Source organism: Rhodoligotrophos appendicifer, from assembly GCF_007474605.1.
In the GTDB taxonomy this organism is placed as follows: domain Bacteria; phylum Pseudomonadota; class Alphaproteobacteria; order Rhizobiales; family Im1; genus Rhodoligotrophos; species Rhodoligotrophos appendicifer.
On the sequence record NZ_VHKL01000001.1, the window covers coordinates 799053 to 855460 of the forward strand.

51 protein-coding genes and 1 tRNA gene (1 of these 52 only partly in view) are annotated in these 56408 nt (G+C 60.1%); 24 read left to right on the forward strand and 28 right to left on the reverse strand.

Annotated features, from left to right (window positions below; translation table 11 throughout):
* Positions 1–95: 95 nt before the first annotated feature.
* Positions 96–401 carry a hypothetical protein gene (locus tag FKM97_RS03810; protein ID WP_143957774.1) on the forward strand — a complete coding sequence of 102 codons (306 nt, stop codon included), beginning with the start codon at positions 96–98 and terminating at the stop codon, positions 399–401.
* A 150-nt stretch (positions 402–551) separates the two neighbouring features.
* Here the strand turns inward: FKM97_RS03810 and FKM97_RS03815 are convergent, their stop codons facing one another.
* The 9 genes from FKM97_RS03815 to FKM97_RS03855 form a co-directional block, all read right to left on the reverse strand.
* On the reverse strand, positions 552–926 hold the full coding sequence (locus tag FKM97_RS03815) for a hypothetical protein (protein WP_143957775.1): 375 nt from the start codon (positions 924–926) through the stop codon (positions 552–554).
* Positions 927–1877: 951 nt separating this feature from the next.
* Positions 1878–2102, reverse strand: coding sequence for a hypothetical protein (locus FKM97_RS03820; protein ID WP_143957776.1), 225 nt, complete (start codon positions 2100–2102; stop codon positions 1878–1880).
* Positions 2103–2367: 265 nt separating this feature from the next.
* The gene (locus FKM97_RS26200; protein WP_170240726.1) at positions 2368–2508 is read right to left on the reverse strand and encodes a hypothetical protein; all 141 of its coding nucleotides are present in this window, start codon (positions 2506–2508) and stop codon (positions 2368–2370) included.
* A 1262-nt stretch (positions 2509–3770) separates the two neighbouring features.
* The gene (locus FKM97_RS03825) at positions 3771–4412 is read right to left on the reverse strand and encodes a flavodoxin family protein (RefSeq protein ID WP_143957777.1); all 642 of its coding nucleotides are present in this window, start codon (positions 4410–4412) and stop codon (positions 3771–3773) included.
* 777 nt (positions 4413–5189) lie between these two features.
* The gene (locus FKM97_RS03830; RefSeq protein ID WP_143957778.1) at positions 5190–5633 is read right to left on the reverse strand and encodes a VOC family protein; all 444 of its coding nucleotides are present in this window, start codon (positions 5631–5633) and stop codon (positions 5190–5192) included.
* Positions 5634–5801: 168 nt separating this feature from the next.
* Positions 5802–6017 (reverse strand): hypothetical protein, encoded by a 216-nt coding sequence (locus tag FKM97_RS03835; protein ID WP_143957779.1) that lies wholly within the window; start codon positions 6015–6017, stop codon positions 5802–5804.
* A gap of 551 nt (positions 6018–6568) precedes the next feature.
* Positions 6569–9148: a DUF3987 domain-containing protein gene (locus tag FKM97_RS03840; protein ID WP_143957780.1), complete on the reverse strand. Its 2580-nt coding sequence runs from the start codon at positions 9146–9148 to the stop codon at positions 6569–6571.
* Positions 9145–9609: a hypothetical protein gene (locus tag FKM97_RS03845; protein ID WP_143957781.1), complete on the reverse strand. Its 465-nt coding sequence runs from the start codon at positions 9607–9609 to the stop codon at positions 9145–9147. Before FKM97_RS03845 ends, FKM97_RS03840 begins: the two co-directional genes overlap by 4 nt.
* A gap of 1129 nt (positions 9610–10738) precedes the next feature.
* Positions 10739–12034: a site-specific integrase gene (locus FKM97_RS03855; protein WP_143957783.1), complete on the reverse strand. Its 1296-nt coding sequence runs from the start codon at positions 12032–12034 to the stop codon at positions 10739–10741.
* Positions 12035–12121: 87 nt separating this feature from the next.
* On the opposite strand from FKM97_RS03855, the gene FKM97_RS26205 reads away from it, so the two are divergent.
* Positions 12122–12224: transfer RNA gene (locus FKM97_RS26205), tRNA-Arg, on the forward strand.
* 94 nt (positions 12225–12318) lie between these two features.
* On the opposite strand, the gene FKM97_RS03860 is transcribed toward FKM97_RS26205, so the two are convergent.
* Positions 12319–13209 (reverse strand): lysophospholipid acyltransferase family protein, encoded by an 891-nt coding sequence (locus tag FKM97_RS03860; protein WP_143957784.1) that lies wholly within the window; start codon positions 13207–13209, stop codon positions 12319–12321.
* Positions 13210–13509: 300 nt separating this feature from the next.
* Here FKM97_RS03860 and FKM97_RS03865 point away from each other — a divergent pair, with 300 nt between their 5' ends.
* A complete protein-coding gene (locus tag FKM97_RS03865) occupies positions 13510–14730 on the forward strand; it encodes a glycerophosphodiester phosphodiesterase family protein (RefSeq protein ID WP_205014722.1) in 1221 nt (406 codons plus the stop codon).
* A 41-nt stretch (positions 14731–14771) separates the two neighbouring features.
* On the opposite strand, the gene FKM97_RS03870 is transcribed toward FKM97_RS03865, so the two are convergent.
* The 9 genes from FKM97_RS03870 to FKM97_RS03910 all read right to left on the reverse strand — a co-directional run bounded on the left by FKM97_RS03870 (position 14772) and on the right by FKM97_RS03910 (position 24843).
* The gene (locus tag FKM97_RS03870; protein WP_143957786.1) at positions 14772–15602 is read right to left on the reverse strand and encodes a phosphodiesterase; all 831 of its coding nucleotides are present in this window, start codon (positions 15600–15602) and stop codon (positions 14772–14774) included.
* Between the two features lie 24 nt (positions 15603–15626).
* Positions 15627–16457 (reverse strand): carbohydrate ABC transporter permease, encoded by an 831-nt coding sequence (locus FKM97_RS03875; RefSeq protein ID WP_143957894.1) that lies wholly within the window; start codon positions 16455–16457, stop codon positions 15627–15629.
* On the reverse strand, positions 16457–17389 hold the full coding sequence (locus FKM97_RS03880) for a carbohydrate ABC transporter permease (protein ID WP_205014682.1): 933 nt from the start codon (positions 17387–17389) through the stop codon (positions 16457–16459). Before FKM97_RS03880 ends, FKM97_RS03875 begins: the two co-directional genes overlap by 1 nt.
* A gap of 4 nt (positions 17390–17393) precedes the next feature.
* A complete protein-coding gene (locus tag FKM97_RS03885; RefSeq protein ID WP_143957787.1) occupies positions 17394–18572 on the reverse strand; it encodes an ABC transporter ATP-binding protein in 1179 nt (392 codons plus the stop codon).
* A 32-nt stretch (positions 18573–18604) separates the two neighbouring features.
* Complete coding sequence (locus FKM97_RS03890) at positions 18605–19897, reverse strand: ABC transporter substrate-binding protein (protein WP_143957788.1); 1293 nt, start codon at positions 19895–19897, stop codon at positions 18605–18607.
* Between the two features lie 152 nt (positions 19898–20049).
* Entirely contained in the window at positions 20050–20775 is a 726-nt protein-coding gene (phnF, locus tag FKM97_RS03895; protein ID WP_170240728.1) for a phosphonate metabolism transcriptional regulator PhnF, read from the reverse strand.
* A 222-nt stretch (positions 20776–20997) separates the two neighbouring features.
* Positions 20998–22335, reverse strand: coding sequence for a H(+)/Cl(-) exchange transporter ClcA (clcA, locus tag FKM97_RS03900; RefSeq protein WP_246104915.1), 1338 nt, complete (start codon positions 22333–22335; stop codon positions 20998–21000).
* Positions 22336–22413: 78 nt separating this feature from the next.
* Complete coding sequence (cydB, locus tag FKM97_RS03905) at positions 22414–23433, reverse strand: cytochrome d ubiquinol oxidase subunit II (protein WP_143957790.1); 1020 nt, start codon at positions 23431–23433, stop codon at positions 22414–22416.
* A gap of 6 nt (positions 23434–23439) precedes the next feature.
* The gene (locus tag FKM97_RS03910) at positions 23440–24843 is read right to left on the reverse strand and encodes a cytochrome ubiquinol oxidase subunit I (protein WP_143957791.1); all 1404 of its coding nucleotides are present in this window, start codon (positions 24841–24843) and stop codon (positions 23440–23442) included.
* A 430-nt stretch (positions 24844–25273) separates the two neighbouring features.
* Between FKM97_RS03910 and FKM97_RS03915 the strand changes: the two genes are divergently transcribed.
* On the forward strand, positions 25274–26209 hold the full coding sequence (locus tag FKM97_RS03915; RefSeq protein ID WP_143957792.1) for a DMT family transporter: 936 nt from the start codon (positions 25274–25276) through the stop codon (positions 26207–26209).
* 48 nt (positions 26210–26257) lie between these two features.
* On the opposite strand, the gene FKM97_RS03920 is transcribed toward FKM97_RS03915, so the two are convergent.
* A complete protein-coding gene (locus FKM97_RS03920; protein WP_143957793.1) occupies positions 26258–26509 on the reverse strand; it encodes a hypothetical protein in 252 nt (83 codons plus the stop codon).
* A gap of 307 nt (positions 26510–26816) precedes the next feature.
* Here FKM97_RS03920 and FKM97_RS03925 point away from each other — a divergent pair, with 307 nt between their 5' ends.
* The 5 genes from FKM97_RS03925 (at position 26817) to FKM97_RS03945 (ending at position 30882) form a co-directional block, all read left to right on the forward strand.
* Entirely contained in the window at positions 26817–27761 is a 945-nt protein-coding gene (locus FKM97_RS03925) for a BON domain-containing protein (protein ID WP_246104916.1), read from the forward strand.
* A 90-nt stretch (positions 27762–27851) separates the two neighbouring features.
* Complete coding sequence (locus FKM97_RS03930) at positions 27852–28103, forward strand: hypothetical protein (RefSeq protein WP_143957794.1); 252 nt, start codon at positions 27852–27854, stop codon at positions 28101–28103.
* Between the two features lie 114 nt (positions 28104–28217).
* Positions 28218–28718: a YciE/YciF ferroxidase family protein gene (locus tag FKM97_RS03935; RefSeq protein WP_143957795.1), complete on the forward strand. Its 501-nt coding sequence runs from the start codon at positions 28218–28220 to the stop codon at positions 28716–28718.
* An 82-nt stretch (positions 28719–28800) separates the two neighbouring features.
* Positions 28801–29958, forward strand: coding sequence for a YihY/virulence factor BrkB family protein (locus FKM97_RS03940; protein ID WP_246104917.1), 1158 nt, complete (start codon positions 28801–28803; stop codon positions 29956–29958).
* Between the two features lie 102 nt (positions 29959–30060).
* Positions 30061–30882, forward strand: a complete 822-nt coding sequence (locus FKM97_RS03945; protein WP_143957796.1) for a class I SAM-dependent methyltransferase — start codon at positions 30061–30063, stop codon at positions 30880–30882.
* 12 nt (positions 30883–30894) lie between these two features.
* On the opposite strand, the gene FKM97_RS03950 is transcribed toward FKM97_RS03945, so the two are convergent.
* On the reverse strand, positions 30895–32109 hold the full coding sequence (locus tag FKM97_RS03950; RefSeq protein WP_143957797.1) for a polyhydroxyalkanoate depolymerase: 1215 nt from the start codon (positions 32107–32109) through the stop codon (positions 30895–30897).
* Between the two features lie 105 nt (positions 32110–32214).
* Here FKM97_RS03950 and FKM97_RS03955 point away from each other — a divergent pair, with 105 nt between their 5' ends.
* From FKM97_RS03955 to FKM97_RS03990, 8 genes are all read left to right on the forward strand, one after another.
* Positions 32215–32868 (forward strand): glutathione S-transferase, encoded by a 654-nt coding sequence (locus FKM97_RS03955; RefSeq protein ID WP_143957798.1) that lies wholly within the window; start codon positions 32215–32217, stop codon positions 32866–32868.
* 110 nt (positions 32869–32978) lie between these two features.
* Entirely contained in the window at positions 32979–34337 is a 1359-nt protein-coding gene (locus tag FKM97_RS03960) for an esterase-like activity of phytase family protein (RefSeq protein ID WP_143957799.1), read from the forward strand.
* Between the two features lie 37 nt (positions 34338–34374).
* Positions 34375–36423: a PhoX family protein gene (locus tag FKM97_RS03965; protein WP_143957800.1), complete on the forward strand. Its 2049-nt coding sequence runs from the start codon at positions 34375–34377 to the stop codon at positions 36421–36423.
* 30 nt (positions 36424–36453) lie between these two features.
* Complete coding sequence (locus FKM97_RS03970; RefSeq protein ID WP_143957801.1) at positions 36454–37386, forward strand: sulfotransferase domain-containing protein; 933 nt, start codon at positions 36454–36456, stop codon at positions 37384–37386.
* A 93-nt stretch (positions 37387–37479) separates the two neighbouring features.
* Complete coding sequence (gene glgX, locus FKM97_RS03975; RefSeq protein WP_143957802.1) at positions 37480–39714, forward strand: glycogen debranching protein GlgX; 2235 nt, start codon at positions 37480–37482, stop codon at positions 39712–39714.
* Between the two features lie 187 nt (positions 39715–39901).
* Entirely contained in the window at positions 39902–40576 is a 675-nt protein-coding gene (locus FKM97_RS03980) for a TetR family transcriptional regulator (RefSeq protein ID WP_143957803.1), read from the forward strand.
* Positions 40577–40661: 85 nt separating this feature from the next.
* Positions 40662–41651, forward strand: coding sequence for a D-erythronate dehydrogenase (gene denD / locus FKM97_RS03985; protein ID WP_143957804.1), 990 nt, complete (start codon positions 40662–40664; stop codon positions 41649–41651).
* Positions 41652–41661: 10 nt separating this feature from the next.
* Positions 41662–42444 carry a hydroxypyruvate isomerase family protein gene (locus tag FKM97_RS03990; protein WP_143957805.1) on the forward strand — a complete coding sequence of 261 codons (783 nt, stop codon included), beginning with the start codon at positions 41662–41664 and terminating at the stop codon, positions 42442–42444.
* 2 nt (positions 42445–42446) lie between these two features.
* On the opposite strand, the gene FKM97_RS03995 is transcribed toward FKM97_RS03990, so the two are convergent.
* Positions 42447–43085 (reverse strand): alpha/beta hydrolase, encoded by a 639-nt coding sequence (locus FKM97_RS03995; RefSeq protein WP_143957806.1) that lies wholly within the window; start codon positions 43083–43085, stop codon positions 42447–42449.
* A gap of 17 nt (positions 43086–43102) precedes the next feature.
* On the reverse strand, positions 43103–44035 hold the full coding sequence (locus FKM97_RS04000; protein ID WP_143957807.1) for a ring-cleaving dioxygenase: 933 nt from the start codon (positions 44033–44035) through the stop codon (positions 43103–43105).
* A gap of 109 nt (positions 44036–44144) precedes the next feature.
* Here FKM97_RS04000 and FKM97_RS04005 point away from each other — a divergent pair, with 109 nt between their 5' ends.
* From FKM97_RS04005 to FKM97_RS04015, 3 genes are all read left to right on the forward strand, one after another.
* Positions 44145–45071 (forward strand): LysR family transcriptional regulator, encoded by a 927-nt coding sequence (locus tag FKM97_RS04005; RefSeq protein WP_143957808.1) that lies wholly within the window; start codon positions 44145–44147, stop codon positions 45069–45071.
* A gap of 238 nt (positions 45072–45309) precedes the next feature.
* Positions 45310–46098 (forward strand): cytochrome c oxidase assembly protein, encoded by a 789-nt coding sequence (locus FKM97_RS04010; RefSeq protein WP_143957809.1) that lies wholly within the window; start codon positions 45310–45312, stop codon positions 46096–46098.
* Positions 46095–46592 (forward strand): CopD family protein, encoded by a 498-nt coding sequence (locus FKM97_RS04015; RefSeq protein ID WP_143957810.1) that lies wholly within the window; start codon positions 46095–46097, stop codon positions 46590–46592. Before FKM97_RS04010 ends, FKM97_RS04015 begins: the two co-directional genes overlap by 4 nt.
* Here the strand turns inward: FKM97_RS04015 and FKM97_RS04020 are convergent.
* Positions 46570–47067 (reverse strand): DUF2231 domain-containing protein, encoded by a 498-nt coding sequence (locus FKM97_RS04020; protein ID WP_143957811.1) that lies wholly within the window; start codon positions 47065–47067, stop codon positions 46570–46572. The genes FKM97_RS04015 and FKM97_RS04020 overlap by 23 nt on opposite strands.
* Before the next feature lie 81 nt (positions 47068–47148).
* Between FKM97_RS04020 and coxB the strand changes: the two genes are divergently transcribed.
* The 3 genes from coxB to FKM97_RS04035 are packed head-to-tail and all read left to right on the forward strand — an operon-like array spanning position 47149 to position 50647.
* A complete protein-coding gene (gene coxB / locus FKM97_RS04025; protein ID WP_246104918.1) occupies positions 47149–47826 on the forward strand; it encodes a cytochrome c oxidase subunit II in 678 nt (225 codons plus the stop codon).
* Positions 47823–50327: a cytochrome c oxidase subunit I gene (gene ctaD / locus FKM97_RS04030; RefSeq protein ID WP_143957813.1), complete on the forward strand. Its 2505-nt coding sequence runs from the start codon at positions 47823–47825 to the stop codon at positions 50325–50327. The genes coxB and ctaD overlap by 4 nt, the downstream gene beginning before the upstream one ends.
* Positions 50324–50647, forward strand: a complete 324-nt coding sequence (locus FKM97_RS04035) for a hypothetical protein (RefSeq protein WP_143957814.1) — start codon at positions 50324–50326, stop codon at positions 50645–50647. Before ctaD ends, FKM97_RS04035 begins: the two co-directional genes overlap by 4 nt.
* 44 nt (positions 50648–50691) lie before the next feature.
* On the opposite strand, the gene FKM97_RS04040 is transcribed toward FKM97_RS04035, so the two are convergent.
* Entirely contained in the window at positions 50692–51348 is a 657-nt protein-coding gene (locus FKM97_RS04040; protein WP_170240729.1) for a GntR family transcriptional regulator, read from the reverse strand.
* Positions 51349–51480: 132 nt separating this feature from the next.
* Between FKM97_RS04040 and FKM97_RS04045 the strand changes: the two genes are divergently transcribed.
* Positions 51481–52728, forward strand: a complete 1248-nt coding sequence (locus FKM97_RS04045) for a pyridoxal phosphate-dependent decarboxylase family protein (protein ID WP_143957816.1) — start codon at positions 51481–51483, stop codon at positions 52726–52728.
* Here FKM97_RS04045 and FKM97_RS04050 read toward each other — a convergent pair.
* The 3 genes in view from FKM97_RS04050 to FKM97_RS04060 are tightly spaced (at most 10 nt apart) and all read right to left on the reverse strand, a layout consistent with a single transcriptional unit that may run on beyond the window.
* A complete protein-coding gene (locus tag FKM97_RS04050; RefSeq protein ID WP_143957817.1) occupies positions 52725–54986 on the reverse strand; it encodes an FAD-dependent oxidoreductase in 2262 nt (753 codons plus the stop codon). The genes FKM97_RS04045 and FKM97_RS04050 overlap by 4 nt on opposite strands.
* 10 nt (positions 54987–54996) lie before the next feature.
* A complete protein-coding gene (locus FKM97_RS04055; RefSeq protein ID WP_143957818.1) occupies positions 54997–55815 on the reverse strand; it encodes an ABC transporter permease in 819 nt (272 codons plus the stop codon).
* Between the two features lie 4 nt (positions 55816–55819).
* Positions 55820–56408, reverse strand: partial view of an ABC transporter permease gene (locus FKM97_RS04060; RefSeq protein WP_143957819.1) — the 3' portion only. Its footprint extends 296 nt past the window's final position; the window shows 589 of its 885 coding nt (coding positions 297–885); its start codon lies beyond the right edge, outside the window; it ends in the stop codon at positions 55820–55822.

The window sequence follows — 56408 nt, forward strand, 5'->3', positions numbered from 1 at the left end:
CTCGCTGTGTGGGGCCAATCTCGGAACGGTGGTTGGGCGGTCTCGTTGCGCTTACTCATCCGGGACCTCTATCATAACCCCCTGAGGAACATGAAATGCCCGGTCGCAGGGATCATCCGAATATCGAGATGCTTAGAGACAGAATTGATGGCGGGGGAACCAACGACAAGGTCAAGGGGTCAGATCCCGCGGCTGCGCCCTTAGGAACAGATGAGGAGGCGGGAGGCAATCCTCCCTCAGAGGCCGAATTTGCGGTCGCGCTTCGTTACGAGCCCCCACAGATCGAAACTGATCCAAGCCGCACCAATGGGCGTATCAATGGTGTAGTAGGATATGGTCTCCTCACCACGGTCATCGCCATTGTTTTGCTCTCGGCTCTTGCCTGGGGCCTGTCCAGATGAGAGCGAGTATTTTCCGGTCTCAGCCGGCCTTGAGTGTCTTACCATTCTCAGGGGGCGGGCTTCGGTGCAGCGGCAAGGAGCAGGCTTGCCCGGCACCACGAGGATCTCGGGCTCTGCTGCATGTTCTTCGCAAACTCTTGTTCATAGGCATCACCAGGCCAGCACGCGGCCGAGCGTTGAGAGGATGAAGGCTAGAATCACGGCGTGCGTCCCTCTCGATCGTCCCTCAGCCGCGTCAGCAACGAGCGGCCGGCGAAGACCATCACCCCCGCCCCATGCCGACCATGATGCGGGGCAAGCCAGGGCCCGACGATATTGGATATCTCCCGCAACACGGACACCACCTGCTCCACCACGCCACGTCTCCTGCGCCTGGTCGAGCAGCGGCTTGGCGCGCGAGACGATGCCGGTGCCCACCGCGACAGCCCCAGTGGTAAGGCCTCGATTGCTGTTCTTCACGATCTTTGAGGCGATCGGCGCTCCCGTCGCCCGTTCCGGAACAATGGGCCTGGGCTTCGCTGTCACGAACAGCGCCTGAATGTTGGCGTCATCCGATCGGCAGTGATCGGCAGCGGCTCGACCGCCCCCGCTTCACCGCAACCGGCCAACGATAACCCAGTAGATCCTTCGTGGAATAGGGCAGGCACAGGAAGCACCAGCAGAGGCAGGCAAACGAAGGCTACCGCCGCCACCCCTAGGCCGGCAGGCCAATGCGTTTGGTCATATTCGGACTCACTCGCTGTTGAGAATGTGAACTAGGGTTGTCGACTCAGGCCAAAGGAGCAACGATGCTGCTGTTGATGGTGTTTGTGGCGTGCGGGCTGTTTGCTGCGGCCATGGGGTTTCTCTGGGTTCTGGATCGCAGACGACGTCATCGGGAGCGCTCGCCTAACTTCCGAAGACGAAGGAACCGTACGCGCGAACCGCTTATAAAGGTCAATCAGCCTGGAGAACGGCCGGAGGATCCTGACATCTAAATTTTCAAGGAGTTTCGGCCTGAAGCCACAGGAACAGCAGGGGCAAGAAGACACCGACGGTTATGATGGCCTCAGCGTTGATCCAGTGCGCGTCGTAATACGGCCGTTGATCGCGCCGAGGCGGTGAGATGGATGCCGGCTATCGTTCACGCCTACTCAACAGGCCGAAAAGGGCGTTCTCATACATCCCCGGCGGCCGATCGAGGATGCGATAGATCAAGGACCAGCTGCACTCAGCGACCCCACAGGAATGGCAATGCCGACGATGAGGTAATCCGTGCTCATGAGATGGCATTGACGCACAGCCTTCAGAGCAGCTGGCGCATAGGTTGCCGCACGGCGGTGGCGACTAAGAACTGGAGTGCATGCGCAATCGTCAGGAGCAGTGCGGTTGGCATCGTCACTGCCGCAATCCAATAGAGGACAAGCAGTACCAGGCCGGCCCAGACCATTCGGCTCCGAGCAAACTGTCGAAGCGCAGCTGGCATTCTTACCGCCCCTATATCCGCTCAAAAACGCCCGCTGCGAGACGCTCGGCTTCCACAATCCTAGCTAACAGCCAGCCAGTGCTCCGCACCTGCAGCTCGGCTGAAGCCATCGCCTCATCGGTGATCTTGCGATGATGCTCAAATGCCCGATCCAGCTCGCGTTCATGCGAGTAGGTGCCCCAGAGACTGCCCATGTCCTGTTGCCACCATGTCGGAGGCCAAAGGTCTGACCTCATGTTGGATCCTCAGTGGGGAGCGAATTTGCCTTGCCTCGCTTGGGCTAGCCACCGCTGACCGCGAGGGTGTCCATGCCGATAGTGCCGTCCAGGACGTCGATCGACTTGGTATTGACGCATACGGGCCTTTAACCCCGTAGAGCACTTCCATCGCTTTGGCCTGGGCGCGGGTGTTTTCCTCGACAGTCCTAACCACTGAGGCCAGCCATCGGGCCCACGTTTATTGGCTTCAGCGAAGGCCTCTGTGGTTCGGCTGCTGCTGGCATCAATGGCAGACGCGGCCTTTTGGTTCGAGCGGTGCAGTTGGACGATATAAGCCGCCTGGCGCCACCACCATCAGAACCATGATGGCAACGACGACCCAGGCGCCGGCCTCGAGTGCCATAACCTTAAGCAGTGCATCCATTTTATCTAGAAGCTCATCTGTTGTGCGGAAGCCAGAAACAGGCGTAGCGTGGCGACGATGCTGGGAGTTTTAGCCTCAACCAGCATTGGCCGGCGGGGCTGGCAATCATGCCTTATCTCTCCGCTCCGCCGGCATTCATACCGCCGGCAACCTAAGACTCAAGTTGCAACTTATAATAGAAAGCGCAGTATCCGCCGGTCCTGACGCCCGCACGTCCAGGACAAGCGCCGGCGGAAACTGGTCTTCCCCCCGATCTCGCAGTTTCCGCCGGTCGCCGCTGGCTACTCAGCTGCGCCCTTGTGGATCAACCCTGAGGTGTAGTAGCCTGTGAAACGATGTTGAGAAGTCGTGAAACCCTTCTTAATATCGGCCGGCGGAGTTTCAGATAGCCCCCAAGCAACATGCGGCTCCGCCGGCACCATTCAGGTGATCGTTGCTGCCATCAGGAAAAGATCATCCAGTGCGGCACTATCCAGCCCGAGCGCTGGTGCCATTGCCAGAAGCAACGGATGATCGTGCTCACGGTCGATGTGAACTCCCACTCGATCTTGACGGGCCACCCCTGCGAAGCCACAAGGGCGTTGACTTGGTCGAGCAGTCGAGCAGTCGAGCGGCATCGAGCGCGAGCTTTGCCTGCTTGTTCGTCAATACCATCGCCGGGAGCGGCAGCACCACCTCGGCATCAAGCGCTGCCGCAAGCGCGGGAAGATCTTCGTTGATTGTATCTTGGGCAGCGACCCACACCTGATAGGCATCAGTGACTTCGAATGTCTCAGGATCGTGCTTCTGGAGGCTCGCCGGCGCGGATAATGGCACGGGCTCAGTAAAGAACCACCCACGCAGCCGATGTGCTCCTGAGCAGCATGCCATGCAGTCCAGGCAGGATGAGATTCGGTCCCGGTTTGAACCCCGGTCTCTATACCATAGACCGGGACCGTTTCGGGCGTGCCGTCCGAGTTGGGTTCAGCAACACGCTTGGCATCTTCATACGCCTGCACCCGGGTAACTGCCAAGTCGATTGCAGTACTCATCACCAGAGTTTCCCGTGCTGCGGGATCGGTGCATGGGATCGCATCCGCCTCGCAGACCGGAAAGCCCGCACGCAGAGACCAGACCCGCACTAGCTCGGGTCGCCGTAAGTCAGTTCAAGCATGATATCCCCGTCAGGCCGCGATGCCGTCGTCCGCTTGCCATTCAACCCGCGACGACCACACAAGGCGCCTTGACGTCGGGAGGACACCGTTAATGCAGAAAAAATGAAGCTATGGGGAGGAAGGCCATACGGAATTGTCCCGCGGCGTATCGAATCTATAATCTGAATAGCTTTGAGAGAGTATCTCCCTTCCCAAAGCCTGCGCCGCCTTCACCGGATTGCGGGGATCTCGAGCAACTTCTCCGCGGGCGTTACCCACTCCATGAACCAGACCGACGAATGGAGAATGGGTGTAGCGCGCAAATTCCTGGATCTGATGGACTATTCCCAGCGCCACTCCCGGATAGGTCTCCTCCGAAACCACTACAAGCCCTAGCCGCTTGCCAATCATGCCTCGTCTGGTTTCTTCGGAATGTGGGGAACCGGATTGGTAGTAAGTAAATGTTCGATCGAAGAAGGCCTTCAGTTGAGCCGACATACCGTACCAATAGACAGGCGTGCAGAACACCACGCCATCCGCCGGCAGGAACTTCGTAAGGAATAGCTCGCCATAACGGTCTTCAGGGGGCTGCGTGTGTCGGGTATCGGGCAGCATTCCGGAGATATAGTCGTCGACGAAGCACAAGGTCGCATGGATGCCCGCCTGGCGCGCTCCCTCTGCTACCGCCTGGCCCAGCAATGCACTATTACCATCGCGACGTGGGCTGCCCACAAGGATAAGGAGCTTCTGTTCCGCATGATCTGATGTCATCGAATATCCTATAAGGCGCAATCAAATGAAATTCACAGCAGACATATCTGAGTTTCCCTTTGTAGGGGCAAACCCCGGATCTCTCACCCGGTCTTTCTGCACGATAAGTTGCCCACATGAGGCGCAACCCGACTGATGATTCACGAAGAAAATGAAGAGTATGGTTTGGCGCGGCGATCGCAACATGGAGTTTCAGGAATAACGCACCAAGTACATTGCTGAAGCGGCTCCTCGGCCTTCATTCCGCGACAGAAGAGCCGCCAGCGGCGTCTTGGGGGCGTTAGAGAAGCGGCCGGCGGCATGACGGGTTCAGATCGTCCGGTGGGATCATGGCTGGGATGAGGAAATTCCGCACCACGGAGCAAAGAACCGCCACGATCAAGATGCTTTGCTCGGGTTGACAGGAATTGGCTATTGCCCTGTGAACGCTTTACCCCCAACGGCTACACGCTCAGTCTTACCCTCTCGGAACACGCATTCACCGACGTATGAAACGCCTGAGCGTTCGATTCGCAGCCGAACGCTACCGTTCAGGGCATCACCTTGCACGTCAGCTTCGACGACCTCCAATAGGCTAAGGTCATGTCCCGTTGCTCTTTCGATGGCCGATTCACACTTTGATCGTGCAGTCGCTATCGGACTGTCCTCTTTTAGCATGGCCCAGCCCGCCAAGACGCCGCACACCACGAGAATTGCGACCACTCTCCAACTGATCATTTGTTCCGAAACCTTCGGGGCGCCTTCAATGCTCTTGTTCCCCCATGGGCGCAGATTATTTCACGACAGATTTGTCGCGCGTGTCGCTAAGATCACTCCAACTTTGTCGGCCGTGTCATAATAGGTGAAGCCGGTACCATTCTTCCTCCGCCCCCTCATTAGCGGCGAAAGTCCGTTTCCGTGCGCCTCTTGTTCGGCTGAGTTCGCATCTGGGACCTCGAATCCGATGTGAAAGACACCTTCTCCCTTCGTGTCCAAATGAACCCTCTGTGGCGTTTGCTGCTTTCCCGGTTGGCAAAGCTGGAGCTGGACATTGGGAAGATTGCAGATGCGGTATTGCAATGCCATGAACGCCGCGCGATCGGGAACCTCCAGTTCCTCGTACTCGGTCAAAGGCGGATAATCCTGCCAGGGCCCGATGCCGATAGACTCGTAATGCGCTTGCGCCTTATCGATGTCGTGAACGACGAAGCAAATGTGATGCAGCTTATCGAAGTTGCTCACGGAACCCCTCCTGACTGGTGACCTTAGGTGTTTGCGAGATCAACTGACACGAGTCGAGGAAGAACGCGAACCGCTACAAATGTGAAGGTCCAAAATTGCGCCGCTTTAGACCGGATCTGGGAGGACGTGTCGCTAGAGGCTTTCACTGCCGAACTTCCTGAACCTCACCTAGGCTTCGCTGACTTGGCTCCCCCAGATAAAATTCCAACCACTCTGTTCGTTCTGGGCCATGACACTGCACTCGCTGCCCTTTTCTGTTGCTTCTTTTGCAGCATCGATTGCTGCGGCGCAGGCAAGTATCCAGCTATCAAATACGTCAGACGTTTCATCTTCGACCTGATAACGCCATCCGTCTCTGTCAACCACGAAGAATGTTTTTGCCATAGATCCCACTCCTGCCTTCGGGGCGGGAAACTGACGGGCAGACGAATGGATGCGGTGTGCAAGTGGGAAAGGTCAGGACGCTAGTTTCGTAGCGTACCGTTGCGGCTGCAGTTTCATAAGGGACTATGCGGGGTACGATCATATTCTAGCATCATCGGACAGTTGTCTCCCAGCCAGGTTTCACCGGCGGAATTCAGCAGCTGAGCGGTGGGGTCGAGCGCCACAGTCGTGGTTTCTATGGCGGAAGGTTCGACCGATGATTGTCCGATCTGTTACGTCCGCTTGGAAAGCCGTTTTTGCAAGAGAACCGCCGGGTACGTTTGGGCCGGCACCCCTTCAACGGATACTTCAGGGCGTCTTTTGCTCGGTTCGCAGACGCCGAAGAGCAGTTGCCGCTGTCAACACCACAGCCCGCTAGTCAAACTGTCACCGCTGTCACTTGCGCACACGATAGGCATTTTTTACTCTCTCTCTCTCATTACTATTCCTTCCATCCCCGTGTGTGCGCGCAAGTGACAGCGGTGACACCGACATCACGGCTGTGGTCGATCTCAACCGCGTTCAGCGCGCCGTTGCGCGCCGTCGGCGGCTATGGCTTGCCGGGTGCTTAGACGGCGTTCTGTCTCTTCCTGCGCAATCGCGGCGAAGCGCCCGTCGTGTACCTTGGGGTTAACGATCCAGCGTGTGGGCGGCCCGTATTTTTTCGTGTCGGGCAGCACCCATCCATCCGTCGCGAGCGATTCCATCACAACGCGCAACAGGTCGTCCTTATCCTTCAGCCGCTTGTATGCCCGCTTAATCTCGCGCGCCCGCACCTCCGACGACACGTGGGTGAGGATGTAACCGGCGATCCATGCCCGATCACTCTCGCTGGCGCCCTGGTCCATGACTGCGTCATAGAAATAGCGTTGATGCGGGTAGGCGTACTCTTCGATGAACTTTCTCGCTCGGGCGGCAGTGTCGGCGCTAATTACGGCCATGGGCGTATCGATCAGGTCGCTCCAAAAAGCTGCCCATTCGAAGAGGTGGAACACTTCAGCTATGCGCGCGAACTCACCCTCAACCTTGTCCGCCCATTGCTGAAGCCCCTCGGGAGCGCCGCTGTGGCCGGTTACGCTGCGGGCAAGATCCTCAATCCGGCGGCGTTCGCCGTCTGCCTCAGCAGCGAAGCGAAACGGCTGCGTGAACTCTGTCGGCGCCAGCTTGCTCAATCGGTCGTATGCCTCTGTGATCTGTGTTTTGATTTTTTGATCAGGCTGGCGGTCAACACGTTCGGCGCTGGAGCAGTTGCAGATCAAAAAGCGCTGAAGCAACCCGTCTGTTTCAAGATTCGCCGCTAGGGGCTTTATCTTGGCCGGCTGAATGGCGCCTAAAACGCAAACGGCGCCGCTCGGTACGAAGATGGGTTCCGACCCCTTGCGATCGACGCGGATAGGTTCGCCGTTTTTCAAGCCGAGCCACTGGGCCCGGTCTTTGCTGGCCGTACCTTTGTTCGCCCTATAGGCGTCCATGCTGCCCAACCATGAAGCAAGCTCGTCCTGGAGGGAGAGCACTCCCTCCGGGTTGTGCACGAGGATCGGTGCTAAGGCCTCTGTGGTCGTATCTGAAACGATCCTTCGCTTCTGGACCGGTGCTTTGGGCGGTGTCGCACCAGTGCTTTTGGCCTGCTTAAACTGGGCCTCGCTAGCTTTAAACTGAGCGACTGCCTCCGCGTTCTTCCTGGCGAGTTGGGCATCGATGGCCGAGAGCGGTCGAAGCATCTGCCGCATGGTAGGCGATTTGGCGACCCCAGGCTGACCGACTAGTACCGCCCAAAGAATAGGTCTCTCGCACCAATCCGTGTTGTGCTGGAGCACCTGGACCTGAAACTGTGCCGAACACGCTCCGGTAACCGACAGTAGGCCGGCGAGAGCGGTCATCGATGGGTCAACTCCGAGCCGCGGCGCTTCATCTAGCGCCCAAGCCTCGAGCAAGTCTGGGAGGCAGCCGGTTGGGATCCCCCGTGGCTGCGATCGTTCTAACCAAAGGTCTGCCGGGTCAGACCACTCACCGCAGAAATCCTCGGCGGCTGTGGCTCGCATGGCGCGGCCATCAGATGGTTTTCTAAAAGCCCGATCAATGTCAGGCCTGAGAAGATGCCAGCCTTTCTCAATGAAACGAGCTCCTATCCCCTCAGGGTTAGCTCTGGCCAGGGTCTCAGTCTCGCCTTCTGTGAGGCCTAATTCCTTCAGGCTCTGGAACACTCCGTAACAAGTCTCGCTTAGGTCCTCGCCAGGCTCCGGCTGTTTCGTAAGCCGGTCCAACATATGGGGAGAGAGGCTGGTTAGAAGTTGCGTCAGATCCCTGTCTTCAAGCCGATCGACTACGTTTGCTGCGGAAGGCTTGCCCGCCGCTTGATTGGTAAGGTACTCGTCGACGCGGAACAGCGCCCAGAGACGCTCAAAGCTGATCGCATCCTGTTCCAAATCCCCGACCAGTGGCTCGCCGGTGGTTTCCCAGTTCACCAGAAACGGGGCCACGGAGCGACCCTTCTGGACTTTCTTCTTGCTGGGGCGATTGTGGGTCGAGGGAGGACGCCAAACGTGCGAAACGTCGGACGCTGTAGGATCCGAATTAGTACGCCGCACCATCGCCTGAGCGAGAGGCTTCGCTTCCTTCGTTGATAAAGGCCGGTCGAAGAGAAGCCCGACCTGGTAGTGTCCGGGGCTCGTTTCGAGCGCGTACGACGGGATGTCCTCCCCATACTCCGGGATGTGATACCGCCAGTCATCCCCTGCCTGTAGCTTATCGAAGTCTACGCAGAGACCGAGGACACCGACGACGTCCGCCTCTCCACCTGCCTTCCCAGGGGGAAGGTCATGTCGCATCACAGCCAGCGGGACATAAGCGTTTCGCCCCTCCTGGCCGTCCAGCTTACAAATGCTGCCGATCATCCCTTCAACGTCCCCGACGGCGTGATGCCGAATGACCGCCGGCAACGCCGACCCTAGGGGGAATTCGCCAAATGAGGCGACCACAAGCTTTCCTTGGCCGCGCAGAGGCGCGGCGAGCTCATGCAGGGTCTCCACGAAAACACGCAGTGGCGATTTGTCGAGCTTGATCGCCTCGGCTTCAGCTGTGTCGGGGCTCATTGGGTTAACCCTTCTGCCGATCCATGGAGCTCGTAGTCGATCGCGTCCGGCTTTTGGATGAGCCTGCAGATCTGGCGCCAAGTAGGGAATAGCGGCCACGCCACTTGGATCAAGACAACCCGGCGGTTATAGGCGAGGTTCGGGGGAATGGCCGGGGCAAGCAGACCTTCAGAATCCAACCCGAAATCCGCATAGACAATCGCGTCCGCTTCTCGGGTTACGCGTCCGAGCGTTTCCGGGTGAAGGTGCCAGGGCAAAACAAGCGCCCCGTTTTTCGGGGTCGGTCCGGAGATAAGGGTTAGTACACTGTCGAACTTCGTCAGGTAATTCCACTGTGGGTCAGACAACAAAGAGTCAGGCTTAAACACCACAGCTGCAGACGCGCCGCCTGGGTAAGGTTGAGTGATGATTTGGGCAAGCTTACATTGACCAGAATCAACTGTTCTGATAAGGTTATGCATATCCGGTGCTTTCGAATGCGACCCGATCAGCCTTGTCCCAGCTGATCGGGTTTTTTCATCTCAGGTTTACCGGATGCCGCGACCTTCCGAATACGTCGGCTTTACACGTTAAGGGGTGGGGTTCAGCTTGACGCTAGCGTCTCAGCGGGCTCGACAATAACGACTCGCCGGCCCGCGCCTAGTTCACGGCTGAGAAGACGCTTCCAAGGCTCAAGCAGGTGGCTAGGGGAGCGGAAAACAACCTGGCTGTTCGCCGCCCAGCAATGGCTTTGAACGAGTTGTCCGTTCACGGAGATATCTCTGGCTAGTACCACACCCTGGCACAGGGCAAGGGCAGTTCTAATGGCTGATAGCCGGTAGTCCTCGGGGCCGCCAGTTGCTCCTGGGTACAAGTCCGCGGGTTCGCAAGAGAATTCGATCTCGACCCGGCCTCCAGCCTGAATAAGGTCAGCTGGCTTTATCGATCGAAAGTTTTGAAGCATTCGAGCGGTTATTGGCTCTCCAGGGCCAAGCCACATCCGCAGAATTCCCGGGGTGATCCCTCCGGCCAACAGTTCAAGCAGTACTGGGCGGCCAAATCTCCTGGCTTCGGCCCCCTTCGCCTGTTCTGCCTGCGAGAAGGGCGCCGAGGGAATTGTCTCGAAGGTCGGGGCACCTCGGCTGCCTTTTGCTCGTCGTCGCTCTCTTGGGGCGCTCATCGATCAAGCTGCCTGGCTGGTTGAAGCGCGGGTCTGGCCCTCAAGCCAAGTGCGGACATCTTGGGGGCGATAGAAGACTAATCTGCCTACCTTCAAGAATTTAGGTCCTCTGCCACTTACCCGCGCTTGTGCGAGAAAGGATTCAGACACGCCGAGCCAAGAGGCGACCTTGTCTGACTTTAACAGGCAATCGGATGGTCCTAGTTCTTCAAGCATCGACTTACCTCTGGGTGCGAGTTCGCCCATAAAGGTAATAGAGAACTACAAAAAAATCAAGTTATAATTGTATTTGTGATGTTTACAACTTGTGTGATGCTGACAAAAGTCACGTTCATTCTTGGAGGTGCTTGAGTTTGTTTGTAAACGCGGTTTCAATGGGATTGCCGCTCGCTATGAAGAAAGCAGGAAGCGATAAGCTGTAATTCCCTAAGCTACTTCGCAGCCGGCCTGAGCGGGGTGACCTCCGCCGACTTCCCGCCATCCATGGCAGCTGAAATCCGCCCGGCGATTGTCTCAGAAGCGCGCCGCAAAGGATCCGACTCGAGATGCGCGTACCGCTGAGTAGTGGCCGCCTGCGCGTGCCCGAGCAGCTTCCCGATAACGGGAAGGCCGAGATTTGCCCCGGCTCCATAGCTGGCAAAGGTGTGTCTCAGATCATGGACACGGACTTGGTCCAGACCGGCGCGCCGGCTTACGAGGGCCCAAGGACGCTTGAGATCAGATCGGGCGCGCTCCGCGACCCCTCCAGCAGGACGTTCGCCTTTGATCACAAACCGCCCCTCATGTGGAAGCGAGGCAAGGACGGCTACTGCTGGCGCGTTCAGAACAATCGCCTTAGCTCCTGTTTTGCTGTCAGGCAGCAGCAACAGACCGCGCTCAAAATCAACGTGACTCCATTCAAGGTGGAGGATTTCCCGCAGGCGAGCGCCGGTGAAAATAAGAAGTCGGATGGCCGCAGCAGCCTCCAGAGAGAGTTTTGTGCGTCGGTTCTCCTCCTTGGCCATGTGTTTAGAGGCAGCTTTGGTCTCGTCAAGATCCCAGGGAACGCCGTCTGTCTCACCTTCACGAATGGCGGCCCCGAGGCGCTCCATTTCATCAATGGTTAGGAACCGCTCCCGCCGGCTCTCTTTGAACTTCTCAACGCCTCGCGCGGGGTTATAGCCTTCAGGGACCAAGCCGTTCTTGCTCGCCCAGCTGTACATGCTGCTGACTACTGCGACCATCCTATTGGCCTGAGCACCACCCATCTTGAGGTGAAGCCGCGCGATGTCGGCCCTTATGATCGAATCTGCCCGCTTGCTCCCGAACTGTGGCCGCACATGCTTCTCGACCAGCCATTGGTACCAGTCCTTGGTGGACGCCTTGCGCTTCGGGGCGACATGCTCTTTCAGAAACGTATCGGCCAGCTCGCCGAAAGACAGCCCCTCGCGCGCGCTTCTCTTGTCGGCGACAGGGTCGCGGCCTTCGCGCGTTTTGCCGTGCTGGATGCTCGCTTGCTTCCTGGCCTGCTCAGGCGTCATTGCGCCATGCTTGCCTATATGCAGCTGCCGGAGCGTGCTGGCCGCGGTTCTGTACCGAAGCACGTAGCTTTTTGAGCCTGAGGGTTCCACCCGGAGACCGAAGCCCTTCAGCTCTGTGTCCCACAGAGTGTAGCGGGCAGCCTGTGGCTTGGCGGCGTCGACCGTCCGCTTCGTTATCTTCGCCGTGAGCTTCGCTGCTCGGGTCATCGTTCGGTCATCAAAATTGAGCCATCTGGGTGTGTATCAGTGCGTTTCAGTGTACAGTCGAGTGGCTCAAGGATCCAGGGAAATCGAGGGATAATCGGTAGTACCCAGCAGAGACCGCTATCTTCTGTGATACCCGTCCGTAAGATTCCTAATCTGAGGGTCGCACGTTCGAATCGTGCCGGGGACGCCAACAGTCCAGTGCGTTAGCTTCCCTTCAACGGTTCCCATCGGCGATGTCCGAATGCGCCGGAGTCGGCCGGGTCGGGCTCCGGGCTCCATGGCGCTCAGCTCCAGTTGATATGCGCCGGGAAGTGGAATTCGTCCGAATAGTGTGGAACGCGAGCCGATGTTCCGAGCTCATGACCCACGTCCAGCGTCCGGCGGCGGAGCTCCGTCATGAAAGCCCGGCGGCCGGCAAAGCGCTCCCAGTATGTGTAGGGAATGGGAACGCCGATCCCCACCTTAAGGAGGCTGTCCATGCGCCGCGCGGTTTCATGGAAGAGCAGCGACAGTCGCGCGCTGTAGCTCATGTGGCTGGCGATCTGAAACAGTCTTGAATTTTGGCCGGTGAAGTAGATCGGCACGACGGTCGCCTGGGCGCCGCGGATCAGTTTTGCGGTGAAAGGATGCCAAGGCGGATCGACGGCAATGCCCTTGAAGGGGTTTTGACAGGTGGCGACGCCCCCACCTGGAAAGATGCCGATGGCATGACCCTCGCCGAGCCAGGCCTGTGCCGTTCGACGGGAGGTGAGGTTGATGGTCTGAGCACCGTCGGAACCAGAGAAATCGACCGGCAGCAGCCACTCCTTCACCTCTGGTGCCTGACACAGAAGGGCATGCGCGAGGACTTTCGTATCTGGTCGGGCCTGCCCCGCCAACCAAGCCAAGGCAATCCCGTCAAGGACACCGAAAGGATGGTTCGCGACAAACACCACCGGTCGGTCCGCAGGAATTGCCTCTAGTCGGCTGGGATCGAAGTCTATCCGAACTTTCAGCAGTCGGATTGCAGCGGCGAACAGGGTTTCTTCCGTCTCCGGACCAGCATGAATGGAGTCATAGAGCCTCTTCAAACGAGGCTGGCCGCTGATCTTCTCCACGGCCCGGATCAAAACCCGACGCAGGACAGGGTGATCGGATTGTGAATAGGTAAAGCGGACCAGAGAGTCGGAGTGCATCGCCAGGCACCTTGTCCTCAATGCGTGTCTCTATCGCCTAGTCTCCGATTCAAACAATCGCGTGACGGAGTGCTCCGATGCTCAGCAGTTGCGATTGCTATCCGTAACAAAAATCGAGCTGTGCGCTCTGGGCCACTGCGTCTGGCCTCCTTGGTCCGCAAGTTTGGCGGTGAGGGCCAAGATTTCTTAATGTCATTGAAGTGAGACGTTACTTTCGTTCAGGCGAATTAGGGTCGGTCGGTGCGAGGCAGCCAATGCGAGGAACCGATGCGCTACGGACGTGTGCCACATTTCATGATCATGCTTGCGGGGGCATGCGTGCTATCGGCCCAGACCCTCGCTGCAGAGCAGGGTGGATCCCAGGCGCAGCTTGGACCCCGCCCATTCTTCCTCATCGATGACCTGGAAGCGGGAGAGCTCAAGGACCGATTGAGCCAGTGCGAGGCGGGCCCTTTCTACAAGACCGATTTCTCCATCGCCCACCGGGGAGCACCGCTGCAGTTCCCTGAGCACACGGAGCAATCCTACCGTGCCGGCGCAAGGATGGGGGCGGGAATATTGGAATGCGACGTGACCTTCACGAAGGACAGGCAACTTGTCTGCCGCCACGACCAATGCGACCTTCACACCTCGACCGACATCCTGTCGAAGCCCGACCTGGCCGCAAAATGCACGAAGCCCTTCGTCCCCGCCGATCGAACGTCGGACGGCAAGGCCGAAGCGATGTGTTGCACCAGCGATCTCAGCCTTGCGGAATTCAAGTCCCTGAAGGGAAAGATGGACGGCGCGAATCCGGCCGCCTCGACGATTGAGGACTACATGAAGGGCACCCCGCCATGGCGGACGGAGCTCTACGCGACGGACGGAACGCTGATGACCCACAAAGAGAGCATCGCCCTCTTCAAGTCCTTGGGTGTCAAGTTCACACCGGAACTCAAGGCGCCCAAAGTCGCCATGCCCTTTGAGGGCGACTACGCGCAAGATGACTTCGCCCAGCAGATGATCGACGAGTATAAGTCGGCCGGTGTGGATCCCGCAGACGTTTATCCGCAATCATTTCAACTGCGCGACGTCCTCTACTGGATTGCGCAGGAGCCTGAATTTGCCAAGCAGGCTATTTTCCTGGATGACCGCGATGAGACGGTGGAAGGTTTCGATGCCCAGGACCCCGGAACTTGGACGCCGGGCATGGCGGAGCTGGCATCGAAAGGCGTGAAGATCATCGCCCCACCCATCCATGTTCTCGTGACTCTGGATGCGACCGGAAAGATCATACCCTCGGCGTATGCGAAAGCAGCCAAGAGTGCCGGCCTCGGCATCATAACATGGTCCCTGGAGCGCTCCGGAACTCTCACGGACGGCGGCGGCTATTACTTCCAAAGCGTCAAGGACGTCATCCGCAGTCCGGGCGATACTTACAAGGTCCTCGATGTTCTCGCCCGCGACGTCGGCGTCATGGGGGTGTTCAGCGATTGGCCGGCCACCGTCAGCTATTATGCGAATTGCATGAAACTGAACTAGTGCTGATCAGCGGCACGGTCCTTTCCCTTGGACCGCTGCCCTCATCCGACAAGTTCCCGGATTTGGCTCTCGAGAGGAGCCTCGGGCTCATACGAATATTTGGGATTGCTGTCCAAGAAGTCGTGGAAATGGACAATGGTCTGATCCTGGTCGAGAAAGGCGATGGCATAGGCCGGAGGCTCGAGGCTGCAGATGCTTCCCGATTGCTCGCTGAAGTCGAGCCATACCTGGTGGTTTGTGCCGCGAAGCGTGTGGAAGGGAATGCCCCGCCAGCTTCCGGCGATCGGACGATGGACATGCCCCGCAAAAATGTGACGGACATTGGGGAAATCCGCCAGGATTGTAGCGATCGCCTCACTGTCGCGCTGGGCATATTGGTCGAGTTGCGGCAGCTGGATGAGGAAACACGGATGATGCATGAACAAGTAGCACGGTGCCCCCTCGGCCGCCTCGAGTTCGGCTCTCAGCCAAGCCTGGCGGGCTGAGCAATAGGCGCCGCTATGGACACCTTCATCCGTTGTGTCCATGAACACCAGTCGGTGACCTGAAAGATCCATCGTCGACTGGATGAAGCCGTTCGGGTCCATCGGGGTCTCGGGAAAGACGTCGCGCAGCATCGAGCGATCATCGTGATTTCCCGCGAGCAATCGCACCGGCATCCGCAATTCGCCCAAGGTCTCGGCCAGGAGCATGTAGGCCTCACGTTCTCCGTAATGGGTGAGGTCGCCGGTTACGACGCAGACGGCCGCATCGGCGTGGTTGGTGTTGATGTCCGACACGCAAGCCGCGAGGCGGGCAATAGGATCCGCCCCGAAAAGCGTGGCTCCATCGGGGACCAGATGGGTATCGGTGATCTGGATGATTTTCGGCATGAGATTTTCCCTCTTCTTTGCGGATCAGCCCTTGAGCGCACCCATGCTGATCCCCTCGATGAATCGGCGCTGGGCCATCAGAAATGCCAGGACCAGCGGTGCAGTGATGATGACGGTCGCCGCCATGAGCTCCCCGTAGCTGTCGCCGGCCTCTGCCGAGCGAAAGCCCAGGATGCCGAGCGGCGGCGTGTAGAGTGCTTGCGACCGGGTGACGATCAGCGGCCAGAACAGGTCATTCCAATGGGCGACTACGGAGAAGATGCCGAACGCAGTCGCCGCCGGCGCCGTCAGAGGCAGGACCACCCGCAGGACGATGTCGATCTCGCTCAGGCCGTCGAGCCGTGCCGCATTGATGAGATCGTCCGGCACGGTCTTGAAGAACTGCCGGAACAGGAAAATTCCGAACACGGACGCGGTGAATGGGGCGATCAAGGCCGTGTAGCTGTCCAGGATCTTGACGCCGGAGAACATGAGATAGATGGGAAGGGATGTGATCTGGATGGGGATCAACAACCCGAACAGGACAAGCCCGAACAGGGCTTCACGCCCCCGAAATCTGAGCTTGGCCAAGGCATAGGCGCAAGGGGCCGCAAAGAGGATCTGGAAGAACAGGATCGCAGCGCAGACAAACAGCCCATTGGCGACGAAGAGCATCAGGGGCTGCATGTCTAGGGCGCGCGTGTAGTTTGCCAGACCCTCCAGGCTTGAGGGGAGCAGGTTCAGGCTGCCGGTGAAGATCTCGCTGGTCGGCTTGATGGAGAACGCCACCATCCAGACGAAGGGGAACAGAAAGGCCGCGGCACCGAGGCCCAGCACCCCCATGGCGATGCGTGTCCAGATGGGGCGCATGCGCATCATGAGTAATGCACCTTCTTCTCCATCATTCTGACCTGGAGCAGCGTCAGGCCGAGCAGAATCGCCAGGAAGACGAGGCTGAGCGCCGAGGCATAGCCGATGCGGAAGAAAACGAAGCCTTCCTGGTAGATCGTGTAGAGCAAGACTTCCGAGGCGCGCCGGGGGCCGCCTTGGGTGAGGGTCGCAATCGTGTCGAACACGCGGAACGACCTCAGGAACGAGATGACGACGACGAAGACGAGTGTCGGGCCCAGAAGCGGGAGCGTGATGTACCAGAACCGCTCCCATCCGCGGTCGGCGCCCTCCACTGCGCCCGCCTCGTAAAGATCCCGGGGGATTGCCTTGAGGCCGGCCATGAACAGGACCATGTTGAACCCTGCATTTTCCCAGATGCCGATGACGGCCAATGTGGGGAGCACCATCCGGGCATCACTGAGGAAGTTCTGTCGCGGCAGGCCCAGGAGCTGCAGGGCGGCGTTCACGGGTCCGAGGGTCGGATGGAGCACGAACTCCCAGACGACGGCCATGGCGACCGTGGTCGACACCACCGGCAGGAAGAACGACGAGCGGAAGAACGCCCGCCCGCTCGGCAAAGATTCGATCGTCACGGCGAGCCAAAGTCCGAGAGCGACGGAGGCGGGTGTCACCATCAGACCGTAGCTCAGGGTGTTGAGCGCAGAGATCCGGAACACCCGGTCGCCGAAGACCTCGGCAAAATTATCGAGGCCGGCGAACCCGAAACTCGCCTGACCCATTTGCCCGTCTGTGAAGGCCATGACCACCACGGCGAGCGTCGGGCCGACAACGAACAGCACGATGGCGATCAGGCTCGGTGTAGCGAGCAGCCAAGCGGCGCGATGCTCGGCCAATTGGGCGGGCCGGATGCGCCGCATCCGCGCGCTGGTGACATCCCGTGTTGCCGCCAAGCTCATGGCGTCACTCCGCCGCCTGGAAGGTGGACTCCCGGAAGCCCGCTTTGGAAGGCTTCACATCGGCAGCCAGACGCTTCCCATGGGCATCGAACAGATGCAGATGCTCGGCCATCGGCAGGAGACCGACCGTCATCCCTTCGCCCAAGCCGGCCAGCCTGCTCGGCTCCACCCGCGCAACGACCAGAGTGTCCGTGTCGGCGACGGTCACATAGGCAAAGACGTCCGAACCCAGGAACTCGACCCGCCGGATCGTGCCTCGAATTGTCTCGGAGAGCTTATCGGCAACGATCTCGACATGCTCCGGGCGAATGCCGGCAAGCGTAACCATGCCGCCGTCGTCGACGCTGACGGGCTGCTGCCGGCCCGCGATGCGCAAAGTGCCCTGGGCATCGACTTCAGCCGGGAGAACATTGATGCGGGGCGAGCCGATGAAGGCTGCCACCCGCAAGTCGGCGGGTCGGTGATAGATCTCCTCGGGCGTTCCGAGTTGCACGATCTCGCCATCCATCATGACCGCGATCTTGGACGCCATGGTCATGGCTTCGACCTGGTCATGTGTCACATAGAGGGTGGTAACGCCGACTCGTCTTTGCAGCTCCGCGATATCGTGGCGGGTTTGTGCCCTCAGCTTGGCGTCGAGATTCGACAGCGGCTCATCGAGCAGGAAAAGCTTCGGCCGTCGGACCAAAGCCCTCGCAAGAGCCACGCGCTGTCGTTGACCTCCCGACAGCTGTCCCGGTTTGCGATCGATGAGGCCGCCAAGATCGACCATCTCGGCGGCGCTCGCTGCCGCCGCGACGATTGAACTGCGCTTTGCCCGAGCCGCCTTGCTGACCAGGGACGCTCCCGGCATCCGCTCCATCCGCGTCAGCCCGCGCATGACCAAAGGCAGGGAGATGTTCTGTCCCACGGTCATGTGCGGGTAAAGCGCATAGGATTGAAACACCATGGCGACGTCTCGAGCCTTGGGCGCGAGGTGATCGATGGAGTGGTCGTTCAGCCGGATCTCGCCCTCGTCTTGAGGTTCGAGCCCCGCAATGGTCCTCAGGAGAGTCGACTTTCCGCAGCCTGAGGGGCCGACGATCGCCAGGAACTCCCCGTCCTCTACGGACAGGGAGACGTTGTGCAGGATACGCGTCGACCCGAAGGACTTGCAGATCCCGCTCAGAGTGAGCGTGTTCATCGGAGGCTCCAGGCTTGCGGGATTTTCGAGCTTTACTGTTCCAGGAGCTCGTTCACCTGCGAGACCATCTCGTCGAGGGCGGCCTGCGGGGACATGGACTTGTCGACCACGGCCTGCAGATACTCGCTCATGACTTCGTTGATCTTGACGCCGTTCTGACCGGGGAACTGATACCACTCGCGCAGCTGAGGCAACTGCTCGATGGCCGTCATGTGGCGCGGCTTGTCGTCGAAATAGCCCTTGAGGAGAGCGGGATCGTCGAGCGCCAGCGTATTGACCGGGGTGTATCCGACGGTCTTGATGATTGCGGTGGTGCCTTCGGGACCACTCGCATATTTGAGGAATTTCCAGGCCGCCTCTTTGACCTTCGGATCGCGGTCCGTGGCGGTCGTGATGATGCCGACGGCACCACCCGTCACCAGTCCGGCAGGCTTGCCGTCAGGCGTGGGATAGAGCGCAGTCTTGAACCCGAAACGGTCTCCGATGGCGGATTCGTAGGACTTCAGCCGAGAGACGGAGTCGAGGAACAGACCGATCTTGCCGGCGAAGAATTGCTGACGCGCCGCCTGCTCGTTGATGACGGGCATGTGCCCCTCGTCAACCATGCGCTGATACAGTGTCAGCGCCATCAGGCCGTCCTTGCCGCCAAACGCGACCGTGCGGGTTCCGGGCTCCATGATTTCGCCACCGGCACCGTAGACCATGCCCTGAAACAACCAGGGACCGTTCAGGGTCGACCAGCTCTGATAGATGCCACCCACATCATTGCCGAGGGCAGCAATCTTGGCGGCCAGCTCGAGCAGGCCGTTCCAATCCCTCGGAATGTTGTTGGGGTCGCCGCCCGCCTGCTTGACGAGGTCGGCGTTGAAATAGACGACGGGCATCGACAGAGCGATGGGCAGGGCGACCTGCTTGCCACCCACTTGCCCGATCCCTTGTAGGGAGGCACTCCAGCCTCCGGCTTCGAAGGTTGACTTGTCAGCTGCCATGAGAGGCGCCAGATCGATTGCCAGTCCTCGATCGGCAGCAACGCCGAAACTGTTGAGGCCGAGATAGGCGACGTCGGGCATCTCGCCTGTGATCGATTCACGCAGCAAGGCCTGGATGGTGGCGTCGTAATCCTTCTGCGGCCCGCGATAGCTGATGCTGATGCCAGGATTCGCGGCCTCGAATTCGGACTTTATCTGCGCGAAGCCTGGGTCGAAGATTTGCGCCTGCGAATATTGGACGACGACCTGAACGCCGTTTGCACCGGCGACGGATGAGATCGCCATGACGCCGCTGATCGCCATCACCGATGCCAGCGTCTGGAACATCTTGATCATGAAAACCTCCCTGAGAGCGCAAGCCTATGCGCAGGATCCCCCTCGGCTGGCCGCAGGAGGAACAGTCATGACCCCGCCCACCGCTGGATCATGTCTCGGAGAGTCCTAGAGGACTGGCGTGACAGGTTGGTTACATCTAGATCAATATATGACTACGACGGAGTTGTATGGTCGATCAGCAGCTGGAATGCCCCACCCACAGATCGGCTGACGTCGTATTCGATCGGCGTTCCTTTGGCATCGACGTTCAGGGATTCCACCACCAGAACAGGCGCTCCACTCGGCAGCCGCAGCATTGCCGAATCTGCAACCGCGCAATGCTCGGCATGGATGCGCGACCATGTCCTATGGAACTCATGAACGCCGAAAGCTGCGAGCGCCTGAGAGATGGAGCCCGTCTTCTCGAAGCAGAGGTCGAGCCCGGTGAATCGTGCCGCCGGAAAATGGCGGGATGAGATGGCAACGGGGACACCGTCGATTTCGCGCAGGTCGTTGATCACGAGGCATGGCGCGCCAACGTCGAGTGCGAGATCCTCGGCCAGCTGCCTTGACGCCGCGATCGTCGAAGCATCCACCAGCCGTCCGCTCGACGTCATTCTCTGGCGTTCGATATTCGCGCTGAACCGAGTTCCGGGCCCGATGGGATAGTCAATCATCGGTCGGTGGACGAACATCCCGCGCCCCTGCTGGATTCGAATGCGGCCTCGCTCTTGGAGCGCCGCAAGCGCTTGGCGGACCGTGTGGCGATTGACGCCGAATCGAGTGGCGAGTTCGCTTTCCACAGGCAGCCGGCTCCCGGACGCAAACAGGCCGGCATCGATATCCCGCTCTATTTCCTTCTCGATCTGGCGCCAAAGAACCACTCCCGCGCGTCTCATGAACCTCTTGTTCCCACTGTGGCGCCAAGGCTTGGCTTGAAGTCCGTTCAGGCAGGCCTGCAAAGCCATGGACTGCAGGGGTGCCTTTTGAAAGCGCTCCGTCTCGATGGCATGACGATACAATTAATGCGGGGCCGTCTCGAAGAGCAAGCGCTGGCGACAGTCGAGGCACGATGGGCGGGGATGGTGCCCGTTGCTTCCCCTCCGCAGGAGCGGTCGATGCTACCCGAGACCGATGGGCTCCCGGTCCTTGGCGACGCGAGGGTCGATGCCGGCTCTCCTCAAAGTGCGATCGAGCAATTGCTCATAGATCGGCCGGCCACCGATCCATTGAGCCACGAGATCGGCTGTGACGCAGGTGATGAGTAACGGCAGAGCAAGTGTATAGGAGCCTGTGAGCTCAAGCGTCAGGGCCACGCCGACGATGGGAGCTCGAACCGAGGACGTGAACAAACCCCCCATGGCAGCAATCCCGAAGGCCATGGGCACGACACCCGCCTCGGGCATCGCGACGCTGACAAGTGTTCCGAAAGCGAGCCCGGAGCATACGGCGAGAGTGAGGATTGGAGCAAAGATGCCTCCGGGCACGCCGGTGGAGTAGCTGGTGACCATGGTGACATACCGAAGGAAGGCGAGCAGCAGCAGTGCCGTCACGCCCAGGTTCTGGGCTCCCAGCTGCATGATGACGTTTTCGCCGCCCGTGACCGCCTGGGGCAGCAGGATGAATGCGGCGCCAGTCAACAGGCCGACCACGGCGGGGTAGGCATAGGGAACCCGCGCCTGGGCTTGGCTGCCGAACTCGACCAGCCTCATGATGCCAAAGTTCAGAAGGACGCCGATGACCGCCAGCACGCATCCCAAGGGGACGAAATAGGGGAGGAGCCACAACGGGACCTCAGGCACCGTTATCGTGAGATCGGGTCCCACACCGCCGATTATCTCGGTGACGACGGTCGCCATGATCGAGGCAACGATGACCCCCATATAGGTTCGAAACGTGTAGGGAAACTGGCGGTGTGTCTCCTCGATGATGAACAGCACCGCAGCCAGCGGCGCATTGAAGGCGCATGCGAGTCCAGCGGCGGCACCGGCTGCCAGCAATCCGCGCCGATCGAGATCGGAAGTCTTCGAGAACTGCGACACGCCGGCTGCAACGGAGGCTCCGGTATGAATGGTGGGACCTTCGCGTCCGAGAACCAGCCCGGAGGAAATCGCCGTTATGCCGGCAACGAACTTCACGGGAAGGACCCGCAGCCAGTGAACGGTGCGGAGCCCCTCCATGGCGCCTTCGATTTCCTGGACACCACTTCCTCCCGCTTCGGGAGCAAACCGTTGAACGAGAAAGACTGCGAGAACCGTACAAGCCATGGTGATGAGGGCCGCCGCAACGACGAGCCACGGACCCTCGAGGACCCTGCCCAACCATTGTGGCCATTGGATCAGAAGATCGATCAAGAGGTGGAAGACCGAGCCGATCAGTCCGGCGCCAGCCCCGACGACAATGGCCAAGGCGACATAACGAGCGTCGTCCTTGCGAGAAATATCATTCTGATCCGCCAACAGTACTCCCCCGGCTAGGTCCGCCGCTGTTCCAGCGGGACCTTCGCGTCCCCCGATCCACTCCAGTCCCGCGCCTTCTCAGTGATAACCTTCTCCGGGCTTCAGCTTCCCCCGGAAGGTCCAGTAGATGAAACCGGTGTAAATCAGGATGATCGGAACCAGGGGAACGGCGCCGAGCAGGAGAAAGAGCTGGCTCTCCGGCACGGCAGAGGCGTCCCAGAGAGTGATCGTCGGCGGAACCAGATAGGGAAAGACTGAGATCGCCAGGCCGAGGAAACAGAGCAGAAAGAGCGCGACGGAAGAACTGAAGGTCTGCAGTCCCCTCGCATTGGCGATGCCCCGGGAAGCGAGCCAGGCGAACAGCGCCGTCAGCAGCGGCACGGGCCAGAGGTAATAGATCTCAGGCTCCTTGAACCAGCGGTCGGTCAAACCGGGGAAGGCCAGAGGTGTCCAGATCGAGACCGCTACGATGAAGGCGACGAGCAGGATGAGCGCGATAGGTGCCCAACGCTGGGCCTTCGCCTCCAGAGGCCCCTCGACGCGCATCATCAGCCATCCGGACCCGAGCAGCGCATAGCCGGCGACGAGGCCGAGCCCGCAGAGGATCGCGAATGGATGCAACCAATCGAAGGGTCCGCCGGCGAACTGTCCATCGACCACCGTGATGCCGTGGATGACCGTCCCGAGCACCGTTCCCTGGCAAAATGCGGCGACCACCGAGCCACCGGCAAAGGCGACGTCCCACCAGTGATGATTGGGTTTGGAAACGAATCGAAACTCGAAGGCGACGCCCCGGAAAACCAGTCCGAGGAGCATGAAGATGATCGGCAGGTAGAGGGCCGGCATGATGACGGCAAAGGCTTTTGGAAAGGCGATCCAAAGTCCTCCACCACCCAGGACCAGCCAGGTTTCGTTCCCATCCCAGAAGGGGGCGACGGAATTCATCATCTGATCCCGCTCGCCCTCTTCGCGGGTCCAGGGAAACAGGATGCCGATGCCGAGATCGAAGCCGTCGAGTACCACATAGAGGACGATGGCGGTCCCGATCAGGGCAGCCCAGATCAGGGGCAGATAATATTCGAACCAGAGGCTGTCCATGATTCGTCACTCCCCCGCATGAATGGCTTTGCGGCCGGCATCGTGGGCAGCCGACAGCGGTCTGAGCGCCGAGGCGTCGTCGTCTTCATGAGCGGAAACGTCGGGCCCGATGTCGAGAAGGCGGTTGATGTAGTAGATCCCCGCTGAGAACACGACGCCATAGACCAGCACGAAGAGGATCAGCGTCGTCAGGACCGCACCGGCCGTGACGGGGGAAATGGCATCCACCGTGCGCAGGATGCCTGTGGCGACCCAGGGCTGCCGGCCGACCTCGGTGGTAAACCAGCCCGACAAAACGGCAATGAACCCGATCGGCCAGGTTTGGGCCACGAAACGAAGATATTTCCCCGGAACGAAGAGTTTCCCCCTCCACCAGAGAAACGCACCGACGAGCACCGTCAGCATCATGATGCCCCACATGCCGATCATCACGCGAAAGGCAAAGAAGGGGATCACCACGGGCGGCCGATCCTCTGGAGGAAAGGCCTTGAGCCCCTTGATGGTGCCATCGAGCGAGTGGGTCAGGATCAGGCTGCCGGCATAGGGGATGGCGATCTGGAAGTCGTTTCTCTCTTCCTTCTCGTTCGGCCATGCAAACAGCACCCACGGGATCGGACCGGCCTCTTCGGCGGGCCAATGCCCCTCCATGGCCGCGACCTTCACCGGCTGATGTTCCAGCGTATTGAGCCCGCTCGCGTCTCCGAGAAAGGCCTGTACCGGAACCAGGATCAACAGCAGGCCGAGGCTCATATGGATCATGATCCTGGCCTTTTCGACCGCCTTGCCGGCGAGCAGCCACCGTGCTCCGACCGCGAAAATCACGAAGGCGGTCGTAATATACGCCGCCACCACCATGTGCCCGAGCCGGGTCGGGAACGTGGGATTGAAGATGATTTTCATCCAGTCCACGGGAACGGCGATCCCGTCTCTGATCTCGTGTCCGGCAGGAAACTGCATCCAGCTGTTGGCGGACAAGATCCAGAACGCCGACATGGTCGTGCCGACGGCGACGGCGACGCAGGCGACGAAGTGGAGCCACGGCGGCACTTTGTTCCAGCCGAACAGCATGAGGCCGAGGAACGTCGCCTCGAGGAAGAAGGCCGTAAGGACTTCGTAGCCGATCAAGGGGCCGATGACATTGCCCACAACTTCGGAAAAGCGGCTCCAATTGGTGCCGAATTGATAGGAGAGAACGATCCCCGAGACGACCCCCATGGCGAACGATACGGCGAAAACCTTCGTCCAGAAGCGAGCGAGCTGGTGGTAGTGATCCCGCGAAGTCGCCAGCCACATGCCCTCGAGAGTGGCGATCCAGGCGGCGAGGCCGATGGTGAATGAGGGAAAGATGATGTGGAAAGTGATCGTGAACGCAAACTGGATTCTCGCCAGGATTACGGGATCCAAGTCCATGCGCTGCGTCCTCCATTTCACACGCGGCGAGGCGGCAGGTCACCTCCACGCCGATCGTCTGGTCCTCGTGACCGTGCGTATTAAACTATACTGCGTAAGCTTGGTGCACAGTGAAATATCGATGAACGTTGCTAAATCACAGGGCGTATTCTTGGTTAACGGCGAAAGAATATAAGAAAATCGCGCTCCGGCTCATATCTGTTCAATGCACCGCCGACGTCGTTGACGATCAAAAACGATCAGTATGGGAATGACGTGCGTAAGCGATTGCTGGATGTGGACCATTTTCCGTCGTGGTGTGATTCGTTTTGGCTGCAGCAGAGTTCGGGATGAGATCATTGACTTTGACTGGTCCGAGCCTTAGACGACCTGCGCCTGTCGACCCTATCGACCCAAGTCTTATCGACTTTCCCAAGCTCACGGACAGCCCATGTCGGCCTCTCCCAGTGATGTCGGCCATGATCGCAGACGCGACAACATCGTCCGTGGCATCCTGCTGACCTTGGGCGGCATCTTCCTCTTCGCCACCCAGGATGCCGCTCAGAAGTTCCTCGTCCAGTCCTATTCGCCGTTCCAGATCACCATGATGAGGTTTTGGGCGTCCTTCGCCTTTTCCTTTGCCATCATGGTGCGCCAAGGGGAGATCCGCGGCGCATTTCGGTCGGGCTCGCCAATATTGCAGGTCCTGCGGCCCATCTTCCTTGTCGTCGACATCTGGCTGTTCAGCTTCGCATTGCAAACGATCTCCCTCGCCGAACTCCAGGCGATCTTGTTGATCTATCCGCTGATCGTGACCCTCGTGGCCATTCCTCTGCTCAAGGAGAAGGTCGGCATCTTCAGGATGGTGGCGGTCTGTGTGGGGTTTCTCGGCGCTCTGGTCATCGTCCGTCCGGGCGGGGTCCCCTTCGATTTCGGCGTTTTCTGTGCGATTGGCGCTGCAGTGACCTACGCCCTTTATATCGTCCTGACCCGGAAGGTGTCCGAAACCGACTCCACGGCGACCAGCATGTTTTACGTGGGCGTGATTGGGCTGATCATGACCTCGGCCGTCGGCATTTTCTTCTGGCAGCCGCCCGACGCGGCGTCCTGGGCGCTCATTCTCTACATCATGGTCACGGGGTGTGTTTCACATGCGATGATCATTGCCGCCTTGGGAATGGCACCAGCCAGTGTCCTTCAGCCCTTTAACTATACATCGCTGCCCTGGGGGATTTTGCTCGGATACGTGCTCTTTGGCCAGATGATCGACCCCATTTCGCTGATGGGAGCCATCGTCATTATCGCGGCAGGCCTCGTCGTCATGGCCCGCGAGCGGATCAAGAAGATCCGCCCGGTGACGAATCCGCCTCTTCCCGGCAAGGATTGAGCGTCGGGAACGGTGGACGGGAACGGCCGAACTGTTTCGGATCGCTGACTAGTTGGCGGGCGAACCGGATCTCTGAGCGCCGGTGATGACCTTCTTGCAATCAGGATTGAGGTCGCGGGCTCTTCGGAACAGGCATTGCTTCACCTCTTCCGCGCTGGGAATGAACTCGCTGCAGAGGCGGATCGCATCGGGAATGCAGGCCGTACGTTCCTCTGCCGTACCCTCATACTCTTCAGCGAAGGCCGGACTTGCGGTGAGAAAAATCGCCGAGGCGACAGCGGCAGCTCCCAATGTGGCCATACGACAACGCACGCGCGAATCCCTACACTTTGAAAGCTGACAGCGAACTATGCGGGGGCGCCATACAATTGGCAACCGTTTAACCTCGAAGTCGATGCGGAACATGCGACGCTCTCGTTCTGGAACGCAGCCTCGGCTGTATGACGAGGACCGGGCTGCAGGATCTTAGACTTCCCGCATGAATGATTGGTGAGGAACGCAGGTCACTCTGACGGATCGAAGCTCGGGCGAAGCCTGCCGGCAAATTATGGAACAGGGAGAGACGCCTCACGTTGGTTAACAGGAAACTGGTAACTAGGAGGATAAGATGTCTGCCTCTGATCGGTGGAGAAATGAAGGTCGCCATCGCGACGACGAGTTTTACAGATATGGTCGCGAGCGCGACACAGATGACGATCAGGCGATGCACAGGTCGCGGGATTACGCGCGCCGAGAGGGTAGCCGCAGCAATCATTTCGGAAGCGGCCGTGAGTCCCACGAAGATTATGGCGGCCGGGGAAGTGACTTTTCCGGAAGTGGCTTCGGCCAGGACAGGAGTTTTGGTCGCTCCGACCCCGGGCGCGGCTCCTCAGGCTGGCGCGAGGACGACCGGGACACCGGTTCTTTCGGGTATGGGAATTATGGCCATTCCGGCCCATTCGGCTCGTCGGTCCGCCATGAGCACAACGAAGATTTCCGTTCGGGCTATCGCGGAGGTTCCGGAGGTGACGACTGGCGGGGCCAACCCTCTAGAGGCCGAGGCTACGGACAGGGTGATCACCGCCGCCGCTATGGTGAAGGCGACTGGGGTGACCGTCATCGTGATGACGATCGCGGGTTCTGGGACAAGGCATCGGACGAGGTGTCCTCATGGTTCGGTGACGAGGATGCCCAACGTCGTCGCCAGCAGGATGAACATCGCGGCCGCGGACCGAAAGGCTACACCCGATCCGACGATCGCATTCGCGAGGATGTAAATGACCGTCTCACCGACGATTGGCGCGTCGACGCTTCCGAGATCGACGTTAAGGTCTCGGGTGGCGAAGTGACGTTGTCGGGCCACGTGTCCAGCCGTGATCAGCGGCGCCGGGCGGAGGATATCGCGGAGTCTGTCTCCGGCGTCAGTTACGTGCAGAACAATATGCGCGTGAAGGATAACCGGACCGTTGGGACCACCGGGTCGTCCCAGGCAGGAGCGGCTGGCAGCGTTGGCCAGTCCACGGCTCCCGGTCAGCAGGCGGGAACGACGACACGCGGGTCCGGTAACTCGTAGCGAGAGACAAAAGGGGCGCCTGGAAGGGCGCCCTTTCCTTATGGGCATACCGCTTGCATCGGCCACCGAAGGGAAAGCGGAGTGGCGATCATGGCGGGGAATGTCATCAGCTTAGGTGGGGCCATCGTTCCGGAGGAAGCTCAGGCCAACGCTACGCTCGTCGAAGAGCTTGAGCGCCTGCTGGAAGCAGCCAAGGCCGGGGAAATCATCGGAATGGCAGGCAGCTATGTGCACAAAGGTCGTGCAGCCTCCTATTCATATGCTGGAAATGTCGGCGGCTTTGCCATCATCGGCGGCCTCGAATGCGCCAAGGAACATCTGGTGCGGCTGGCCCTGCTCTAGCGTCGATGAGCAAAGAAAGATCTTGCTACGGTGAAAAACTGGTGATCCGGACATTTGATTCGGAACTCCTCTATTCGGCCTGAGTTCTCAAGGCAGGCATAGTGGAGGCAACAGATGGCCAAATCACCGAAAACTCTCGACGACCTTTTTCTTGATTCCCTGAAAGACGTTTACTTCGCTGAAAAGAAGATTCTGGTAGCGCTGCCGAAGATGGCGAAGGCCGCACAGAATTCCGAGCTCAAGGCGGCGTTTGAAAAGCATAAGGGGGAGACCCAAGGCCAAGTCGAACGGCTTGAGCAAGTATTTCAGCTCCTGGACAAGAAGCCACAGGGAAAGACGTGTCCTGCAATTCTCGGGATCATCGAAGAGGGTACCGAGATCATGGAGGAATACAAGGGATCGCCCGCTCTTGATGCTGGCCTTCTGGGCGCGGCACAGGCTGTGGAGCATTACGAGATCACTCGATACGGCTCCCTGCGTGCCTGGGCCACGGAACTCGGCATGAAGGATGCTGCTGCTCTGCTGCAGCAGACCTTGGACGAGGAATCGGCCACCGACCAAGCTCTGACGCAGCTTGCGACATCAGTCGTCAACATGCAGGCCGAAGCTGCCTGATCCTGAGAGGGCTCCGACGCGAGCCCTCTTTCTTTTCGCGCTTGTCGTTTGACACAATGGCAGCAGCTTTCCGGAGGCGAACGTGGCGCCAGGTGTCGATGCCCCTCCTGGGGGCGATTCCAAAAAATCGGCTTGGTTGCTGGCGTTCGCGCTCGGTATGAGCGTCGGTAGCCTGTTCTCAGCCCGGCCGTCCCGGCAGCGGCCGAGCAGGATCGCGTCGGACAGGGGCGCGCGCAATCCTGCTTCCTCCGATGCACGCGTCCCGTCGGATCTCGACCGGCATCATGGTCACCAACATGGCCGGGGGAGATCCGCGGAAAAGCCGAGCAGCATGCCGGCCAAGGGCTGGAAGGATATCCTGTTTCGCGTCTACCGGGAGTTTTCCGACGACCGGCTCCTCGCCGTGGCCGCTGGTGTCACGTTTTACATGCTTCTGGCGCTCTTTCCCGCAATAGGAGCCTTCATCGCCATCTACGGTCTTTTTGCCGATCCGGTGCAGATACAAGGTCATCTGTCGGCGCTTTCAGGGGTGTTGCCCGAAGGCGGGATCACCATCATTGGTGAGCAGGTGCAAAGCCTCTCTGCTCAGAAAGGCTCGACCCTTGGGATCGGTGCTGTCACGGGAATTCTCATTTCCCTCTGGAGCGCCAACACCGGCATGAAGGCGGTATTCGACGCCCTCAATGTCGTCTACGAGGAGGAGGAAAAGCGCAGTTTCTTGCGGCTCAACCTCATCTCGTTGAGCTTCACTCTTGGGTGCATGGTCATTGGGATCGTGGCGATCGCTGGAGTGGTTTTCGTTCCGATTATCCTCAATGCAGTTGGGCTCGGGGGGTCTGTTCAGGGTGTCGTGATCTCCCTGGTGCGATGGCCGCTCATGCTCCTCTTTTTCGCGGCCGCAATCGCCGTCCTTTATCGCTATGGCCCGAGCCGGAGTCGCGCGAAGTGGCGCTGGGTGACATGGGGGGCCATCCTTGCCGCCGTGCTGTGGCTGGGAGGCTCGGCTCTTTTCTCCTGGTATGTGTCGAATTTTGGATCCTACAACGAAACCTATGGATCTCTGGGGGCCGCGGTCGGTTTGATGATGTGGATGTGGCTCTCGACGTCCATCGTTCTGTTATGCGGCGAGCTGAATGCAGAACTGGAGCACCAGACGGCCATGGACTCGACGGCCAAGCCTCACCGGCCACTGGGTGAACGTGGCGCGCAGATGGCCGACACGGTGGGTGCCCCGCAGTAGCGTTCTGACCTTCCTCAAAATGATTGAAGGCCCGGCCTGTATCTCCTGTGACGGGTGCCCACAACGCGCCTAGGATGCCCTCCTGTGTCGTCAGGAGAAGACATGTCGAACCCAAGCGGCAGCTACATCATAAGGGGTGGAAAACCGGGCTTCGAACGGCTTCGCCTCCTGACCTCGGTGATGTCGCCGGGGACGCGAGCTCTGCTTCAAGAAGTGGGCATCCCCGAAGGTGCCCGAGTGCTGGATTTGGGAACCGGCAGCGGGGGCGTAGCCCGCGAGCTGGCCAAGAGGGTGGGTCCTGCGGGGACCGTTATTGCGCTCGACATTGATCCCACCCAGATCGCATTGGCGAAATCGTCAGAGGCGGGGGAGGCGGACGACCGTATTGAATTTCAGCAGGGTGATGTCTCGGACCCGGCACTGATCGGCAGCTTAGGGCCTTTTGACGTGATCTATGCCCGATTTTTGCTGTCCCATTTGAGGGTGCCGGACGAGATTGTGCACGCAGCTGCGGCTGCCCTGGCTCATGGGGGACGAATGATCGTCGAGGACGTCCACTTTGCCGGGCATTTCTGTCACCCGCGGTCGGAAGCCTTCGAGAGATATGTCGAGCTGTATGGCGCCGCGGCGCGACAACGCGGGGCGGATCCGGATATCGGTATCAGCCTGCCGCATCGCCTGTTGCAGGCCGGCTTGCAGGATGTGGACGGGCGGGTGAGTCAACCCGCCGGGTGTCAGGGCCCAGTCAAACAGATTGCCGCCGTGACGTGGCAGAACATTCAAGACGCAGTGATAGACGGCGGGCTGGTGTCGGAGGATGAGGCGCGGCATATCCTCGATGAGTTGATCAGGCTGGCTGAAGATGACGCCGTCTTCATGACCACTGCGCGCGTGGTCCAGGCTTGGGGGCGAAAGTCCTCCTGATCGTCGCGGGCTCTATTCCATTGCCAGGATCATGTTCCGGACCACGGGATAGATCTCCCGCTCCCAATGCTTGCCGCTGAATACGCCGTAATGTCCGACATTGGCCTGCAGGTGATGACGCTTGAGATGCGGCCGGAGGGACTGGCAGAGATCATGCGCTGCTGAAGTCTGTCCCATCGCGCAGATGTCGTCCCGCCCACCCTCGACGGTCAGAAGCGCTGTGTGCCGGATTGCAGCGGGATTGACGATGTCGCCGCGAAAGGTGAAGTCGCCCGTTGCAAGCTCGGCGCGCTGGAAGATCCGATCGATGGTCTCGATATAGAATTCCTCGGGGAGGTCGAGCACGGCAAAGTATTCGTCATAGAATTTTTTTATTCGTTCAGCCTGTTCGGTTTCTCCCGCCGCCAGGTGGTCATAGAGACGTCCATGGGCGGCGCGGTGCCGGTCCATGTTCATGGCCATGAAGGCCAGGAGTTGGAGGAAGCCTGGATACACGCGCCGACCCTTGCCGGCAAAGCGGTTCGGGACTTCGGCGATAACGGAATTCTGAAACCAGGACAGCGATTTGGCGACGGCGAATTCATTGACTGCGGTGGGGCTCTCACTGGGGTCGATAGGCCCGGCCATCAAGGTCATCGAGCGCGGCGTGGCCGGATGCCTGTCCTCCGACATGATGGAGACGGCGGCCAACGTCTGTACGCAGGGCTGGCAGACGGCAAGCACATGCGCCCCTGGCCCGATCGTCTCCAGGAAGCGACAAATATAGGCGACGTAATCGTCCACGCCGAACACACCGGCCTCGACCGGCACGTCTCGGGCATTGGCCCAATCGGTGAGGTAGACTTCATGATCCTTCAGCATCGTCTGCACGGTGCCGCGGAGAAGCGTCGCGAAATGTCCGGACAAGGGAGCGACGATCAGCACTTTCGGCTGCGGTGCATCGATGTCCTTGGAAAACTTCAGCAGGTTCCCAAAGGGGAGGTTGAGCGCGGTCTCCAGCGTGACCGGCACATCGCGGTTTCCGACCATGACAGAAGCAATGCCGAAGCTGGGTCGCGTATGTGTGAGCTCGAACCGGCTCGTGAGCACCATGGCGGCCTCGAACTGCCGCATGAAGGCACTGCCCCCCATCCACGGGAACGCTTGCAGCAGAGCTGACCAGCTTCGCGCCATCACACGCAGCGGAGCGAAGGCGTCCTCCTGAAATTGGTAAGCCTGGTACAGCATGCCCCGATTGCCCCATCGCTTTTATGGCAATGCAAAAAGCTAGTGCAAAACTTGCTGCGTTGCGAGAAGATTAAACCACAACGACATTATGGCGGAGTCGAACGGGTGACGGGCGCAGCGCTGACGATTTCGTCGAAGAACTATTCCTCCTGGTCATTGAGAGGGTGGCTGCTCTGCAAGATGGCGGGCCTCGACTTTGAGGAGCAGAGGGTTGACATCGACTCGCCGGAGATGCGCCAGGAGCTGTTGCTTCTGTCGCCCTCGGTTCTGGTGCCGCGCCTGACCCATGGCAGCGTCGTCGTGTGGGACACGCTGGCGATTGCCGAGTATTTGGCGGAGATCAGGCCGAAAGCGGGATTGCTGCCGAAAGACCGAGTGGCCAGGGCTCACTGCCGGGCGGTGTCCGGAGAGATCCATTCCGGATTCTACAATCTGCGCTCCGCCCTGCCGATGAATCTCAAGGCGAGACATAATGCCTTCAAGATCTTCTCGGGCGCACGGCCCGACGTGGAACGAGTGAAGGCGATATGGAGCGAATGCCTCCAGACGTATGGTGGCCCCTACCTCTTTGGAGAGTTGTCGGTCGCGGATGCGATGTATGCGCCGGTCTGCACTCGATTTCGGACCTATGCCGTCGAGCTCGATCCGCTGCTTGATGACTATTGTGAGCGGATATTCGAGTGGCCCTTGATGCAGGAGTGGACCGAGGCCGCTATGGAAGAACCCGATGAGATTATCGAGCTGGAAGTCGAGTTCTAGCTCGAGTTCACAGTTCTTTTAGCCTGTCTTCAAACCTTAATATTTCCGTCAACGGGGCGACATCTGCGACCGGCATTCCACCTTCATCAAATTGAAGATGGAGTGGGGTCATGCGGTCAATATTCCTATCATCGGTCGCCTTTGTTGCCTTGAGCTGCATGAATGTCTCGGCGGAGGAGCAAACCTACTCCGCCACCCTGGTTGGACACGCGATCCTTCCGGCAGCGACGACTGTTCAGCCGCCGGCCGACGCGCCCGACCATCTGAAAAATGCCGGGAAATTCACGACGCCCGACCGCAAGCGCGCAAACGGGGTTGGGACGGTTCCGGGCAAGGACGGCGCCCGTGTGACGGACGTGAAATTGCCGCTCGATGGGCAGGCCGTGCAGGGCTTCTCGGGGATCAAGACGATGCCGGACGGCACCTTCTGGTCCCTGTCGGATAACGGCTTCGGCTCAAAGGTGAACTCCTCCGACGCAGCCCTGATGCTGCATCACCTCAAATTCGACTGGGATCAGGGCAAGGTCGAACGGATGGAAACACTGTTTCTGCGTGACCCCAACAAGGTTGCGCCATTCCCCATCGCGCTTGAGGGAACGGATACGCGCTATCTCACAGGGGCGGATTTCGATGTGGAATCCATTCAGCCGGTCGCAGATGGCTTCTGGATCGGTGAGGAGTTCGGTCCCTACCTGCTGAAATTCGATAAGCAGGGCCAGCTGGTCTCCGTCCACGGCACCATGGTCGATGGCAAGGAAGTCAAATCTCCGGACCACCCCACTGTCACTGTTCAGGCCAATCCCGCCGCCAAGGCGCCGGTCTTCAATTTGAAGCGCTCGGGCGGGTACGAGGGTCTGGCGCAGTCACCTGATGGAACGAAGCTTTACGCTCTCCTCGAAGGCCCTCTCTTCTTGGAGGACGCTTCCGTGGAGAAGGTCGACGGAAATTCTGCACTGCGGGTGATCGAATTCGACATTGCCGGCGGGAAGTGGACGGGCCGCTCTTGGCTTTACCCCCTCGCTCAGGGCGGTGAGGCGATCGGTGACTTCAATATGATTGACGAGACCACGGGCCTCGTCATCGAAAGAGACAATGGCGCCGGCACGCAGGCAAAGGCTTGCGCCGCCCCGGCGAAGCCTGCCGCGGACTGCTTCGACAAGCCCTCGAAAGTGAAGCGGATCTATAAGATCTCTCTGCCGCAGGACGGACGCGGCGAGGCCGTTCGGAAGATCGGCTACATCGACCTGCTCAAGATCAAGGATCCGCAAGGCAAGGCCCGCCAGGGCGGTGGTGAGGGCTTCTACGACATGCCCTTCGTTACGATCGAGAATGTCGATGTTGTCGATCCCACGCATATCGTGGTCGGCAATGACAACAACCTGCCGTTCTCTGCCGGACGCGCCGTCGATAAGGCCGATGACAACGAGTTCGTTCTGCTCGAAGTCGGCGACTTCCTGAAAGCCCAATAAACACCCTCTCCCAGCGCGCAGCCAGGAGCTCAGAACCATGAACGAGATGATGAAGCCGCGTGGGCAGTTTCGTGCCCACGCCTATGAGGCCAGCGACGATGTCGGACGGAACGACGCTCGGAATGAGACGATGGGCGACATCATCGCCGCTCGCTTCTCGCGCCGGGCCCTGCTGAAAGGCGCCTTGGCGGTGACGGCCATTCAGGCGACCGTGAGCCCGTTGGCCATGTTAGCCTCCAACCCAGTGCACGCCGCGACGCCCTCCGCATTTTCTTTCGATGAGGCAATGGCGGGTGTCGACGAGACCCATCACGTGGCCGACGGCTACGACATGCAGGTGCTGATCCGCTGGGGCGACAAGCTGTTCACGGACAGTCCCGAATTCGATCCGATGACGCAGACGTCGGATAAGCAACGCCGCCAGTTCGGCTACAACAACGACTATGTCGGCTTCATTCCGCTGGAAGGGGCACCGGCGGGGGAAAGCCGCGCGCTCCTGGTCGTAAATCATGAGTATACGGACGAGCACATGATGTTCCCGGGCATCGTGACCATCGAGGACAAGGTCCCCGAGGGCGCGGCTGCCGATGCCAAGCCGGAGCCGACACTGGTCGTGGCGCCCGCCACCAAGGATCGTGTCGACATCGAAATGGCCGCGCATGGCGGAACGGTCGTCGAGATCCGCCGCCGTGAAGGGGCTCCCTGGTCGGTGCAGTTGGACAGCCCTTACAACCGGCGCATCACCGCCGAGACCCCGATCGAGATCACGGGGCCCGCCGCCGGCAATGCGAGGCTCCAGACCAAGGAGGACCCCACGGGTCGCTCGGTGAAGGGCACCATCAACAACTGCGCCGGTGGGGTGACGCCTTGGGGCACATACCTCATGGCGGAAGAAAATTTCCACGGCTACTTCAGCGGCAGCTTGCCGAGTGATCATCGGGAATCTGCGAACTACAAGCGCCTGGGTATCCCGGGTGCCAGCTATGAATGGGCAGGTTTCTACGATCGCTTCGATGTATCCAAGGAGCCTAATGAACCGAACAGGTTCGGCTACATCGTGGAGGTCGATCCGCTCGATGCAGCGTCGACGCCGAAGAAGCGAACTGCCCTCGGTCGCATGAAGCACGAGGGTGCCGAAAGCGTCCTGGCCCAGGACGGCAGGGTCGTGTTTTACTGCGGGGACGATGAGCGATTCGATTATATCTACAAATTCGTGACCTCTGGAACATTCAAACCGAACGACCGCGCCGCGAACATGGATCTCCTCGACTCGGGAACGCTGCACGTCGCCCGTTTCTCCGCGGATGGAACGATGGAGTGGTTGCCGCTGGTCTACGGCCAGGGGCCGCTCACCTCGGCGAATGGGTTTCAGAGCCAGGCTGACGTCGTGATCGAGACACGGCGTGCGGCGGATCTGCTCGGCGCCACGAAGATGGATCGGCCGGAAGACGTCCAGGCGAACCCGAAGACGGGCAAGGTCTACGCCATGCTGACCAACAACACCAAGCGCAAGGCCGATCAGGTGGACGCTGCAAATCCTCGCGCAGCCAATGCCTTCGGGCACATCATCGAAATCACCGAAACGGATGGTGGTTTCGCATCATCGACCGGACGGTGGGAAGTCCTGCTGAAATGCGGTGATCCCGCGATTGCCTCGGTCGGAGCGTCATTTTCCACGGCGACCACTGCGAATGGCTGGTTCGGCATGCCGGACAATTGCGCCATCGACGCAGAGGGGCGCTTATGGGTCACGACCGACGGCAATAGTCCGAAAGCGACAGGTCGGACAGATGGCCTGTGGGCCGTAGACACCGAGGGTGAGGCGCGCGGTACCGCAAAACTGTTCTATCGCGTGCCGGTGGGCGCTGAGATGTGCGGACCAGAGCCGACGCCCGATCTGACGACGTTCTTCGTTGCCGTTCAGCACCCCGGTGACGAGGGCCCCGATTATGCAGCCTTCGGCCGCCCTTCCTACTTCGAGGATCCCTCCACGCGGTGGCCGGACTTTGCCAAAAATATGCCCCCGCGACCTTCAGTCGTAGCGATCACTCGCAAGAACGGGGGCAAAATTGCGACTACAGAGTGACCGAAATAAGTCTTAGGTGAAGGCACATCGATGCAAAAAGCGCTCAGCCTGGTTCCGCAACTCTTGCATTCCAAGAAGGCTCGCAAGAACCTCAAGCAGATGTTGAATGAGCGGAGGCTGTTGAAGGAGGCCGACTTCGTCTGCGTTTCGTTTCCCAAGTCGGGAAGGACGTGGCTTCGGGCCATGCTGACGCGCTTATACCAGGTTCGCTACGATCTTCCCGATGGTTTGCTGATAGGTTACAGCGACCTCCATCGGCTGAATCCCCGTATTCCGAATATCTTTTTCACGCATGACTGCCTCCCTTTGGGTGGGGTGGCCAGTCTCGATCCGGACAAGACGAAATATCGTCGGTCGCGTGTCTTCTTCTTGGGTCGGCATCCGATTGATGTGGTCGTTTCGCAATATCACCAGATCACGATGCGCGGACCCGGCAAGCGTGAGAACTTGTCCGGCGGAAAGGATTTATTCACCTTTGCGACCGAACCTGGTTTCGGGATCCACACGATCATCGCCTACGAGAATCATTGGCTTGAGGCTTCGGAAAGAACACCCGGAGTCTTGGTGGCCAAATACGAGGAGATCCGCCAGGAGCCGGAGACGGAGCTGGCGCGGGTGACAAGCTTCCTGGGCGAGCGCTTCTCGGCTGACGAGATCGCGGAGGCCGTCGAGTTTTGCGCCTTCGAGAACCTTCAGCGGCGTGAGCGCGAGCACTACTACGTCAATTCAGGCTTGCGGCCGACCGATCCCTCAGACCCGCGATCCTTCAAGGTGCGGCGTGGCAAGATGCACGGTTACCTCGATTATTTCGACACGGAACAGCTGGCCGTACTGAAAAAGATTGTCGACGACCAGCTGGATCCGCGTTGGAACTACGAGGTGGCGCTGCACGGGACCGGCGACAGGGAACCGCGCTCGACCCCCGCGACCTGGACAATGAATCACTCCCCCGCTACTCACTGACGTCACTGGCTACTTCAGACGTATGGCGTTCGTGGAACGACTTTCCACGATGCACAGTTTCCCTACGTCTCTTCCCTCTGATCCAGGAATGTCATGACGCAGGAAACATCGTCTCCGTCCTCTCCGGCTGCTGTAATTCGTTCAGTTATCAGAGAGGGGCGGCCCTTTCCCCTGGGAGCCACTTGGGATGGCTTAGGGGTCAATTTCGCAATCTTCTCGGCCCATGCGACGAAGGTGGAGCTCTGCCTTTTCGACACCCAGGGTAAAACCGAGCTGGAGCGGATCGAGCTCCCGGAATACACCGATGAAGTCTGGCACGGTTATTTGCCGGCAGCGCGTCCCGGCACCGTCTATGGCTACCGAGTTTACGGTCCCTACGAACCGGATGTCGGACACCGGTTCAATCACAATAAGCTGCTGATCGATCCGTATGCCAAGCAGCTCGTCGGCCGCGTGAATTGGGGCGACGAACTCTTTGGCTACACGATTGGATCGCCCGACCAGGACCTCTCATTCGATGAGCGGGACAGTGCTCACCTCGTGCCGAAATGTCGGGTGATCGACCCGGCCTTCACTTGGGGGCAGGAGCGACGTCCGCATGTCTCCTGGGATCGGACCATCGTCTACGAGATGCATGTGAAAGGGTTCACGGCTCTTAATCCGAACATCCCGGAGGACGAACGCGGGACCTTCGCCGCTCTCTGCCGCGACCGCGTCCCGGCCTATCTGAAAGGTCTCGGCGTAACCTCCGCCGAGCTGCTCCCGGTCCACGCCTTCGTCGATGACAGCTATCTGGTGGAAAAGGGGCTCAAGAATTACTGGGGCTACAACTCCATCGGCTTTTTTGCCCCAGCCCCTCGCTATCTCCACTCGCCCTTCGTCAACGAATTCAAGGAGATGGTCAACCAGTTCCATGCCGCCGGGATCGAAGTCATCCTGGACGTGGTCTATAACCATACGGCCGAAGGAAACGAGCTGGGACCGACCCTGTCCTTCAAGGGCATCGATAACGCCAGCTACTACAGGCTGCTTCCGGACCAGAAACGCTATTACATCAATGACACCGGGACCGGAAACACGGTGAACCTTTCGCATCCGCGCGTCCTCCAGATGGTCGCAGATTCTCTGCGCTATTGGGCGACCGAGATGCGAGTCGACGGTTTCCGTTTCGACCTCGCCACCATTCTGGCGCGCGAACCCTATGGCTTCGACGAAGGTGGCGGCTTCCTGGATGCGTGTCGTCAGGACCCCGTTCTCTCCAGCGTGAAGCTGATTGCCGAACCTTGGGACATCGGTCCCGGTGGTTATCAGGTGGGCCAGTTTCCTCCCGGATGGGCCGAATGGAACGATAAGTTCCGCGACACGGTCCGGTCCTACTGGAAGGGCGACGAGGGCAAGGTGCCCGATTTCGCGGCCCGCATTTCAGGCTCGGGAGATCTCTTCAACAAGCGCGGCCGCCGGCCCTGGTCCAGTGTCAACTTCATCACCGCCCATGACGGCTTCAACCTGCACGACCTCGTCTCCTACAACGACAAGCACAACGAGGCCAATGGCGAGGAAAACCGCGACGGCCACTCGAACAATCATTCCTGGAACCATGGCGTGGAGGGGCCGACCGAGGATGAGGAAATCATAGAGCTGCGGGAGCGCCAGAAACGAAATCTGCTGGCCACTCTGCTGCTGTCGCAGGGCACTCCAATGATTCTCGCGGGCGACGAGTTTGGACATACCCAGCAGGGCAATAACAACGCCTATGCGCAGGACAACGAGATCAGCTGGCTTGACTGGGAGAACGTGCCGCCGAGCGGACGGTCTCTGATGGAATTCACCCGGCAGCTCATCGCCGTGCACCAGACCTATCCGATTCTGCATCGAGGACGTTTTCTGGGAACGGAATACAATGAAGAGCTGGACGTCAGGGACCTGATCTGGATCTCCCCAAACGGCGCCGAAATGAACTCCGATCAGTGGGAAGATGCCAATGCCCGTTGCTTCGGCATGCTGATGGATGGCCGTGCCCAGCCCACCGGCATCAAACGTCGGGGTGACGATGCCACTTTGCTCATCGTGACGAACTCATATCACGATGTCGTCAAGTTTACCCTGCCGGACGTGCCGGAAGGCAATCATTGGATCTGCCTGATAGACACCAACATCCCTGATCCTTCGGAGCATGGGCGGCACGAGATCGGCGAAGAATACGATGTGACGGGCCGGTCGCTGCTGCTCTTCGTCTTGAATCGAACCAGGCGCTCTGGCAAATCCACTCGGGCCGGCGTAGGCGCGATTTTGGACATTACCGAACGCCCCATGGAGCAATTGGCCTAAGGTTTTCCATCCCCAGTTTGGCCGTACGCTCGGATGTCGTCGGAGTGTGCGGCCAGGGCCTGCCATATCCAACCTTTCCAACTGTTGACAGGGTGGGTTCAATCCGTCATGTGCGCTTGCATCCCGAAGCGGTGCTCTCTGCAAGCGTCATAGTCCGCTGGGTGGCTGGGGACGGAAGGAACGAGGAATGCCGAAGGTCGGAATGGAGCCCATTCGACGTCAGCAGATCCGGAAGGCTGCGACGAACGTCATTGCCAAGCGCGGATTCGACCGTACCACGCTCGCGGAAGTGGCTAAGGCGGCGAAGATCAGCACGGGAACGGTCAACCATTACTACAAGAATAAAATGGCGTTGATGGTCGACAGTCTGATCTATGTCTCGGATTGGTTCCAGCAAGCCATCCAGACAGCGGTTGATCGGGAGAAGGACCCCGTCGACAAACTGCGTCAAGTTTTCCGCGTCGGTTTATTAGACCGAAAAGGCATGGGATACATGGGCTCCCGGATTTGGGGATGGGCGCTGGCGGAGGGCATGCATTCCAAGGAGTTGGCGGCGGTCATTATGGAACGGCGCCGGCTGTTTGAGGAACAGATCGCCAATATCCTTTATGAAATTGACCCCACTTGCAGATCCCGCCCCGAGGAAGTTCGCGAGCTGGTGGCTGAACTGGACGCCTATGTGAACGGGCTGGCGCTCCATAATGTCACGGGAGCTCAACATATAAACCCATCCTCCGTGGAGAACTCGCTGTTGCTGCTATCGCTCTCGCGGCTCCACGTGGATCATGCGACCCTGTCGGAGTTGGAGAAAAATGCCAACCCCGCGAGCGGTCAAACGACGCCGCAACGGCTTGCCGGTTGAAGCTGGACTTAATGGACTGGTACGAAAAGGCTCCCTCGATTAGCCTGAGCGTTGCGCTTACTTGATCTTCTGCCGGGGTGTTCGGATGCATGTCCTGATCGTTGGTGCGGCGGGGATGATCGGCCGAAAGCTGACGCAACGGCTGTCAGCGGTGCCTGGTCTCTCCGATCGGCCCGTGTCGGAATTGACCCTGGTGGACGTTGTCCAGCCTCCAGAGCCGACCGGTTTCCTCGGCAAGGTGAACGCTGTCACCGCAGATCTCGCCGAGCCCGCCGCTGCGAACGCTGTGCTCCAAGGTCGACCTGATCTGATTTTTCATCTCGCCGCCATCGTGTCCGGCGAGGCGGAAGCGGATTTCGACAAGGGCTATCGCGTCAATCTGGACGGGACGCGTGCTCTGTTCGAGGCCATCCGCACGGAGGGACTTCAGCAGCCCTACAAGCCGCGGCTAATCTTTACATCCTCCATCGCAGCCTTCGGCGCGCCGTTCCCCGACAGGATCGGCGATGATTTCCTGGCGGCGCCGCTCACCAGCTATGGTACGCAGAAGGTGATGGGAGAGCTGCTCGTCTCGGATTACTCTCGTCGCGGCTTCTTCGACGGAATTGGCATCCGACTGCCGACGATCTGCATCCGTCCGGGACTGCCGAACAAGGCGGCTTCGGGCTTCTTCTCGAATATTCTGCGTGAGCCATTGAGTGGCAAGGAAGCCGTCCTGCCGGTATCCACCGAAACGCGACACTGGTTCTCCAGCCCTCGTGCCGCTGTGGGCTTCCTCCTTCACGCGGCCGCTTTGGATCTCGAGTTGCTGGGCACCAGGCGGATTTTGAACCTGCCCGGTCTTTCAGCCACCGTCGGTGAGCAGATTGAGGCCCTGCGCCGCCTCGCGGGCGAAAGCGCGGTGAAGCTCATTCGCCATGAGCCGGACCCGGTCATCGAAAAAATCGTCGCGGGATGGCCTCGCGACTTTGAGCCTCGACGCGCGGCTGCGCTCGGGTTCAAGGCGGAAAGCTCGATGGACGAAATCATCCGCGCTCATATCGACGATGAGCTTGGTGGCCGGATCGGCGGATAGGATTGTGAGCATGCTCCGTTACGCCGCCAATATCAGTTTCCTATGGCCTGAGCTGCCGCTGCTTAACCGCATTGACGCTGCTTCGCGCGCGGGCTTCAAGGCGGTGGAGATGCACTGGCCTTATGACACTCCCGCGAGGGAATTCCGGGACAGATGTAATCGCCTCGGAATGAAAGTGCTCAGCCTCAACACCGCCCGCGGGGATGTCCAGGCGGGAGAGTTCGGCCTTGCGGCTCTGCCAGGGCGCGAGGCGGAATTCCAGAGCTCCTTCGATCAAGCCTTGGAATACTGCCTGGCCATTGGTGGTGCAGCGATCCATTGCATGGCAGGACGAACCGGAGGCCTGCCGCAGGAAGACGCCCGCCGGACACTGATCGAGAACCTCGAGGAGGCATCCTCCAAAGCTCTGCCCCATGGCGTGGCGCTGCTGGTCGAGCCGATCAATCAGCGCGATGTTCCCGGTTACTTTTATTCAACGGCGGCCGATGCCGCCTCGATCATGGAGGCGGTGGACCGTTCGAACATCAGGCTGATGTTCGACTGCTACCATCTCGCACTCGGCGGCGCGGATGTCGCCATCGAGCTGGAACGGTTTCTCCCGATCATCGGCCACGTCCAGATCGCCGCCGTGCCGACCCGGGCCGAACCGGACGACAGCGATCTGGATTATCGCGACATTCTGGTTTTGCTGGATCGCCTCGGCTATGCCGGGTGGGTCGGTTGCGAATACAAGCCCAGGACAACCACGGAACAGGGGCTGTCCTGGCTCCCCAACCTCGGCCTGCGGCTGTGAGATCAGGCAACCGAGACAGCTTCGCGAGCAGCAAGCCAGTTCCCTGAAAGCGTTAGATCGGCTTGCGAAAGCTGATGACCTGCTTCCAGCGTCTGATGCTCGACGGCGGCTCCCTTGCGGCGGAGGATATCTGCCAAAAGTGCTGCATTGTCCGCCGGCACGATGGGGTCCCGCTTGCCCGAGAGCATGAGGACGGATTTCCCCGTCAGTGCTGCGTCCGGCGCCACTTTGAACGGCGTCATCGCCCGGAGCAGGATGGCTCCGGCCAAGGCCTCCGGATGCAGAAGCAGCACCGCTGCCGCAATGTTGGCGCCGTTGGAGAAGCCCAGCGCCACCGGGGCTGCGAGGTGATGCAGCGCGCGCACCTCGCCGATGAACTCGGCAAGTTCGCCACTGCGGCGGACGATGTCCTCTTCATCGAAGACCCCCTCGGCCAGCCGCCTGAAGAAGCGCGGCATGCCATTCTCGAGAACCCGCCCCCGAGGCGAGATCAGGGCTCTCCCCGGCGCGACAAGCCTTCCGATGTCCACGAGGTCGTTCTCGTCGCCGCCCGTCCCGTGCAGCAGAAGCAGGGGTGGCCCCGCCTCGGGGTCCAGGGCGGGAATGTAGCGGTGCGTGAAGGAGAGGCTGTTTATAGTCATGGTTCATCACCTCTTTCTTAGTCGATCGGCGGAAGGACGCCCTCGATTTCACGACGGCGCGGCTCGAGGAACCGCGGCAACTTCAACGACTGACCAAGGGTCTCTGCGGGTTCATCCACCGCAAATCCCGGATCATTCGTGGCAATCTCGAAGAGAATGCCGCCGGGCTCCCGGAAATAGACCGACCGAAAGTAGTTGCGATCGAGTTGCTCAGTCGTGCGGATGCGGTGGTTCTCGATCAGCTTGCGCGTCATGGCTTCCTGCTCCGCGTCATTCTCGGCACGGAAGGCCACGTGATGAACTGATCCACCCCCGGTACTGCCGCCGAGAAAATTGCCGGCAATGTGCAGATCCACGAGATTACCGACGCCATCGCTGTCGTTGCCGAAGCGCTGAAAATGTCCCTCCTTGCCCAGCGCCTTCATGCCGAAGACGTCGGTGAGGATGCCGGCAGTACGCGCGCCGTCAGCGAGCAACAAGGTGACCCCGTGAAACCCGCGGATCGCATGCTCCGCCGGGACAGGCCCTCCCGACCACCCCTCGATGTCCTCCGCATCCTCGACGCCGACCAGCGCCAAAGGCATCCCGTCAGGATCCTTGAAGGTCAGGATCGTCTCGCCGAAGCGCTGTCCGATGCCGTCATGAGGAACGTGCTCCTGCACGAAGCGGTGGGTCCAGTATCCGATGGATGCCTTTGGCACCTTGAAGCTCGTGAGCGACGTCTGACCGATACCCACCCGTCCGGGGGCGACATGCTCCCAGGGGAAGAAAGTCAAGATCGTGCCGGGGCGGCCGGCCTCGTCGCCATAATACAGGTGATAGGTGCCGGGATCATCGAAATTGACAGTCTTTTTGACCAGCCGAAGACCGAGCACCCGCCTGTAGAAATCGGCATTCCGAGGGGCGGACCCGCTGATTGCCGTCACGTGATGAATACCACTGTTGGACATGATAGGCCTCCAAAGATGAAGCTTGCCCTTGTTCGAGATGGAATATACGCCGTTCCAGAAGTTTCGTAAGATGATGCAATCGAAACTCTTTGTTTCATGATGTGAGCTAATGAAGCGATCGCTGCCGGATTTTGACGCCTGGGCAATCTTTGCGACAGTTGCCTCTGCCGGTTCCTTCGCCCGTGCCGGAAAGGACCTGGGGCTGTCGAAAGCCTCGATCTCCAAGGGCGTCTCCCGACTGGAGCATCGGCTTAAGGTGCAACTTTTCTATCGCACCACCCGCCGGCTGAGCCTCACCGAGGCGGGACGCGACATGCTCCAGCGGGCCGAACAGATCCTCCTGTCCGGAGAGGCGGCGGAGTCCGCGGCCCTGGCCCATTCGCAGGTGCCAAGCGGGCGCGTCAGGATGGCCCTGCCGATGTCTTTTGGTCTGAAGGAGCTGTCTCCGCTTTTGCCACAGCTTCTCGCCCAATATCCCGAGCTCTCGCTGGACTTGCACCTGAGCGATGAGACCATTGATCTCCTGGATGGCGGTTTCGATCTGGCACTGCGGATCGGAGCCTTGGCCGACTCGACCTTGAGGACGAGGCGCATCTGCGAAATACGCCGCATGGTGGTCGGCTCGCCGGGATATTTTCAACGAGAAGGACGGCCCGAGGATCCAACCGCCCTCGCGGACCACTCCTGTCTCGATTACTCCTATCTTCCCGGCTCGGGCCGTTGGGACTTTCGCAACGCAGCGGGAGAAGAGGTCTCGGTCCGGCCGAAGGGACCGATCCGGGCCAATAATGCAGAGGCCTTGACCCCTGCATTGCTTGCCGGTCTGGGCGTTGCCGTCCAGCCGGAATTTGTAGTGTGGCGCGAGCTTGCGGAGGGCACGCTGGTGGAGGTGCTGTCGGACTGGTCGCTGCCGGTCATAGCGTTGAACATAGTCGCGCCTCCAGGGGCCTTGCGGCCACCCCGGGTTCAGGCGGTGATCGATTTTCTCGTCACAAAATTGGGATCTGCACCCTGGTCGATGGGAAGCCCTTCATGATTGAATGGCGTTCCCGGCATTTCTGCCTGAAGCGGCGGCTGATGGTCGTGCCAGATCCCACGGAACCAACCCTTCCGCGGAGCGTTGCCAAACAGGTTCCGCCGAGGAAGGAAATCACGATGCGTGGGCACCACCGGAAGATGTTTAAGGGGCCCGTCGGCGGGTTGCCGGATCGTCTTCGAAAGGCCCATTACGCAGTGGGTGACTCCAGGCGCATCGCAGGAGAACGTGGAGCCGGATGATGCAGCCGCCGATCTTTGATCCTTATTGCGGTCCCGCGCCTCTTCCGACAACCCTGTGGACCGCCTGGAATTTCGATCCCGTCCTCATTGCCGGGATCCTGGCGCTGGGCGTGGCTCTGTGGCACCGCGCCGACCCGGCGACAGCGGGCGGGCATCAACGCCGCGTTTTTAGCTTGGCGAGCTGTGTTGTGTTGTTTCTAGCCTTTGTCTCACCTCTTTGCGCTCTCGCTTCGGCACTTTTTTCAGCGCGCGTTTTCCACCACATCCTGCTTGTCTCCTGCGCAGCACCCCTGATTGCGCTGGCACTTCCGAGAAGCGGCCGGTGGGCTGGCAATGTCCCCTTGGGCTTTGCCTTCTTGGTTCATACGGCGCTCCTCTGGGTCTGGCACGCGCCAGGCCCCTACGCCTTTGCCCTGAGGACTTCAGGGAACTACTGGATCATGGAACTGACGTTGCTGGCGTCTGCAGTGTGGTTATGGCAGGGATTGCTGGCCTCTGATGCTACGGGCCGCAAGGCGGGCGGAGTCATAGCAGCCGCACTGGGATCCATTGTTCAGATGGGCATGCTGGGGGCTTTGCTGACCTTTGCTCGAACTCCCCTCTACGCTGCCCATCAGACCACCACTCAGGCCTTTGGCCTCATGCCGATCGAAGACCAGCAACTGGCGGGGGTCCTCATGTGGGTGCCGGCCGCACTACCCTATTTGATCCTCGCCTTGTGGCGCCTGGCTTCGCTCTTCCCCGAGGCCACGCCAACAACCTCTCTGAGGCATCCGCAGTCATGATTGCGATGCTGAAGTTTCTTCACATCGCAGGAATTTCCATCTGGGCGGCGGGCTTGATCAGCCTGCCGAGTCTTTACCTGCAGCGTGCCCAGGTCCAGGGCGACAGCGCGCTTTATAGGCTCCAGAACATTGTCCGCTATGCCTATGTGCGGATCCTCTCACCAGCCGCCTTCATCGCGATATCGAGCGGGATCGCACTGATCTTCCTCCGGGAAACCTTCGCGCCATGGTTCTCTCTGAAGTTGGTCTTCGTCGCGATGATGGCGCTGATCCATACTCTGACCGGCCTCGTCATCATTCGTCTGTTCAATGAAGGAGAGATCTACCCCGTCTGGCGCTTCATCACGGCCACGGTAGTGACGAGCCTTATCGTTCTTGCGGTTCTGGTCCTTGTCCTGAGCAAACCCACGATCGACGTGGACGTGCCGGAGGTCTTCCAGCCGGGAGGTTTGCGGCAATGGGTCCAGGACCTCAGTCCTTGGGCGATACCATGAGGCCCACTCCGTGGTCGAAGATCAATTTGCCGCCATGCCAGCCTGCGATCCCCGTGAGAATGGCCGCGAGCAGGGAGACGAGAAGGCCGTGGGGCAAGACAGGCACATCGGTCAGCCGCAAGCCCCAATTGGCGCCCATGACGGCGATCAATGTCACGGCGGCGATGCCGTGAGCCCAACTTGCGACACGCCCGCGGATGCCCGGGACCAGCAGCAATTCGGCGGTTCCGATGGAGCCCGCCGCGAGCCCGGTCACAAAAGCAAATCCGGACGACCACAGCCCCACACGAAGCCAGAAAGGGTCAGCCGTCCACCAGAAGAATACATCTACCCCCAATGTCCCGAAGACCAGGGCGATCGGAAAGTGAACGCTCATGGCATGAAGAGGATGGCCAGCGACCGCCACGGCCGAACTCGCATCCTGCGCATTCAGCTTGACGAGGCTTGGGTTGCCACTCGAGTCGACGTCTTCCATGCATCCCTTTCCTTTCTTCGGACAATCGTCGCAGGGCGTGCGCGGTTCCCCCGGGCAGTCGCTATTCTTGCTGCGGGGCTTTTGACCGGCTGCAGCGGAGACCTGTCCACTCTCGATCCCGCCGGGCCGTCGGCAAAAGCGATCGCCGATCTCTGGTGGGTCATGCTTGCCGGAGCCGGCGTCATTTTTGCGTCCGTGATGGCCCTTTTTCTCCTGACCCTCTGGCGCCCGCATCGAGCGCGTATTCTCTCGTCGCGGGGCTGGATCGTCGCCGGCGGACTCGTGATGCCTTTGCCGATCTTGGCAGTACTGCTTGCAGTGGCCCTCGTTCAGGGAGAAACCATGCTGCAGAGAACCGGTGACGACGGAGAAGTCCTGCGCATCGAAGCCCGAAGCCGCATGTGGGAATGGGAGTTCTTCTACCCGGAAACGGCGGGAGCATCGTCGGCGATGCCGCGTTCCACCCTCGGTATCCTCCACATTCCCGCAGGGCGCGTGATCGAGATTGTCGCCACCAGCGAAGATGTGATCCACAGTTTCTGGGTGCCGCGTCTCGGTGGCAAGATTGATGCGATCCCCGGCCACGCCGCCACCCTTCGCATTCTGGCCGACCGTCCCGGCCGCTACGGCGGCATCTGCGCCGAATATTGCGGGACGGGTCACGCCTCGATGAGCTTCGTTGTCGAAGCTCATGATCCATCCGCATTTGAACCGGCAATCCGACAGTTGGCATCACGGCCAGGAGGGGAGGGACCATGAATAACTCTCCTGAGACCCAGACCTCTGCGCTCCGGCTTCACCGTGCACTGGACGCGATTTGGGGTTCTGGATCGGGGCTTCAACGACTGTCCGCGGTAAATCACAACATCGTCGGCAAGCGCTTCATGCTGACGGCGTTGGTCTTCTTCGCCATTGGCGGCCTCCTGGCCATGCTGATCAGGACGCAGCTCGCCTCGAGCAGCAGCGCCTTCATGGATGCTGACCTCTATGCCCAGGTCTTCACCATGCATGGGGTGGTGATGATGTTCCTGTTCGCCATCCCGTTCTTCGAGGGACTGGCCATCTATCTTCTGCCGAAGCTCTTGGGCGCGCGGGATCTCGCCTTCCCCCGCCTCACCGCCTATGGCTACTGGTGTTACCTGTTCGGCGGCACGATGCTGATCGTGGCACTCCTCTGTGGAGCAGCGCCGCGGGGTGGCTGGTTCATGTACACGCCGCTGTCGTCGCTCCCGTTCTCCCCGGGCATCGATGCGGATGTCTGGCTGCTCGGCATCACCTTCGTGGAAATTTCCGCCATGAGCGCGGCCGTCGAGATCATGGTGACGGTTCTGAAGCTTCGTGCGCCGGGCATGTCTCTGGACAGGATGCCGATCTTCGCCTGGTACATGCTCGTCGTCGCCGCCATGATGCTGGTCGGCTTTCCGCCGCTCATCCTCGGATCCATTCTGCTGGAATCGGAACGGGCCTTTGGCCTTCCCTTCTTCGATCCTGAGCGCGGCGGTGACCCCCTGCTCTGGCAGCACCTATTCTGGCTCTTCGGCCACCCTGAGGTCTACATCATCTTCCTGCCGGCAGCGGGTGTGATCTCGACGATACTCCCCGTCTTCGCCGGCCGTCCTCTCGACGGCTATCGGATCATTGTCGCGGCGATCGTCGCGATGGCCTTTCTGTCTTTCGGGCTCTGGGTCCATCACATGTACACGGTTGGCATTCCGCACGTCGCTCTGTCGTTCTTTTCGGCGGCGAGCGCGCTCGTGGCCATCCCGACGGCGATACAGATCTTCGCGTGGATCGGCACCCTGGCTCATGGTCGTCCGCGCCTCAACGTGCCCATGCTCTATGTCTTCGGCTTCTTTTTCGTCTTCATCCTGGGTGGCCTGACGGGCGTCATGCTGGCGATGGTGCCGTTCGATGTGCAGGCCCACGATACGCAATTCGTGGTCGCCCATCTTCATTACGTCCTTGTCGGCGGCTTTCTCTTCCCCATGCTCGCCGGCGCCTATTATTGGATTCCCCACATCACCGGCAAACAGCCGGGGCAGCATTTGTCCAGCGTTGCATTCTGGATGATCTTCGTCGGCTTCAACGTCACGTTCTTCATCATGCACCTCACGGGGCTCCAGGGAATGCCGAGGCGTATTTACGCCTATGAAGCATTTCCGGTGTGGGAGGCGTTCAACTTCATCTCCTCCCTGGGCAGCTTCATCATGGCCATGGGATTTGCCCTCGTGGCCATCGACATAGCGCTGCAGGTGCTGTTCGGCCGAGCATTCCGGCGCAACCCCTGGGCCGCCGGCACCCTGGAATGGGCCATGCCGACCCCGCCGCCCCCATACAATTTTGCCTCCCTCCCAGCCATCACTGAGCGGGCTGATCGGCTTGAGCCGCAAACATTGGCTCTCTCGCTGGCCACTGGCCAAGGGTATCTGGGCTTCACTCGCAATGGTTGGATGGAGACCCTTGGCGTCAATATGGTGACGGGAGAGCCTGATCAGGTTGTCGTCCTGCCTCGACAGACCTTCCTGCCCCTTTGGACCGCGCTTGCAACAGGTGCCGTCTTCCTTGCGCTTCTCTTTAAAGTCTATTGGCTGGTCCCGATTGCGGGTCTGCTCACACTCGCTTCGTTCCTCTTGTGGACGCGGGATACCGGTTTGCGGGAGGATGCTGCGGCACTGCCCATCGGTCGCGGCCTGTCGGCACCTCATCACCAGGCTGCTGCAAACCCTCCCTCATTATGGGCTCTCATCTTCACCCTCGCGGCGGATGCCACGCTGTATACGTCCCTGGTGTTTGGGGCCTTCTTCCTCTGGATCTCCGCGCCCAATTGGCCTCCGCAAAACCTTGCTGACACCGGATATCTCGTCCCGGTGGTGGCGGCTTGCAGCCTGATCCTTGCAGCCATCGCGGGACGGCTTTCATTGCGCGGGGAAGCAATGCCCTGGCTTGTCATCGCGCCGGCAGCGCAGGGGATTGCGACTCTCGCCTTGGCTTGGCAGCTTACCGTCGTCCTGCCTGACCCCACGGTTCATGCGGCCGCTGCGGCCATATACGCTGTGACCGCCTATGCAGCGCTGCATGCCGCCCTGGGCCTCGTTTTCGCAGGCTACGCCTTGGTCCGGTGGAAAAACGGCTTCGTCTCTCAACAACGCAGCCTCGATCTCCGACTGGCCAGCCTCTGGCATGATTACACGGCCGTGGCCGGGGTCATCGCGCTGCTCTTCCCGACGGCGTTGCTTCACCTCGCGGGTGCAGGCTCATGACCCGGGGACCGGTATTCACGCTGATCCTTGCAAGCTTCATCCTGTGGAGCGTGGCCTTCTTGCTGCTATACGGCCTGCAAGCGACCGGTTGCCGAATGGGCTGGCACGACACTGTCATCCTCAACTCGGTGAGCCTTCTCAGGCTGATGATGGCTGGCCTCACCCTTGTGGTGCTGATGGTCCTGGCAGCCCTCCTTCGCCGCCTGCCGGGGGAAGCATCCGAGCCGTTCATGCGCGATGTGGCGACCTATCTGTCGATCGCGGCACTTGTTTCGGCAGCGTTCAGCTTCGCAGGAACGTTCTGGCTCACCTTGTGCTGATGAAACTCTCGATCGCAGCGCTCGAGGCTGTGAAGCCAATGTCGTCAGGCTTCGCGTAGACCCCACGCCGCGATGATGTCTTCAGCGGCCATGGTGATGTGATTGCCCAGACACTGCCGCGCGCCGGGGCCGTCATTGCTTTCAAGCAGCGAGACAAGCCGAAAGTGATCTTCGTGATAGCGGCTGGTGTTTTGGGCGCCCTGGAGAATGCCGAAATAGGGGCCGATCTGCAGCCACAGCATTTCCAGGCACGGCATCAGCCTGTCGGAGCCCGCTGCCTCATAGAGGCAAAAATGGAATCTTCGATTGGCCTCGAGCATGCCGTGAAAATCGCCCTTGGCTGCAGATGCGACTTCCTTCTCTAAGAACCGACGAAGCTTCATGAGGATCTTCGGCGTCGCATTCTCGGCGGCCCATTCCGCAGCCATTCCCTCTATGCCGACGCGGACCCGACACAGATCCCTGACCGTCTCCGGTGAAAACGACGGGACTTGGACTGTTCGGTTGGGGAGGGATTCGAAGGCCCTCAGAGCGACGAGCCGCCGGATGGCCTCCCGCACGGGCATGGGACTGGTATCGAGGCGCTCGGCAATCTCCCGGACGACGACGCGCTGACCCGGAATGAACTGTCCGGCCATGACCGCTCTCATCAGCGTCTCATAGACGCGATCATGGAGGAGGGCTGGTTCAAGGGGACGCATCTGCAGTCCAATCGTCTGCCTGGCTAAACTACTCATGTCCTCAACACACAACATATTCTTGATCAAAGATCAAATCTGGACGACGCTATAGGAACTCTTCAAATGGCTCTCACAGGGCGAAAGTTCCCTCCGATGTATTCACTCCCGAAGCAGGGGCATGGCTGGCCCTGGATCGAATCCAAGCTCAATGCTTTCCGCGAAGGTGATATCCGATGGCAGGAGGGGCGCCTGCCCTACTTCGTGTGGTGCACGGACGAAGCGATACTCGATATACAGTCGCGTGCCTACCACCTCTACCATGTGGAGAACGGCTTGGGGAGCAAGCGCGCCTTCCCGAGCCTCGACCGGATGGAGACCGACATCATTGGCATGTGCCTGTCGCTTTTGGGCGGGGGGCCAGGGTCGGACGGCACGCTGACCTCCGGTGGCACCGAAAGTAACTTTCTTGCCCTGAAGACCGCCCGCTCTTGGGCGCGGGTGCACCGACCTCATGTGACGCGCCCGAACATCGTGGCGCCCTCATCGATTCACGCCAGCGCGGTGAAAGCGGCTGAGTATCTGAACCTTGAGCTTCGAAAGATTCCCTTCGACGACGAGTTTCGGTCGGATGTCGCGGCGATGGCGGCCGCGATCGATGATCAGACCATCCTCCTGTTCGGATCGGCACCGCAATTCCCAACCGGCGTGTTCGATAGGATCGGCGAACTGGCCGCGCTGGCTCAGAAGATGGATCTTTGGCTCCATGTCGACGCGTGCGTCGGAGGCATGCTCTCACCCTTCGCGCGTCGCTTGGGCCATCACATTCCGGACTTTGAACTGAGCGTTCCAGGTGTGAGGTCCTTGTCGGCTGACCTTCACAAATACGGATATGCGGGGAAGGGGGCCTCCGTCTTGTTGCTTGCCGATGGAGCCGATCTCGAACATCAGCGGTTTTCCTACGAGTGGGGCAGCGGGACTTACACGACCGATACGTTCCTCGGAACCCGCCCCGGTGGCGCCGTCGCAGCGGCATGGGCGGTGATGCATTACTTGGGTGAGGCAGGTTATTTGGAGCGCGCCAAGATGGTGCTGGACACCGTGTCGGCATTGGCCTCGGGCATCGATGCCATCCCCGGTTTGCGACGCGTAAAGCCGCATGATCTGTGCATTCTTCTCTATGGCTCAGCCGAGCCTCGCCTCGACATCAACGTGGTGGCCGAGGAGATGGGCCAGAAAGGCTGGTATGTCGGGCGGACGAGGGAGCCCTTCGAGGGCATTCAGCTGGCCATAAACCCCGAACATCAACGGGTCATGCCCCAATATCTTTCGGATCTGGCCGCCTCTGTTGAGCAAGCGCGATCGACTCGCCGAACGGCAGAGTTCGACAAGTCCACCTACTAGGCGATTTGCGCTTGCGCAGACTCCCCCAGGTCGACCTGCAACAGATCGCCCTCGAGATCGAGGGACACCGTCTCTGGGACGACACTCGTCAATGCCAGAAACCAGGATCGACCATCCACGAGCGCCGAGGCGGAGGAGACGAACCCGATGCATGTGTCGTTGGCCCAAAGGGGTTCGCCGCCGGCCAGCCGTCCCGCGACGCTGCCTCGGAGCAGTCCATGATCGAGGGCGGGCCGAAACCGCCCCCGATCGAGTGACTTCACGCCGCTCTGAGTCGGTAAGATGGAGGCGACGAGCTCTCGCCCCAGCCGAGGGATCGCTTTGCGGATGCGATCGGCCTCCAGGGCCGACTCTCCGATCCACTGGACGTCTGCCGATGATGCAAGCAGCTGATCCGCAACATAATTCGCGTATTCGCTGGCCATGAGCAGTATAACGGCTCCAGTCCAGGGATGCCTCATGATCCGCACCTCGGCACCGCCGATCTCGTGCGTCGAAGATGTGCCTTCCGGCAAAGACGCTTTCGTCAGCACTTGGATGACTTCAACCGCCCGCGGGCCCTGCAAAGTGAGCGCAGCTAGACTTGAGTGATGCTCACGCACCGTAACGGCTTCTGTGGCCTCGGGCCTGAGCAGCAGGGCGTCGGCGGTTTCCCGGGTCGCTTCGCCGATGGCCACGTAGCGGTCCGCGGAAATCCGGTCCACCAGCATCATCGACTCCACGCCCATTGCGCGGGATTGGATAAGTCCCATGTCGCACTCGCCCGGTTGTAGGGTCAAGCCGCCAAAGATCCGGGTCACCAGGGCCTCGGCCGCTGCGCCTTCGATCATGTAGCGCGAGCACGACGTTGTATCCGAAAGCCCCGCGCCTTCTGCCAACGTCTTCATTTCGGCAGCCAGATCTCTGACGGAGACGGGTCGCTCCCAGCCCATGACGGCCCGGTGAACGGCGCCCGCCGCGTGAAGCCGGCAATGGAAGGGAGATCGCCGGAGGTTCCGGCCGCTCTCGAATTCCTTTTGAACCCGGCCGATACTGTAGAGATTGCCAGGGGCCTCGCTCACCCGTTCCCGGAGCCAGGACGGCCGGGAGTGGAATGGTGCAAAACGCGTGGGAGAAAACGGCGATAGGTCGGTGGGGTTGGGGATCCCCAAGATCATTTGCGCCAGCGCAAGAGATGAGCCCGCCGCATTGTTCACGCCGGCGGAGTTCATTCCCGCGAGCACGTAGAAGCCCGGAACCTCGGCTACGGGCCCCGCAATGAATCGCCCGTCTGGCGTGAAGCTCTCCGGGCCGTTGAGGAGCATTTTGACCTCGGCGCTTTCGAGAGCCGGGATCCGCTTGATGGCCTCCACCATATAGGGCTCGAATTGATCCCAATCTTCGGGCAGCAGGCCGAAAGCGAAGTCCTTCGGCAGCGCCTCGATGGCGATTGGCTTGGCGAGGGTCTCAAAGCATCCCAGCAGCAAGCCGTCGCCGTCTTCGCGGCCGTAGATCAAGCCGTCGGAATCTCTGAAGCTTGGCATGTCCCGGAAGACACCAGGAAACGGCTTGGTGAGAATATAGAAGTGCTCATTGGCATAGATCGGGAGCCTGACGCCGACCATCTCGGCGATTTGCGGCGCCCATAGGCCCGCGCAATTGATCACCCTTGTGGTTTGAACCGTGCCGCGCGCGGTTTCGACAGCGCAGACGGCGCCACCGCTTCGATGAATGGACGTCACCGGCGCATTCTCCACCACGACGGCCCCGCGTGATCGTGCAGATTTGCTGAGGGCGGCAATGAAGTCGGTGGCATTGACCCGGCCGACGGTCGGCGTCCACAGCCCTCCGATGAGGTCGTCGACATTGAGGATCGGCAGCCGGTTCTTGATCTCCTCCGGTCCGATCCAGGTGCTCTCGACACCCCGTGCACGGGCCACCGCTTGAGTATGCTTCAACGCCCGCACGCGATCGTCATTGGTGGCCATCTGCACGCGCCCCGTGCGGCGCCAGCCAACCTCCTGCCCGGTCTCCGCGGTCAAACGACCGAACAGCTCCATGTTGTAGGAATAGAAGTCCAGAAACGCCCGCGTAGAGACATCGATCAACGCGATGTTGGCAGCCGAGTGCCACGTCGTTCCCGAGCCCAACTGATCGCGCTCGATGAGCAGGACGTCTCGGAGCCCGCATTCGACGAGGGCATGGAGCATCGCGGCACCCACCACGCCGCCGCCGATCACCACGGCGTCGGCCTTCTCTGGCAATGTCTCGCTGGTCATGGACGCACTCCTAGCTGGTTGACTTCGAGAGGGCTCGTCTATCGCGCGCTTCGATCATCTGGAACACGACGACCAGGAGCACCGAGATGACATTCAGCATGCTCGCGACGGCGGCGATGGTCGGATCCACCTGATCTCGGAGATTGGTGAACATCACGCGCGTAAGGGTGGACTGTGATCCGCCACTGATGAACAGCGCGATGATGACCTCGTCGAACGAGGTGAGGAAGGCGAGAAGGGCCCCGCTGATGATGGAGAACCGCAATTGCGGAAGGACGATCAGGATGAATGAGCGGGCGGGGTTGGAGCCTAAGCTTTCAGCCACACGGACTTGATTGAGGTCGAAACTCTGCAGGCGTGAGAAAACCACCACCACGACGAAGGGGATGGCCATCATGGTGTGCGCCAAGACCAGGCCGGTCATTGTATTGACCAGCCCGATGCGGGCGTAGACATAGAAGATGCCGATGGCGATCAGGATCACCGGCACCGTGAGTGGCATCGTCAGCGCAGCGAGCAATAAAGGCGATAATCCGCGACCGAGGAGGCGCAGGCCGTAGGCTGCCAATGTTCCGAGAATGGTCGCGAAGAGCGCGGTGAAGATTGCGGCGGTCAAAGAGATCGCGGTGGCGTCCAACCAGGTGCCGGAATGGAAGTAGGTCGAGTACCATCTCAGAGACCATTCGCGTGGGGGAAACTCGAGAAAGTCTGAGCCCGAAAACGACATCGGCACGACGATCATGCTCGGAACGATGAGCAGCAGCATGATGATGCCGCCGAGGATATAGAGCGGAATGCGCTGTCGGGGGCGGACGTGATCCTCGTACATCGGGTTAAGGCCTCCTTCCCCGCCCAAGCATCCAGGCGATGGCGAGGACTGTCGTCGTCATCACTACGAGAATGAGCCCCAGGGCCCCTGCTGGCCCCCATCCGGCATTGAAGGTGACGCTGCGCTCGATCACCATGGAGATCATCTGCACACGTCCGCCGCCGAGCAGGGCCGGTGTAATGTAGAAGCCGAGGCACAGGACGAAGACGAAGCAAAGGCCCCCGAAAAGACCGGGGAGCGTCAGGGGGAAATAGACCTTCCAGAAGACCCGCATCGGTGTCGCACCGAGACTGGCCCCAGCACGAATATAGGCCCGATCGATCGAGCTCATGGTGGCGTAGAGCGGAAGGATCAGGAAGGGCAGCATGATGTGGGTCATGCCGATGACGGTGCCGACCTCGTTATGCATGAGTCTGAGCGGCTGGTCGATCAAGCCGGAATCCTGGAGTGCCTCGTTCAGGATCCCCCGCCTCGCCAGGAGAACCATCCAGGCATAGGTTCGCACGAGGATCGACGTCCAGAACGGAAGGATCACCGCCAGCAGGCAGACTGCAGCGATCCTTGGCGGCAACATCGCCAGCATATAGGCGAGG

What these genes read in the sequence shown, in the direction of transcription:
- FKM97_RS03810 (WP_143957774.1), top strand. Translation starts at nt 96, where the DNA reads ATGCCCGGTCGCAGGGATCATCCGAATATCGAGATGCTTAGAGACAGA.
- FKM97_RS03820 (WP_143957776.1), bottom strand. Translation starts at nt 2,102, where the DNA reads ATGAGGTCAGACCTTTGGCCTCCGACATGGTGGCAACAGGACATGGGC.
- FKM97_RS26200 (WP_170240726.1), bottom strand. Translation starts at nt 2,508, where the DNA reads ATGGATGCACTGCTTAAGGTTATGGCACTCGAGGCCGGCGCCTGGGTC.
- FKM97_RS03825 (WP_143957777.1), bottom strand. Translation starts at nt 4,412, where the DNA reads ATGACATCAGATCATGCGGAACAGAAGCTCCTTATCCTTGTGGGCAGC.
- FKM97_RS03835 (WP_143957779.1), bottom strand. Translation starts at nt 6,017, where the DNA reads ATGGCAAAAACATTCTTCGTGGTTGACAGAGACGGATGGCGTTATCAG.
- FKM97_RS03840 (WP_143957780.1), bottom strand. Translation starts at nt 9,148, where the DNA reads ATGAGCCCCGACACAGCTGAAGCCGAGGCGATCAAGCTCGACAAATCG.
- FKM97_RS03845 (WP_143957781.1), bottom strand. Translation starts at nt 9,609, where the DNA reads ATGCATAACCTTATCAGAACAGTTGATTCTGGTCAATGTAAGCTTGCC.
- FKM97_RS03855 (WP_143957783.1), bottom strand. Translation starts at nt 12,034, where the DNA reads ATGACCCGAGCAGCGAAGCTCACGGCGAAGATAACGAAGCGGACGGTC.
- FKM97_RS03860 (WP_143957784.1), bottom strand. Translation starts at nt 13,209, where the DNA reads ATGCACTCCGACTCTCTGGTCCGCTTTACCTATTCACAATCCGATCAC.
- FKM97_RS03865 (WP_205014722.1), top strand. Translation starts at nt 13,510, where the DNA reads ATGCTTGCGGGGGCATGCGTGCTATCGGCCCAGACCCTCGCTGCAGAG.
- FKM97_RS03870 (WP_143957786.1), bottom strand. Translation starts at nt 15,602, where the DNA reads ATGCCGAAAATCATCCAGATCACCGATACCCATCTGGTCCCCGATGGA.
- FKM97_RS03875 (WP_143957894.1), bottom strand. Translation starts at nt 16,457, where the DNA reads ATGCGCATGCGCCCCATCTGGACACGCATCGCCATGGGGGTGCTGGGC.
- FKM97_RS03880 (WP_205014682.1), bottom strand. Translation starts at nt 17,389, where the DNA reads ATGAGCTTGGCGGCAACACGGGATGTCACCAGCGCGCGGATGCGGCGC.
- FKM97_RS03885 (WP_143957787.1), bottom strand. Translation starts at nt 18,572, where the DNA reads ATGAACACGCTCACTCTGAGCGGGATCTGCAAGTCCTTCGGGTCGACG.
- FKM97_RS03890 (WP_143957788.1), bottom strand. Translation starts at nt 19,897, where the DNA reads ATGATCAAGATGTTCCAGACGCTGGCATCGGTGATGGCGATCAGCGGC.
- phnF (WP_170240728.1), bottom strand. Translation starts at nt 20,775, where the DNA reads ATGAGACGCGCGGGAGTGGTTCTTTGGCGCCAGATCGAGAAGGAAATA.
- cydB (WP_143957790.1), bottom strand. Translation starts at nt 23,433, where the DNA reads ATGGACAGCCTCTGGTTCGAATATTATCTGCCCCTGATCTGGGCTGCC.
- FKM97_RS03910 (WP_143957791.1), bottom strand. Translation starts at nt 24,843, where the DNA reads ATGGACTTGGATCCCGTAATCCTGGCGAGAATCCAGTTTGCGTTCACG.
- FKM97_RS03915 (WP_143957792.1), top strand. Translation starts at nt 25,274, where the DNA reads ATGTCGGCCTCTCCCAGTGATGTCGGCCATGATCGCAGACGCGACAAC.
- FKM97_RS03920 (WP_143957793.1), bottom strand. Translation starts at nt 26,509, where the DNA reads ATGGCCACATTGGGAGCTGCCGCTGTCGCCTCGGCGATTTTTCTCACC.
- FKM97_RS03925 (WP_246104916.1), top strand. Translation starts at nt 26,817, where the DNA reads ATGTCTGCCTCTGATCGGTGGAGAAATGAAGGTCGCCATCGCGACGAC.
- FKM97_RS03930 (WP_143957794.1), top strand. Translation starts at nt 27,852, where the DNA reads ATGGCGGGGAATGTCATCAGCTTAGGTGGGGCCATCGTTCCGGAGGAA.
- FKM97_RS03935 (WP_143957795.1), top strand. Translation starts at nt 28,218, where the DNA reads ATGGCCAAATCACCGAAAACTCTCGACGACCTTTTTCTTGATTCCCTG.
- FKM97_RS03945 (WP_143957796.1), top strand. Translation starts at nt 30,061, where the DNA reads ATGTCGAACCCAAGCGGCAGCTACATCATAAGGGGTGGAAAACCGGGC.
- FKM97_RS03950 (WP_143957797.1), bottom strand. Translation starts at nt 32,109, where the DNA reads ATGCTGTACCAGGCTTACCAATTTCAGGAGGACGCCTTCGCTCCGCTG.
- FKM97_RS03960 (WP_143957799.1), top strand. Translation starts at nt 32,979, where the DNA reads ATGCGGTCAATATTCCTATCATCGGTCGCCTTTGTTGCCTTGAGCTGC.
- FKM97_RS03965 (WP_143957800.1), top strand. Translation starts at nt 34,375, where the DNA reads ATGAACGAGATGATGAAGCCGCGTGGGCAGTTTCGTGCCCACGCCTAT.
- FKM97_RS03970 (WP_143957801.1), top strand. Translation starts at nt 36,454, where the DNA reads ATGCAAAAAGCGCTCAGCCTGGTTCCGCAACTCTTGCATTCCAAGAAG.
- glgX (WP_143957802.1), top strand. Translation starts at nt 37,480, where the DNA reads ATGACGCAGGAAACATCGTCTCCGTCCTCTCCGGCTGCTGTAATTCGT.
- FKM97_RS03980 (WP_143957803.1), top strand. Translation starts at nt 39,902, where the DNA reads ATGCCGAAGGTCGGAATGGAGCCCATTCGACGTCAGCAGATCCGGAAG.
- denD (WP_143957804.1), top strand. Translation starts at nt 40,662, where the DNA reads ATGCATGTCCTGATCGTTGGTGCGGCGGGGATGATCGGCCGAAAGCTG.
- FKM97_RS03990 (WP_143957805.1), top strand. Translation starts at nt 41,662, where the DNA reads ATGCTCCGTTACGCCGCCAATATCAGTTTCCTATGGCCTGAGCTGCCG.
- FKM97_RS03995 (WP_143957806.1), bottom strand. Translation starts at nt 43,085, where the DNA reads ATGACTATAAACAGCCTCTCCTTCACGCACCGCTACATTCCCGCCCTG.
- FKM97_RS04000 (WP_143957807.1), bottom strand. Translation starts at nt 44,035, where the DNA reads ATGTCCAACAGTGGTATTCATCACGTGACGGCAATCAGCGGGTCCGCC.
- FKM97_RS04005 (WP_143957808.1), top strand. Translation starts at nt 44,145, where the DNA reads ATGAAGCGATCGCTGCCGGATTTTGACGCCTGGGCAATCTTTGCGACA.
- FKM97_RS04010 (WP_143957809.1), top strand. Translation starts at nt 45,310, where the DNA reads ATGATGCAGCCGCCGATCTTTGATCCTTATTGCGGTCCCGCGCCTCTT.
- FKM97_RS04015 (WP_143957810.1), top strand. Translation starts at nt 46,095, where the DNA reads ATGATTGCGATGCTGAAGTTTCTTCACATCGCAGGAATTTCCATCTGG.
- FKM97_RS04020 (WP_143957811.1), bottom strand. Translation starts at nt 47,067, where the DNA reads ATGGAAGACGTCGACTCGAGTGGCAACCCAAGCCTCGTCAAGCTGAAT.
- ctaD (WP_143957813.1), top strand. Translation starts at nt 47,823, where the DNA reads ATGAATAACTCTCCTGAGACCCAGACCTCTGCGCTCCGGCTTCACCGT.
- FKM97_RS04035 (WP_143957814.1), top strand. Translation starts at nt 50,324, where the DNA reads ATGACCCGGGGACCGGTATTCACGCTGATCCTTGCAAGCTTCATCCTG.
- FKM97_RS04040 (WP_170240729.1), bottom strand. Translation starts at nt 51,348, where the DNA reads ATGCGTCCCCTTGAACCAGCCCTCCTCCATGATCGCGTCTATGAGACG.
- FKM97_RS04045 (WP_143957816.1), top strand. Translation starts at nt 51,481, where the DNA reads ATGTATTCACTCCCGAAGCAGGGGCATGGCTGGCCCTGGATCGAATCC.
- FKM97_RS04050 (WP_143957817.1), bottom strand. Translation starts at nt 54,986, where the DNA reads ATGACCAGCGAGACATTGCCAGAGAAGGCCGACGCCGTGGTGATCGGC.
- FKM97_RS04055 (WP_143957818.1), bottom strand. Translation starts at nt 55,815, where the DNA reads ATGTACGAGGATCACGTCCGCCCCCGACAGCGCATTCCGCTCTATATC.